The organism is Bacillus sp. 7884-1 (assembly GCF_002272245.1).
Taxonomy (GTDB): Bacteria; Bacillota; Bacilli; order Bacillales; family Cytobacillaceae; genus Neobacillus.
Map to the genome: position 1 here is coordinate 1 of NZ_NPDD01000113.1, position 42,132 is coordinate 42,132.

Below are 42,132 nucleotides of genomic sequence, written 5' to 3' on the forward strand. Positions count from 1 at the left end.
CGAGCCCACGGAAAGCATAGCGCCTGGAGCGCAAATCAACAGCCCAGGTTAACACAGCCTTTATTTATAGACAATTTTTCATCGAGCTTTGAAGGTACTCAATCCAAGGCTCCCAATTATTAATCATATATGCAGGTTCTCCATCAGACAAATAACCTAAAAAACTCTTAGAATCATCAACTACTACATCCTTTCCTTCACGCAGCCGAGAGATTAGGTCATGAATAATGATATATTCCTCGAGCAATAATTCACTTGAATACTCCAGCTTAACCCCGTTATTGTCGATATGGACATCGCCTAGTGTCTTGTCGGAGTTTTCAAGATAGATTTCATAGTGGCTTTCGGACCTCTTTTTTAGAAAAGGCAAGTCATATTTGGCAAGGTCAACTTCTTTATGAAAAGTTAATGTTGTAGTTAACAGTCTGCAACCCTCCTTATCCGTCTCTAAAGTATTTACCATTAGCCTTCATAAAAAACATCATCTTTTTCAAGGAAGCTATTACATGCATAAAATATGCATAATATTTGTATATTCATACACGGTTAAATGAAAGCGTTTCCAAAAATAAAGGTAAAAAAAATCAATAAAAACTGAAAATTGGGCAATTTATTTCTTGAATAATTATTACTTGGTATGTATAATGATTCATTATATAAGAGACTTAGGAGTGGGAAAAATGAGGGCTGCAATTATCGGTGGAACGGGATATGGGGCAATAGAGTTAATAAGGCTTATAAACAAGCATCCACATTTGACAGTTGGTTCAGTTGTTTCCAACTCTCAGGCTGGTAACGACATTAGCGAATCCTACCCACACCTTACTGAAATAATAAATCAACCATTTGAAAAATATGATCCGGATATATTAGCAAAAGAGAATGATATTGTATTTTTAGCTACACCATCTGGCGTCAGTAGTAAGATGGCTCCTCAACTCGTAGATAAGGGTATTAAAGTGATCGACCTTTCAGGAGATTTCCGGCTACGGTCGCAAAATGAATATGAAACTTGGTATAAGCATTCAGCACCAGAAGAGGAATATTTAAGGAAGGCAGTTTATGGATTGAGTGAGATTTATGAAGAAGAAATTAAACGTGCCACGTTCATTGCTAATCCGGGCTGCTACCCAACAGCAACCAGCCTCGGTTTGCTGCCAATATTGAAAGCAAATCTTGCAGACTCAAAATCTATTATTGTAGATGCAAAGTCAGGTGTATCTGGTGCCGGCAGAGGTCTTTCATTAACAGCACATTACGCTGAAATAAATGAAAATCTAAAAGCTTATAAGCTTGGCGCACATCAACATATACCGGAAATTGAACAAGTACTTAAGGATGAAAGTGGCAGGCTGGTAACAATTACGTTTACAACTCATTTGGTTCCGATGACTAGAGGAATTATGATAACGGCCTATGTTAATTTACTTGGGAAAATATCAACGAGTGAAGTGAATGCGTTGTATAAACAGTTTTACGAAAATCATCCATTTGTCAGGATTAGGCCAGAGGGAATTTATCCATCAACCAAAGAGGTCAGTGGCAGTAATTATTGTGACATCGGATTACATGTTGACCAGCGAACGAATCGTCTAACCGTGATTTCAGTTATCGACAATTTAGTAAAAGGTGCAGCAGGGCAAGCGATTCAGAATGCAAATTTAATGAATGGCTGGGCTGTCAGTACAGGTCTTGAAGACATATCATTATATCCTTAATAAAATTATTGATTGAATAATAGATGGAAAGTTTTATAGAGGCTTGGATTACCAAACAAGAAGACAATCAAGGGGGAAATTAAATTGATGCCAGCCATTTCAAATAAAGAGATTGTAGTTTTAGAAGAAGGAAGTGTCACTTTGCCGCAGGGGTTCGTGGCTGGGGGTATGCATTGCGGGATAAAAAGGAAACGATTGGACCTTGGTTATATTGTTTCTGATGTGCCTGCAATAACCGCTGGGGTTTATACAACAAATATCTTTCAAGCAGCTCCATTGTTGGTTACACAGGAAAGCATTGCAAAAGAAAATAAGATTCAAGCGATCATTGTCAATTCTGGAAATGCCAATGCCTGCACAGGAGAACAGGGATTGTTAGACGCTTTTGAAATGCAAAAAGGATTTGCTAACGAGCTAGGCATCGAGGAGCACCTTGTTGCCGTTACTTCAACAGGAGTGATTGGTGAACTTTTACCGATGGATAAAGTAAAAACAGGAATAAATCAGATTCTTCAGTCCAAATATGCAACAGAAGAAAATTTCAAGAATGCAATATTAACAACAGACACTTGCATTAAGCAGGTTGGTGTTCAAATGAAAATAGACGGAAAGACAGTCAGCATTGGCGGTGCGGCAAAAGGATCTGGGATGATTCATCCGAACATGGCAACCATGCTTGGATTTGTTACCACTGACGTCAATATTGCGCATGAAGACTTGCTAACTGCATTAAAAGACATTACGAATCAAACCTTTAATATGATTACGGTTGATGGCGATACAAGTACGAATGATATGGTTTTAGTTATGGCAAATGGTTTAGCAGGTAATGACCAGCTGACAAAGGACCATCCAGATTGGGATTTATTTAAAGCAGGCTTAAAGCTAGTCAGTGAAGAACTTGCGAAAAAAATTGCCAGAGACGGTGAAGGAGCCACTAAGCTTGTTGAAGTTCAAGTAAACGGCGCATACAGCCATGAAGCAGCAAGAGCTGTAGGAAAATCCATTATCTCTTCGAATCTTGTAAAAACAGCTATCTATGGTACTGACCCGAACTGGGGAAGAATTGTTACAGCTATTGGATATTCAGGAATACCGGTTGAGCCTAATGCATTGGTAGTAGCCATTGGACCTTACAAGGTATTCGAAAATGGCTTACCTAGTCCGATTGTAGAAGAGGAAGTAAAAGAGTACTTAGAACAGGAAACCGTTAAAATTATTGTTGAATTAAATCAAGGTAATGATAGTGCAACGGCTTGGGGCTGTGATTTAACGTATGATTATGTCAAAATCAATGCTTCCTACCGCACCTAATGGGAGGATCTATGATGAAATATATTGTCATTAAGTGTGGCGGAAGTGTGTTAGAAAATCTACCAAAGTCCTTTTATGAAGATGTCATATCCCTTCATCAAGAAGGAGAATGGACACCGATTATTGTCCATGGCGGCGGCCCGCTTATTAATAAGTTATTGAAAAGCTTAAATGTAGAAACCACCTTTGTAAATGGTTTAAGAGTAACCAATCATGAAGTATTGGATATTGTAGAAATGGTTTTAAGCGGTACGGTAAATAAACAAGTAGTACGAAACATCATTGAGGCAGGCGGTAGTTCATTTGGTGTTAGCGGGGTGGATGGTTGTTTATTAAAAGCCATTCCAACGCCAGATGAAAGTTTAGGTTTTGTAGGCGAAGTAGTTGCAGTGAATACCGAAGCGATAGAGAGTATTGTAAAACAAGGACATATACCTGTCGTTTCACCAATCGGGATTGGTGAAAATGGGCAGCGATACAATATAAACGGAGATGTTGCCGCCAGTGCAGTTGCCAAAGCATTAGGAGCAAATCTTTGCTTTATTAGTGACATACCTGGAATTCTAGTCGATGAACAGGGCGAAAAGTCCAAACTAGATATGGTTACCAAAGCAAAAGTAGAAGAACTAATTGAAAATGAAACCATCTACGGCGGGATGATCCCTAAGGTCAAAGCAGCAATCGATGGGTTAGTTCATAAAATTCCTATGGTCGGTATTATCGATGGATTTGAAAAAAATAGCTTGATAGATTACGTGAACGGCAAAAATATTGGAACAAAAATTGTTTTAGAAGAGGAGATTGCCTAATGACCATTAACACTTCCGTTTCCCCCGTTTCGTCAGTAATGGCTACGTATAGCCGCTTTCCTATTACGTTGGTTAAGGGGAAAGGAAGCTATGTATGGGACGATCAAGGGAAAAAATATTTAGATTTTACATCAGGCATTGCGACGTGTAACTTGGGGCATGTGCCAGATGTTGTTAAAACAAAGCTTGAAGAGCAGCTGCAAAATCTTTGGCACTGTTCAAACCTTTATAACATTCCAAATCAGCAGGAGCTAGCAGCACTGCTAACAGCCAATAGCTGTGGAGATCAGGTTTTCTTTTGCAACAGCGGAGCGGAAGCAAATGAGGCGGCTATTAAGCTGGCAAGAAGATACGCACAAAAAGTAAAGGGAACAGATTCTTTCGGAGTCATAACCTTCCAGCAATCCTTTCACGGCAGAACATTGGCAACATTATCGGCCACAGGGCAGGAAAAAATCCAACAGGGATTCGCTCCATTAGTTAAAGGCTTTAGTTATCTGCCATTTAATGATATAGAAGCACTTGATCAACTAAAAACGCTCCAGCCTGCAGCCGTTTTACTGGAACTCGTCCAGGGTGAAGGTGGAGTCATTCCAGCAAATCAGGAATGGGTAAAGAAAATTGAAGAAATCTGTAAAGAGAAAGACATTCTTTTAATGGTTGATGAAATTCAAACGGGAATCGGAAGGACCGGAACACTGTTTGCCTACGAACAATACGGTATAGAGCCGGATGTAATTAGTGTAGCAAAAGGACTTGGATCAGGGTTTCCGATTGGGGCTATCATTGCAAAAGAAAAAGCTGCAAAAGCGTTCGAACCTGGTACACACGGAAGTACGTTTGGCGGCAATCCATTAGCAACCGCAGCCGGAGTCGCAACGATATCCCATATCATTGAAAGTAATTTACTAAATCATGTTAATGAAATTTCAGTGTACTTTGATGAATTGTTAACTAAATTTAAAGAAAAGTACACTTGTATAGAAGAAATTAGAGGTAAAGGTCTCCTAAAAGGGCTCGTTGTGGGAAATAAGGCTCCTCAAATTGTTCAAAAGGCAATTGAAAATCAATTGTTGATCCTAACAGCGGGACCAAATGTTGTGAGACTGCTACCGCCTTTAACGGCATCTAAAGAAGAAATAAACGAATTCATCAAGGCATTGGAAAAAACTTTCCAAGGTATAGAGAAAGGCGAGTGAGTGTTTTGGAACAGGGATATCTTACTTTGGAAACCGGAGAAGTTTTTGAAGGAATACTAATAGGTGCAAACAAGGACTCTGTAGGAGAAGTTGTTTTTAATACAAGTATGACTGGCTACCAGGAAATCATTACAGATCCATCTTATGCAGGGCAGCTTATCACTTTCTGTTATCCGATTATCGGAAACTACGGAATCAATGCGATGGATGATGAATGTATTTCTCCTTCCTTAGCAGGAGTGGTGATTGGTGATTTATGTGAAACACCAAGCCATTACCAATCCATTAATAAATTCTCTGAAAAACTAATGCAGGCAGGCGTTCCTGGCATTGCAGGCGTGGACACAAGATTACTTGTCAAAACGATTCGAAGCCGCGGAACGGTAAAAGGATATTTAAGTAAGACTAAACAAGAAACGTTTGATAATAACAAAACCATACCATTTTGGGTAGAGAAAGTTTCGACTGAGAAAATGCAATATTTTAAAAATGAAGGACCACATGTTGTCCTTATCGACTTTGGATATAAAAAATCGATACTGAATGCGTTGCTCGATGAAAATTGTTGTGTGACTATCGTCCCTTTTAATACCTCTTTTGAAAAAATCAAGGCCTTAAAGCCAGACGGTGTGTTATTAAGTAACGGACCTGGAGATCCAATGGCACTGAAACAGTGGTTTCCAGAAATCAAAAAAATTACACAGCACTACCCAACGCTAGGTATCTGCCTAGGACATCAGTTAATTGCCCTAGCTTATGGAGCAAAAACGGAAAAACTTGCCTACGGACACCGTGGTGGCAATCATCCCGTTAAAGAATTAGCAACGGGTAAGGTTAAAATTACAGCACAAAATCATGGATATGTTGTCGTTGACCAGAGCATTGATGCCCAGGTTTTCCAAATCACATACCGTAACGTTAATGACAAATCCATTGAGGGGTTAAAGCACAGACGCTTTCCCATTCAAACCGTTCAATTCCACCCGGAAGCACACCCAGGACCAAGTGACACCCAATACATTCTAGAAGAATTTGTTTATCAGATAAATTCCGTGGGAGATAAACGTTATGCCATTAAATAAAAACCTAAAAAAAGTATTAGTAATAGGATCAGGTCCGATTGTAATCGGGCAGGCAGCAGAATTTGACTATGCGGGAACACAAGCCTGTATCGCTCTGAAAGAAGAGGGAATACAGGTGGTATTAATCAATAGTAATCCAGCAACGATTATGACGGACGAAACTGTTGCCGATAAAGTATATATCGAACCATTAAATGTAGAAACCATTGAAAAAATTATTCAAAAAGAAAAGCCTGATGGAATTATTGGGACTTTAGGTGGTCAAACCGGTTTAAATTTAACAGTTGAACTTTATGAAAAAGGTATTCTTCAAAAATACAATGTAGAGCTGTTAGGAACCTCTGTAGAATCGATAAAAAATGGCGAGGACCGTGATCGGTTCCGCAGTTTAATGATAAAGATTGACGAGCCAATCCCTGAATCTGCAATTATTCATACCTATGAAGAAGGTGTATCGTTCGTCAACGAGATAGGTTTCCCCGTTATCATCCGACCTGCCTATACACTTGGCGGACACGGCGGCGGCTTTGCCTATAATGAAGAAGAGCTTGGAAATGTTCTAAAGAAGGGTCTTGCAGCTAGCCCGATTCATCAAGTTCTGGTTGAGAGAAGCATTAAAGGCTGGAAGGAAATTGAATACGAAGTCATAAGAGATGCCAATGACACATGTATCATTGTTTGTAATATGGAAAATATGGACCCTGTTGGTGTTCATACAGGTGACTCCATAGTTGTCGCTCCATCACAAACGTTGACAGATGTCCAATATCAAATGTTACGGAATTCTTCATTAAAAGTAATACGAGAATTAGAGATTATCGGCGGCTGCAATATCCAGTTTGCGCTTAATCCAGAATCAAATCAATATTGCATTATTGAAGTAAATCCGAGGGTAAGCCGTTCTTCTGCATTAGCGTCAAAGGCTACCGGTTATCCGATTGCTAGGACGGCGGCTAAATGTGCGGTTGGCTACCATTTAGATGAGATTGTGAACCCTATAACAGGTAATACCTTTGCGTCCTTTGAACCAGCAATTGATTATATTGTTGTAAAGCTTCCACGTTTTCCATTTGATAAATTTCCAGAAGCAGACCGTACATTAGGTACGCAAATGAAAGCTACTGGGGAAGTAATGGCGATTGACCGTACCTTTGAGGGCGCACTAAATAAAGCAATCCGTTCCATGGAATTAAATATATTTGGACTTTGTCTAGAATCAAATAAAAATGTAGACACTGAGGTCTTATTTGAAAAACTTGAAAGACCAAATGACCAAAGATTATTTATGATAGCAGAAGCATTCAGAAGAGGTGTTTCCCTAGAGGAAATTAAGCAGGTAACAGAAATAGATTCATGGTTTTTAAACAAAATCAAATCTGTCGTAGACCTAGAAGTGGAATTAGCTTTGTATTCATGGAGTGAAGTACCACTTTCATTATTAAAAACAGCGAAGCGTCATAATATTTCCGATAAATACCTTTCACAAATCTACAGTATTGATGAAAAACAAATAAGAAATAAATGGAAAGAACTCAACTGGAAACCAGGCTACAAGATGGTTGATACCTGTTCCGCAGAATTTGATGCGGTTACTCCTTATTACTACTCGACTTGGCTCGGGTCCGATGAGGTAGAAGAAACAAACAGTAAGAAGATTCTTGTTCTTGGTTCAGGTCCGATTCGGATTGGTCAAGGAATTGAATTCGATTACTGCTCTGTCCATGCTGCAAAGGCGATTAAGAAGATGGGCTATGAGGCAGTCGTAATCAACAATAACCCTGAAACAGTTAGTACAGATTACTCAGTTGCTGACCGCCTTTACTTTGAACCACTAACGGCTGAAGATGTTCTTACCGTTATTGAAAAAGAGAAGATTGAAGGTGTGTTAATTCAGTTCGGCGGCCAAACTGCGATTAACTTGGCTCATGACCTCGAAGAAGAAGGAGTAAAGATTTTAGGCACAACGGTAGAAAATGTTGACCGTTTCGAGGATCGGAAAGAATTTTATCAGTTACTTGAAGGTCTAAACATCCCACATATTGTAGGTGAGACCGTATCACATAAAGATGAATTGCTGGCAGCTGCAGCAAGACTAGGCTATCCCGTATTGGTACGTCCTTCCTATGTCATTGGCGGCCAATCAATGTTTACGATTTTTACAGAAGACGAATTAAACTACTATATCACTCAGCTTGAAGAAAACTCCTCACAGGATAAAATGTGGCCATTATTAGTAGACCGATATATTCCTGGATTAGAATGTGAAGTGGATGTCATTAGTGATGGAATGAATGTAATTGTCCCAGGCATCTTTGAACATATCGAAAGAGCTGGCGTACATTCTGGAGATAGTATTAGTGTTTTCCCACCTATTTCATTAGCGAATGAGGTTAAAGAAACATTAATTGATTATGCTGAAAAGATTGCCAAAACTTCTCCGATTATTGGCATTATGAATATCCAATTTGTAATTTATCAGAATCAAGTATTAGTCCTAGAAGTAAATCCGCGTTCTTCACGTACGGTTCCTATCATGAGCAAGGTTACAGGAATTCCAATGATTGAGTGGGCAGTAATGGCACAATTAGGAGTATCCTTAAATACTTTATCGAATGAAACGGGTTTATTACCAGAGCCAAATTACTATTCAGTTAAGGCACCTATATTTTCAAGAAGCAAATTAAAGGGAGTCGACCACGTACTTGGACCGGAAATGAAATCAACAGGTGAAGTGTTAGGTTTAGGAGCAACCTTCCATGAAGCGCTCGAAAAGGCTTTCCCTGCAACCAGCGATGAAACAGAGAACTATTTATTCTGTTCGATATCTGACCGGGAAAAACCTGCCAGCCTTCCAATTCTGCAACAATTTGTGAATCAGAATTACAAGCTAACTGCAACAGAAGGGACAGCAAGATTCCTTCAAGAAAATGGCTTTACCATTGAAAAGGTTATTAAGGATAACGAGGATGTAAATGAACTTTTCAAAAATAATAGTATTCAAGCAGTCATTAATATACCGAATCAAGGAAGAAATAAAATTAAATTTGGTTTTTACATTCGTGAACAAGCGACCCGCTACAATGTACCGGTATTTACCCATTTAGACACAGTTGAGGCGATGGTTAGTCTTCAGGCGGAATCGATTACTCAATCAGAGGTACGCACAGTAACGGAATATTACAATATCAAAGAGAGCGGTGTGGAGCATGTCAAATGTGATTAAATGGAACGCAAAGGGTTTGCCACAGCAGCCACAATTAAAAGGCAAGGATTTCTTATCCTTGTCCGATTTTCATACAGATGAGATTCTCTACCTTTTAGAGGAAGCAAAGGAACTGAAAAGCCTTCAAAAACAAGGAAAACCACATCCTTATTTGAGCGGAAAGGTTCTAGGGATGATATTTGAAAAATCTTCTACTCGTACTAGAGTTTCCTTTGAGGTAGGGATGCTCCAATTAGGGGGGCATGCAATTTTCCTAAGTTCAAGGGATATTCAGTTAGGAAGAGGAGAAAGTATTTCAGATACAGCAAAAGTTTTATCACGTTATATCGATTGTATGATGATCAGAACGTTTTCACACGACTCTGTTAAAGAACTGGCAGAGCATGCAACGGTTCCGGTAATAAACGGTTTAACTGATCTGCATCACCCGACTCAAGTGATGGCGGACTTATTAACGATTCAAGAGCACAAAGGCAAATTGGCCGGCTTAAAAATGTGCTATTTAGGCGATGGAAACAACAATATGGCTCATTCATTAATGGAAGGAGCCGCAAAGGTTGGTATGCATATCAGCATTGCAAGCCCTCCTGGCTATTTACCTGATGGCAAGATCACAGAAAAGGCGATTGAAACAGGGAAAGTAACGGGAAGCAAAATTACGATTACACATAATCCGGTAGATGCCATCAAGGATGCGGATATTGTTGTCACAGATGTATGGACCAGTATGGGCCAAGAAGCAGAAACGGAAAAAAGACTAAAAGATTTAGAAGCATACCAAGTCAATACACAAATTTGTCAGCACGCTAAAAAAGATTATATCTTTTTGCATTGCTTACCAGCGCACCGTGGGGAAGAAGTTACTGCTGAAATTATTGATGGACCGCATTCTGTGGTGTTTGATGAAGCAGAAAACCGACTCCATGCTCAAAAAGCAATTTTAAAACTTTTACTAGAATAGTAGATTTTATTTGGATTGTTATGTATAATAATTCTATTGGTTGAATATTAATTCATATAGATACGAGGAGATAACAAAATGGCAAAGGAAAAAATCGTTTTAGCTTATTCAGGCGGATTAGATACTTCAGTTTCAGTTAAATGGATTCAGGAGAAATATGGTTATGATGTCATTGCACTAGGTCTAGATGTTGGTGAGGGAAAGGATCTGGAAGCGATTAAACAAAAGGCATTGAACGTTGGAGCTATTAAAGCTTATATGATTGATGCAAAAGAATTGTTAGCACAAGAATATATTTTGCCAGCTTTAAAGGCAAATTGTTTATATGAAGGAAAATATCCATTATCTTCTGCACTATCTCGACCACTAATTTCAAAATTATTGGTAGAAGTGGCTGAAAAAGAAGGGGCTGCAGCTGTTGCTCATGGCTGTACTGGTAAAGGAAATGACCAAGTTCGCTTTGAGGTTTCCATTCAAGCGTTAAATCCAAATCTAAAGGTTGTTGCTCCAGTTCGTGAATGGGGAATGACTCGTGATGAAGAAATTAAGTATGCACAGGAAAACGGTATTCCAATTCCAGTAGATTTAGACAATCCATTCTCGATTGACGCTAATATTTGGGGACGTGCTTGTGAGGCGGGTGTGTTAGAGGATCCTTGGGCAGAGGCACCTGAAGCTGCTTTTGACTGGACAGCACCAATTGAATTAACTCCAGACCAAGCGGAATATCTGGAAATTGAATTTGAGCAAGGTGTTCCTGTTGCACTAAATGGTGAGAAACTGCCATTGGTGAAATTAATTGAAACATTAAACGAACTTGGCGGCAAGCATGGCGTCGGACGTATTGATCATATTGAAAATCGATTAGTAGGAATCAAATCTAGAGAAGTGTATGAAAATCCAGCAGCCTTAATTTTAATTAATGCTCACAAAGAATTAGAATTCTTAACACTTACGCGTGAAGTAACACAGTTCAAAACCCAAGTAGAGCAGCAAATGGCAAAAATCATCTACGAAGGACTTTGGTATTCACCAATAAAACCAGCTCTTGATGCATTTATTGATGAAACCCAGAAGGTAGTAAGTGGAACAATCCGTGTTAAGCTTCATAAAGGCAACCATACAGTAGTTGGTCGTAAGTCGCCAAACAGTCTTTATAATGAAGAATTGGCAACTTATTCAAAAGGAGATGCCTTCGACCATAATGCGGCTGTTGGATTTATCAAAATTTGGGGACTGCCAACAAAGGTATATTCTGAGGTAAATAATAAAGAAAAGATAACGAAATAATATGGGTGCCCTCGAAACCTTTTCGAGGGCAAACTTGTTAGTTTTAAGGAGGAGCAATCAATGTCCAAATTATGGGGCGGACGTTTTACAAAAGAAACAAATAAGCTTGTTGAGGAATTTACAGCTTCCATTTCCTTTGACCAAAAGCTTGCCAAAGAGGATATTGCCGGCAGTATGGCACATGTTCAAATGCTGGGTGAATGCGGCATTATCCCGACTGAGGATGCCGAAAAAATAAAAGCAGGCTTGCTTGAAATTAAAAAGATGGTTGACCAAGATGAGGTTGAGTTTTTAGTAGAAGACGAAGATATTCATATGAATATTGAAAAGTTATTGATTCAAAAAATTGGACCCGTTGGCGGCAAGCTCCATACCGGACGCAGTCGAAATGACCAAGTTGCAACTGATATGCACCTTTACCTAAGAACAAAGACAACAGAAATTATTAAATTACTTGAAGACGTTCAATCGTCACTGCTTGTACAGGCAAAAGAGAATGTTAATACATTAATCCCAGGTTATACTCATTTGCAGCGTGCCCAACCAGTGTCGTTCGCCCACCATGTAATGGCCTATTTCTGGATGTTTGAACGTGATAAAGAGAGATTGATTGATAGCTTAAAGCGTGTTAATTGGCTTCCACTTGGTGCTGGCGCCTTAGCAGGGACAACTTTTCCTATCAAACGTGAACGTGTGGCAGAGCTGCTCGGATTTGAAACGATATATCCAAATAGCATGGATGCAGTTAGTGACAGGGATTTTATATTAGAATTCCTTTCGATTGGTTCTATTATCATGACTCATATTTCAAGATTATCTGAGGAGCTTGTGATTTGGTCAAGCCAAGAGTTCCAATTTGTTGAGCTTGATGACTCCTTCTGTACAGGATCCAGCATTATGCCGCAAAAGAAGAATCCAGATGTTCCTGAGTTGTTAAGAGGAAAGACTGGCCGTACTTTTGGTAATTTAATCGGCTTACTGACTGTCCTTAAGGGCTTACCGCTTGCGTACAATAAGGATTTACAGGAGGATAAGGAAGGGATGTTTGACACAGTGGAGACACTGGAAGGGTCCCTGATGCTGTTAGCACCAATGATTGAAACGATGACTGTTAACAAAGATGTAATGCGAAAAGCGATTAATAACGACTTCTCAAATGCAACGGATATTGCTGATTATTTGGTAAGAAAAGGTCTGCCATTTAGGGATGCGCATGAAGTCATTGGGAAAATTGTTTTATATGCCATTCAGAAGCAAAAGTTCTTGCTTGATTTAAGTTTTGAGGAATATCAAGAGTTCAGTTCCTTATTTGAAGAGGATATCTATAAAGTTTTATCACCAGAGAATGTTGTTGCCGTTCGAAATAGCTTCGGAGGAACATCACCTGAACAGGTGGTAAAACAAATCGAGCTTGCTGAAAGTAAACTAGGTAAATAATCGGAAACCACCTAAGGGTGGTTTTTATTTGTATTACTGTCAAAAATATTAGATAATTCCCCCATATGATGTTTTATAAAGGAGGAAAATAATGAAATTACGTGTCTCAGTTGTTCAGTATCACTTACATACGATTCAGTCCTTTGAAGAATTTGCCGCACAATGCGAGCATTATATAAAAACCGCTGAAGAATTTGGAGCAGAGTTCGTTCTTTTCCCTGAGTTCTTCACCACACAGCTACTATCAATAGGAAATGGACAGGGCCAGAGTCTGACTATCAATGACTTACCTGGTTTCACAGGCCAATACCGAGAATTGTTCTCGAATTTTGCCAAACAAACCAACATGCACATCATTGCTGGTACACATGTTATCGAAAAGGGAGGCAAGCTTTATAATACGGCACATTTATTTTATCCGGATGGAAGGATTGGCGAGCAGGCAAAGCTCCATATTACCCCTACAGAAGTGAACGAGTGGAACATGGAGAAAGGTGCCAGCTTTCAAATTTTTGAAACGGACAAAGGGAAAATTGCCCTTCTCACCTGCTATGACATTGAGTTCCCTGAAATCGTCCGGATGGCAAAAGCAAAAGGAGCCGATGTTATATTCTGTCCTTCATGTACTGACGACCGTCATGGCTTCCATCGTGTTCGCTACACCAGCCATGCTCGGGCAGTTGAAAACCAGGTTTATGTTGTCTTAACCGGAACCGTTGGTGCGCTGCCAACCGTCGATTTCATGCGTGCTAATTTCGGTCAGGCTGTAATCATAACGCCAAATGATATTCCGTTCCCACCAAAAGGTATTCTTGTGGAAGGGGAACTGAACAACGATATGATTGTGACAGCAGACCTTGATCTGGAGTTATTATATGAAGTTAGAGAACGAGGATCCGTAACAACTTGGCGTGATCGTCGAACTGATTTATATCCGGATTGGGAAAAATAATGACGAAGGATGGAGCTGCATTTTATCATAGTGAATTCTTTGTTTTTGACCAAGAAAAGCCAATTCCAGTGGTCATTCGTAATTACACACAAGATGATTTTGACGCGCTCATTCAAATTCAGTCTGAATGCTTTCCACCGCCATTTCCATCGGAATTATGGTGGAATAAAGAGCAATTATCCAATCATGTTATGCTTTTTCCAGAGGGTGCTATATGTATTGAAGTGGAGGGTACATTAGCAGGTTCCCTTACAGGTCTTTGTGTCAATTTTGACCCTACCCATATGGAACATACATGGGAGGAAATGACAGATCATGGATACATTACAAATAATAATCCCAATGGTAACACACTATACATTGTGGATATCAGTGTACGGCCAAAGTTCCGAAAGCTTGGTCTTGGAAAACTGATGATGCAGGCCATGTATCATGTTGTGATTCAAAAAAAACTTGAGAGGCTGCTTGGCGGCGGAAGAATGCCTGGTTATCATAAACTGGCAGATACGATGACACCGGAGCGGTATTTAAATAAAGTCCTAAAAGGGGATTTAAAAGATCCTGTTATTACCTTTCTGCTTCGTTGCGGAAGAGTGCCAATTGGCATTGTAGAAAATTACCTTGATGATGAGGAATCCTGTCATTATGCTGCATTAATGGAGTGGAAAAATCCATTTCTAAAAGAATAGGGGAGTCTTAGCTGATGGAATATAAACGTATAACAAGTATTACAGATCCAAACTTTAAAAAACTTCATGACTTAATGAAAGATATTTTCCCGCCAGAGGAAGTATTAGAGTATGAATTATGGAAGGAACCTCTAGAAGACCCAGGTATTCGTGTATTTGTTGCTGTAAATGGCGATGAGGTTGTTGGGGCAACGGAGTATCGCTATTATCCAGATTGGAATATAGCAATGACAGATTTCACCATTATTAGTAAACCGGGTCTTAGCCTGGGACGATTTTTAGCACAAAACCGCTTAAAGGACTTGAACAAGCTTGCAGCTAAAAACGGTAAAGAACTTTTCGGTATGTTTGCTGAAATATATGACCCCTACCGGGTAGGTCATGAATTTGGCGGTGTCAAAGTTATGGATCCTTATGTGCGCCGCGAGGTTCTTTCGCATTTAGGTTATAAACGAATTGATTTAGACTATGTACATCCATCTTGGGAGAATAATGGTGAGGCTGTGAAAGGACTCGATTTTTGCTTTATGCCAATGAATGATGAGCTAGAATCTATATCTGCGGGACTTGTAGCTGATTTTCTTACTGACTATTACTCGATTCTTTCAAATAAGCCACAGGAATGGCTCGAAATGATTGAACATTTAAGGAGTAAGGAAACTATCTCCTTATTGCCGCTTTAATAGTAATTAATTCGGGAGTCTGTTATTACAGACTCTTATTTTTTTTACCATTATCCACAAACTTGTCCACATATTAAAACCTTATATTCTAGTACTCCACATACTTATACACATTATCCACAAGTAAAGGTTCTGATCTGAAATAACAGTGGAAATTCGTTTCTAATACAAACAGCTTATTAAGTTCACAACCTATTCATATTTCCAACATTATTATGTTAAAAAACTGTGAAATCGTTGTCATGGGTGTGGAACGGGAGTATAGTAAAGATGTAAAGGAGATAGTGAAAGCATTCACAATCGCCTGCATTTTTTAACCGGCTCCTATTGCCTTTAATGGCAGAATCTCTCTATAGGGCGCGATGATTTAATTAATTTTTCCCCCTTATATATTTTTAAAGAAGCAGGGATATCCTGCTTCTCTTTTTTTGCAGCAATAAAATGCTGCCTGCTTTTTTAAAAAGGGTTACTTTCTACGTTTATTTGTAACGCGCTGGTTGGCTGCATTTGCCCGTGCCATTGCTTCAAGGTCTGCATGATCCGCAAATTCAGCGGAATACTCCACATCGTTTCCATCTGATTTCATGTTCTTAGGTACCTGTGGAAGAGATGCTTTGTTTTTATCACGAGAATTATGTCCACGCGAACGACCCATTACAAAAACCCCTTTCAAAGTTGGCATTAAGGAACAAAAAGGTTCCCTTATATAGCATTTACTAATTAAAAGAGTTCATGAATGGAAAAAACTCCTTATCTAGCTCCTGTCGCCGATAAGCAGGCGCCTTCCGCTTATTTCTTACTTATAAACGAGTTTTTTTGTCATGGAAGCCGCCAGCACGGTCTGCCATTTTAAACTCACGTTGGTAGGATACCTCCTGCATACTTGTAAGTGAATATTTTCCTCTATCCTTATCTTTTTTCTTCTTTTCTGCCATATTTGCTCATTCCTTTCAACATTTAATTTTGTTAATCGTTAAAAAGCTTATGGGAAAAATTAAGCACATTCTCCATTTTTACCTTTTCAGAATGGAATGATACTCCATTGTTGAAAAAATATGATAAAGTATTGGTGAGGTGAATGATATGGCGGTTATTACAAAAATCACCACTCAGCAGAAAAACACAGATCGCTTTAATATTTTTATGGACGATGGAAAAGGTGAAGAATATGCCTTTAGTGTCGATAGTGCTGTATTGATTCGATTTGAATTAAAGAAAGGGATGGAGATTGATGAATTTTCCATCTTAGAGATACAATTTCAAGACGAAATCAGGAAGGCCTATAATCGTGCAGTTAATTATTTGGCAAGAAGAATGAGATCTGAAAAAGAGATAAAGGACTATCTTGCACAAAAGGAAATAGAAGAACCTATTATTAAAGAAGTTATTCATAAATTAGCTGCTCAAAAATATATTAATGATGAGGAATATGCCCTTTCTTTTGTAAGAACCCAAATGAATACGACAGATAAAGGTCCAGACTTAATCCGTATGGAGTTAAAAGAGAGAGGCATCAATGAGGGGATAATCAAACATGCAATAGCAGTTTACTCTGTAGAAGATCAAGTTGAAAAAGCTATTAAGGTGGCAGAAAAGTTAATAAAAAAGAGTTCAAAGGAATCTCAACGAATCGTTAAGCAAAAAGCAGAGCAATTCCTATTAAGGAAGGGCTACCCCTTCGATGTGATTCATCTGGCGCTAACTGAAGCAAATACCGATAAGGAACAAGATGAGGAAATGGAAGCCATAAGGTATCAAGGCGAAAAAACACAGCGAAAATATAGTAATTTTACCGGTTTTGAATACAGCCAAAAAATGAAACAAGCTCTTTTCCGTAAAGGATTTTCAATGGATTTGATTGAAAAATATTTAGAAGAAGTCGAAAAATCATGACGCAGTTCCGTCATGATTTTTTACTTTCAATGATAATCTCGTCCTGATCGTATTGCTCCATAATGATTTCAGCAACTTCATTAGGTGAACGAAAACGGGAAGTGTCGGCAACGTGAGTGCTCCCTTCCCAAAATGGGGTATCCATGCCGCCCATATATATGGCTTTTATTTTAATCGGGCTATTTTTGTACTCTTTTTGAAGGCTTTCGGTAAAGCCCCTAACAGCAAATTTACTTGCCGCATAAACAGCTTCATTCACTTTTCCTCTTAAACCCGCTGTTGAAATAATATTAATCAGCAGCCCTTCACCTTGTTCTTGCAGTAAAGGTAAGACAGCTTTTGTTATTAAAATCGTTCCGAGAACATTCGTGTTAAGTATTTCGCTGATTTCTTTCTCCGTTATGTTAACAAAAGGTCCGAAATGACCGACACCGGCATTGTTAACCAAACCAACAATTCTGTGTTTTTTGCTTATTTCTTTGATCTTTATCAAAATATCTGTTTCTTTTTGAACATCAAGAACAACGTAATCTGCCACACCACCTGCTTGTTCGATTTCGGATTTAACAGCAGTAAGTTTATCAAGAGTTCTCCCAGTCAATAAGACATGATAACCCTGCTGCGAAAATAATAAGGCTAATTCTTTCCCCAAGCCAGAACCTGCTCCGGTAACAATGATGGTTTTCATTTTCACTGAAATCTCTCCTTCAACCTTTATTATTTACATAAAAATAACTATACTAAAATAAGAGGAAAAACGAAAATGGGAGTGGACGATATGCAACAGGAGAAACGATATAGCACGATGACAGAGCATGAATTAAAGCAGGAAATTGCCCAGCTGTTAGAGAAGGGGAGAAAAGCGGAGCAAATGGGAATGGTTAGTGAATATGCTGTGCTTGAAAGAAAAGCAGCTATGGCTCGAGCCTACTTATTAGACCCTGCTAATTTTAAACCTGGTGAGATTTATGAGCTTGAAGGAGATCCTGGTAAATATTTTAAAATTGACTATATGAATGGTGTCTTTGCCTGGGGATACCGCTTAAAGGGTGATGGAAAAGAAGAAGCATTGCCAATTTCTATGCTAAAATGGTTAAAGTAAAAAAGACAAACCAGAGAGTAATATCTCTGGTTTATCTTTGTGCAGCCTTTAGGATTGCTTCCGGGTTTGGCGCTTTAAAATGATCAGGTCTTGGGATATCCGGGTTTCACCATTGATTTGAGAATGAGCATGCTTTGATTTAGCCCAAGGGGTTGTAAATGGCTTACCTTCATGAGTTTTCTGGTTTCCCATAGTTAAAACCTCCCAAAGTTTAGAAATACTCAGGTGTATCCTTTTCACGCTCACCAGAAGCCCGCATACGCTCTTGCGGATGGGTGTTGATAGTACCATCGGCTCGTCTTGAAGCATACTCTGCTTTCGCCCGTGGCTCTCCCTCTAGCTTATTGTTATTTTGGTTCGGGAAATTCCTTGCTTTATTTCTCACCATGTTGGTACCTCCATCAAAAGGGAATGAGAAACCGTGAAAAGCAAAGTGTCGTCACACCAGTGCTTACCACGTGATAATAGTATTCGACTTTTATGTTAAGGTTATGTTATAAGAAATTGGCAATGAGGTGAATGTATGAACGATTATCACGATAGATTAGCAAAGCTGTTGTTAGAAAAAAACGAATTGCTCTCCTACAATCAAGCCCTGACCTGGGTTGAGTTGATGTGTGAGGACTTTGAAACCACCGCTGCGAAGGCAGGAAGAGATTACCTAGGCAGTGAGATGACGGAAAGAATTGTTAAACAATGGATTGATACTTATGGGGAAAGGCTCCATGATTTTGTTGCCAAAAATCCAAAATATAGGGATTTCCTCATCCAAGATAAGAATAAAATAAATTAAAGGCGAGTGACTATAAATCACTCGCCTCTAACATTAACTAGGAATAATACTGAGCTTTTTACGGAGTTTCTGCTCACTGAACACCCAGCCGGTATAGGAACTAATTGGATTTAACTCTAAATCTAACTGTACTACTGCCACGAACGGATAATGTCCATTGCTTCGATATCTTAGATCAATAAAACGAACTTCGTAATAGTCATCGTACTCATCTAATTCCCATCGATAGACAGGCGAGAACGACAGGAAGGCAGCTAAGTTTTTATCTTTTTTAGCGGCTTCTAATACAGGTGTTTCCGGTACCGGCACTCGCTTAAAACGGTCTAGTATCTCGACATTCGTTCCTACCGCTTTGCCGACAAAGAACTCCCCTTCGTTCATCGCAGCAATTCTCCAAAGATGAAACTTCATAGTTGGTGCAATTATGATTTCCGTTGCGTCTGGAATTAACTTCTTAACTTCTGCCTTAACTTTACCTTGAGCATAAAACCGAAGGAGGTAATATCCAAATAACACGACAAACATCGTTAAAAATGTATAACCGGGATCTGCACCAAAAACCCAAATAATAATGGCGACTATGTGAATTCCAAAGATAATTGGGTCAAAGGTATTAATTACTCCAAGCGCAACCCATTTTGACGTAAATGGTCTAAGAGCCTGCGTACCATAGGCGTTAAAAATGTCTACAAACACATGGATAAACACCGCTGCAAACGTCCACCCCCACAGGTGGAGAAGATTTGCATTAGGAAAAAAAGGATAAATCACTGCTAAAAGAATAAGAGGCCATATAAGTATAGCTGGAATAGAATGGGTGACTCCTCTATGATTACGAATATAGATGGCATTATTTCTTAACTTTAAAACGGTATCAATATCAGGTATTTGTGAGCCTGCAATCGTAGCAATTAATACACTTGTTGCCGTTACAGAGCTGCCAGCTACTATAGGATCAAGAGTAGCCAGACCGCCAAGTGCAATTCCCATTACAACATGAGTTCCAGTATCCAAAAGGAAAATTCCTCCTTTAATAAAATCTTGTCAAAATCAATAATATGGCTTATCGTTAAAAAATGCTTATTATTATATTCCCTTAATTCTTTTTGTTTAACAGGCTGGAGGCATTTTTGTAATGGTAAATGAGTTGAAAAATATAGAAAAAGTCTCAATAGAAAATTTTCAAGAAGATTTAATCTCCTGGTTTAAAGCCGAACAACGCGAATTGCCATGGAGAAAAGATCAAGACCCTTATAAAGTATGGGTGTCAGAAATCATGCTGCAGCAAACAAGAGTAGATACGGTTATTCCTTATTTTAATCGATTTATTGAATGGTTTCCAACTATAGAAGACCTTGCGAATGCAAATGATGATAAAGTTCTTAAAGCATGGGAAGGACTAGGTTATTATTCGCGAGTACGAAATTTACATTCAGCTGTAAAAGAAGTAAACGAAAAATACGATGGTCAGGTACCAAATACTCCAAAAGAAATTTCGAACCTTAAGGGGGTTGGTCCCTACACGGCTGGAGCAATTTTAAGTATTGCCTATGGTATACCTGAACCCGCAGTGGATGGTAATGTCATGAGGGTTTTATCACGAATCCTCTCGATTTGGGAGGATATCGCAAAGCCATCTACTAGGAAGATATTTGAAAATGCTGTTAGACAGCTAATCTCCCATGAAGATCCTTCTGCGTTTAATCAGGCATTAATGGAACTTGGCGCATTAATTTGCACGCCAACGTCGCCTTCTTGTTTACTCTGCCCTGTACGGGATCATTGTCAAGGTTTTCATGAGGGAGTAGAGTCAGAACTTCCAATTAAGACGAAAAAGAACTCACAAAAAAATGTTGAACTAGCAGCAATTATTGTAAAAAATGAAATGGGAAAAGTTCTAATTCATAAACGTCCTGAAACTGGATTATTAGCAAATTTATGGGAGTTTCCAAATGTTGAAATTCATCAACCGTTACTGATGGATCGTACTCAAATCACTGATCTTTTCAAAGATTCCTTTGATATGAATATTATGCTTGATAAAGGTATTGGTCAAATAGAACACATTTTTTCCCATTTAATTTGGAATATCCGTGTATTTACAGGAACAATTGGTTCCGATTTTTCTGAAGGTAATGGTTGGAAATTTATTTCCTTAGATGAAATGGAAGACTATGCCTTTCCGGTTTCTTATCATAAAATCCTAAAGCTATATAATGATTATACAAAAAAATGAACGCCACAAGGTTCCTGGCGTTCTTTTTTTATAATTTTATTCCGCCGCGACTTTCAATTTCTTCAATAATTTCCCGATGAATGGTAACTCCTTCACTGTTTAAATAAGGTGCGATTTGCTGGAGTGAGTGATGAAAAAAAGCAAGTTCATTTTCATTCCAATCCGCTTTAGACATCATTGATAGCTCTGTCATGTCCCGTCCTGTATACATAATCGACTTCCTTTCCAATGGGATTCATCCAGCTTATTGTTTTGTAATTAATTGTCTTCTATTCATAGAAAAGCTAAAATGAAAAGAACACGAAAATAAAAGGGGTAAAGGTATATGACACAAAAAGTAGCACTTATAACAGGAAGCAGCAGAGGAATAGGGAAGGCCACAGCCTTAAGGCTTGCTCAAGCCGGGTATGATATTGTCATCAACTATGCAAGAAGTAAAAGTTCTGCACTTAAAGTAGCAGAGGAAATTGAAGCATTAGGCAGAAAGGTTTTAGTGGTAAAAGCGAATGTCGGGGATGTCAGTAAAATTAAGGCTATGTTCCAACAAATCGATGAAGAATTTGGCAGGTTAGATATTTTTGTTAATAATGCTGCCTCTGGAGTTCAGCGTCCTATTATGGAACTAGAAGAAAATCACTGGGATTGGACCTTAAATATTAACAGCAAGGCATTATTGTTCTGTGCTCAGGAAGCAGCAAAGTTAATGGAGAAAAATGGTGGCGGCAAGATTGTCAGCATAAGTTCTTTAGGGTCGATTCGTTACTTAGAAAATTACACCGTAGTAGGTGTTTCTAAAGCCGCGTTAGAAGCCTTAACGAGGTATTTAGCAGTTGAGTTAGCAGCTAAAAATATTGTTGTAAATGCGGTCTCTGGCGGAGCTGTCGATACAGAAGCATTAACTCATTTCCCAAACCGCGAGGAGCTTCTTCAGGAGGCAAAGGAGAAAACTCCAGCAGGGCGTATGGTGGAAATTGAGGACATGGTAAATTGCGTTATGTTCCTATTGTCAGAAGAATCCAGCATGATTAGGGGCCAAACAATAATTGTTGATGGCGGAATTTCCTTACTCGTTTAATTATTTTTTTTAAGAATTTTTTAGGATAATCTCCACGAAAGGGGACATATTAATTTCGTGGAGGTGATTAACATGGCAAACAATCAACAACCAAACAAAACTTCAGCTGGAACGAACATCCAAGAAGTTAGACAACAAAACGCTCAATCTCAAGGCGGTGCAGGTGCAGCTGGCCAATTCGGAACTGAATTTGCAAGCGAAACTAACGCTGCTGAAGTGAAAAAGCAAAACCAACAATCTCAAGCTAATAAAAACCAAGGCGGTTCTGGCCAATTTGGTCAAAGCTAAAATGAAATCGTAAGAAGAAGGCGCTCTTATTCGTATAGAGCGCCTTCTTTCTGTTTGTCTAGCTTCAGCGCCTGGGGGCTCGGGGTTCCGCTATTCGGCCATTCGACAAAACTTCTCTTCAGTCTACATAAGTAGTCAAAGGATAAATCTATTTATTAAAGAATACATATTAGGAAGTAAAAATAAGGCGGTGTGGTAAATGGATCATTTTAACCGTTTAGTATCTGAGCAGATGATGACAATGGAAAAATTACTATACCTTCAAGGTGAGCTTGAGCGGTGTCAAGAAATTGAAGAACAACTACAGACTCTGCAAAATGAAACGGAGTTAGAGAGTGTCCAATTTGATATTAATCAAATGAAAAAAGAGTTAAAAGAGATTCAGGAAATCTTCGAAAAACAAACGGAGGAAGTCATCCAATCCTATCGTGAAACTGATTTAGAACCGTCAATATAGGTCAAAAATCAAAAAAAAATTGAAAAATATGCAAATTTCTTCAAAGAGTCATTGAAATCAATGGCTCTTTTGTTTTAAATTCTTTACTCAACCGTTATAATAATAAGAAATAGTAAATGAACTTTGTTGCCATTTGTCGTTAATTGCAGGAAGAAAGGTTACAAAGCGTTTAGGAAGGAAGAAGGGGAGAATCATGGGCGTACCCATCGAAGGTGAACCAATACAAATACATAGCTATAAGCACAATGGGCACATCCATCGCGTCTGGGAAGAAACGACCGTTTTAAAAGGATCGCAAAATCTGGTAATTGGCGGGAATGATCGCACAATTGTTACGGAGTCAGATGGAAGAACATGGATTACAAGAGAACCAGCGATTTGTTATTTTCATTCACAGTATTGGTTTAACATTATTGGGATGATTCGTGAAGATGGTATTTATTACTATTGTAATCTCAGCTCACCATTTATTTTTGATGGTGAAGCAGTTAAATATATTGATTATGATCTTGATATTAAGGTATTCCCTGATATGACGTTTAATTTGTTAGACGAGGATGAATATGAACGGCACCGTCGTGAGATGAAGTATCCTGAGGTTATTGACCAAATCCTGAAAAGAAATGTCGAAAAGCTCATTCAGTGGATTCGACAGCGTAAAGGACCATTTGCGCCAGATTTTATTGATATCTGGTATGAGCGTTATTTAACCTACAGACGTTAATGGAAGAATGTTTCGGAAAGATGATGAAGGCACCTACACGTATTGTAGCTGTCTTCATCATCTTTCCCTGTTCTTATTAATGTGACAGCGCAGAAAGAGGGGCCAATCTTGAGCAGTGTTCGCAGATATCTCGAATTTGTTAAGCCATATCGCCTTCAAATTATAGGGACGATTATTATCGGGGTTTTAAAATTCGCTATCCCACTTATGATACCCATGCTCATTAAGTATGTAGTGGATGATATTATTGGGGCAAGTGGTTTAACAAATGATGAGAAATTAAATAAATTACTAATCATAATGGGAATTATGATTGTTGTTTTTGTCGTAGTAAGGCCGCCGATTGAGTATTATCGTCAATATTTTGCCCAATGGACGTCAAGTAAAATTCTATACGATATCCGTGATCGGATGTATACACATATCCAGAAACTCAGCTTTAAGTATTATGCCAACACACGGTCAGGAGAAGTTATTTCTCGCGTTATTAATGATGTTGAGCAGACGAAAACATTTGTTATTACTGGCCTTATGAATCTTTGGCTCGATATCGCGACGATTATTATTGCCATCATTATTATGTTTTACATGAATGTGAGTCTTACTTTTGTATCCATCCTGCTATTTCCGTTATATGCGATCTCTATCAAGTACTTTTTTGGTAATCTTCGTAAGCTTACCCGGTCGCGCTCACAAGCACTTGCTGAAGTACAAAGCTATTTACATGAACGGGTTCAAGGGATGCCAGTGATTAAAAGCTTTGCGATTGAAGAGTTTGAACAAAAGCAGTTTGACGTACAAAATAAGAATTTTTTAGATAAGGCATTAGAGCACACGAGCTGGAATGCAAAGGCATTTGCGGCCGTTAACACAATTACCGATATCGCACCTTTGCTCGTTATCGGATACTCAGCTTACCTTGTTATTCAAGGAAGTTTAACACTGGGAACAATGATTGCGTTTTTTGCTTATATTGATAAATTGTACAATCCGTTAAGAAGGCTTGTGAATTCTTCCACAACCCTTACGCAGTCATTCGCATCAATGGATAGGGTATTTGAATTCCTTGATGAGAAATATGATATTGTCGATGCTCCTAATGCGGTTGAGTGTAAGGATGTGAAGGGGGACATTACGTTTGATCATGTTCAATTTACCTACAATGAATCAGAGGAAATGATTCTGAAGAATATAAACCTTGATGTGAAAAAAGGGGAGACGATTGCCCTTGTTGGGATGAGCGGTGGAGGAAAGTCGACACTCGTCAGCCTGATTCCTCGTTTCTACGATGTCACTGAGGGGAAAATTCTATTAGATGGAGTAGATATCCGTCATTTCAATGTTCAGTCCCTACGAGACAAAATTGGCGTAGTTTTTCAGGACAATATCTTATTTAGTGAATCTGTAAAGAACAATATCTTATTAGGGAAACCTGGCGCAACGGATGATGAGGTATATGAAGCTGCCAAAGCGGCAAATGCGCATGATTTTATCGTGAATCTTGCAAATGGGTATGATACGAAGGTCGGCGAAAGAGGCGTTAAGCTTTCAGGTGGTCAAAAGCAAAGAGTGGCCATTGCCCGAGTATTTTTACGGAACCCGCCGATTTTGCTATTAGATGAGGCAACTTCAGCTCTTGATTTAGAGAGTGAACATCTTATTCAAGAAGCACTTGATAAGCTGGCCAGGGATCGGACGACATTTGTTGTAGCCCATAGGTTATCCACCATCACACACGCTGATCGAATTGTCTTAATCGAACATGGTAAAATTGTCGAAGTGGGCCAACATGAAGAATTAATGGCGAAACAGGGCAATTATTATAAATTATTTCAAGTCCAGCAGCTTGAACAGCATAATGAAAAAACACCGCTGCAGGCATAGAATAGAACAGCAAAAATGACGTATGTAATTGGCATACGTCATTTTTTATGGATTAGTGTCTAAGATACGAGTGTGGATCAAATCCTGATTTTGTTTGTATTTTTGTAAAATCGGAAGATGAAAGCCCGAGAATAGCTAAAAGAGGTCACTCATAAGGTGAATGAGAGCCTGAGAAAAAGTTAAATGAAGAAAGAGCGGTCACTCATCCAACTTGGATGAGTATCGCTCTTAACGTCTAATTCATCTAGAGTTAATGTCCGTGAGAACTGAAATTATTTAAAATTGTATTATATTCTTGGTCACTAATAATCCCTAACTTTTTACATACGTAGGAATTTAATAAGATTTTTTTCTTTATTCGTTTAGTTGGAGACACCCTTATCACTCCCTTTATTCTTATTGTATTTCACACCCGCAAAAAAGTTTCCTTTAACCAAAAAAATCCCTAAATGAAAAGTATTGCCTATATAATACTTTTGGAATTACTCACTTTAATTGGACTTTATCGACTCATTGATTACTTCTTAAATAAAACAGGTGAAAAATCTACATCTTCTATCCATATGTTCGCATCTTTCTGCATATCATGCTGTATCCATACATCACCTTTGTAATTTTTGTCTTGCCTACGTACCCATGTGAGATAAGATTCAACGACCTGAGGATTTACATCTAACTCATTTTCTTTTGGAAATGTGATTTGATTCTGAGTGCCTGAGGCTAAATCTATCTCATATAGAGAGGTGAACATTGTGGGAACTGGCCCCTCTTCCCACGCTTTGTTTTCCTGTGACCGCGCGACAATCACTTTTGAAGGTGACAGCCACTCTAAATCTAGGTCTACATATCCTTTCGGTGTATATTCTACCTGTTTGGTGGATGCCTCTATATCAGCAACTTTAGTAATTTTATTTTTAACAAAAAACCGTCCTTCTCCCGAAATATAAGCTAATTGGTTGGCTTGTGGTGCCCACTTAAACCAGTCACTAAATCCTAACATCCTACCAATGTCCTTGAACATTTTTCCATCAGAGGATAATACACATAAAGGGTTACTGTCCATGGCCCAAGAAGGTGTAGGAGTGCCGAGAAAGCTGACCCATTTTCCGTCATGACTCCACTTAAAATCACCAACATTAACGGCAAATAAATCATTTTCATCTATTTGGATTGAGTACAATAGCTTAGCTTTTTTCTCATTAAGATTCATATCCTTTGGAATTTGGTACAACTTAATTGGTTCCCAGCCCGTAGGAAGTCGACCAGATTGAGTAGAAACAATATACTCTTTACCGTTTGGAAACCATGCGAATTCACTAACACCTAACGAAACATTTTCAAATCCATATGGCCTGCCATCCTTTGTCTTTGTAACATTTAGGACCCAGCCAGATAAATAAGCTAGCTCATTTGCAACAGGGGACCACCTAAATAAAGAAGTCTCAATGATGGGATACGGTTTATAGTTTTCTTTTTTCTTTGTATCGTAAATCCAGAGATTTGATTTTTCACCCTGCTCATCACCGTCTATGTATGCAATAAACCTACCATCATAGGACCACTGGGGAGAATTGACATATTTATTTGTTGTGAGCTGTACTTCTTGATCTCCGTCTTTCATCCATAACTGATGGTCACGAACAAACGCTGCCTTTACTGGTACTTCTGCCTTAGTCACAGAAATAAACTGAAATATGAAAAGCAATATAAGGAATAAAACTTTTATTGGCATGGCATTCCCTCCTACTAAGTAGATTTTCCTAATAGATTCAAGTGATGCCTAGTTTTGGCTGTTTTTCCTAGATATTGAGAGGATAATGAATAATAAATCATACATGAAAAATTGAGAGGATTGAATTATTTGAGGTTTTTCCTAGCTATTCCACTAATTTTGATTGGAAGTATTTTGGTTGGGTTAACAATTGATGACATCGGAGATATAGGTAATATAATTATGCATATTATAGGGTTTGGTTGTCTTTTAGGTGCTATCGTAATTGGAAGAAGCAAGAAAGAAAAACTAAAAAAACAATCTTAACCTAAAAAAAACTTACCCCTCCGGTAAGTTTTCTTTATTTATTCAATTTCCTTCTGTTCAATGGATACCTCATTGTGATGAAAAGAGTGAAAGCTGGTAATTAAGGTATCAAGATGTTCGACCTGTTCCCCGTAATCAATAATGGAAGAAATGATTTGCATCGTATGATATAAATGCGGATCGTCTTGGCCGCCGAAGAGCTTTTGATGGGCCAAAAACAGATCAAATAGTTCTTTCTTATTAATACAATTACTATCCTCACTATCCAAGGGAGTTGGAACTTTGCCAATAAACCGGAGCATTAACTGCTCATGATGGTAAATGACACTGTCGAGCTGTTCCTGTATGGATTGTTGAAAGTTTTCAGGGAGATGAAGCATTTCATTTTCAAATCGATGAAGTTTCTTTAATGTATCAAGTGCCTTTTTGGCAGCGGATGTCATTTGTCTAAAAATCACCAGTTTTCTCGATTTCTCTAGACTAGTTTTTTTGAAATAACTTCTTTCCTCTTTATACAATAAATAAAACTGACTCATTTTCATTAAATTATCTTTTAGTTTTTCAATATCGGCTTTTAACAGATTGTGGTCGAAGTCATGCCGAGTACTTAATCGTATCCAGCGAATAATTTCCTCTGTTGTCTCTGATATCCTAAAATAAAGCTTATTTTCATATTTTGGAGGCAGGAAGACAAGGTTGACGACAAAGGCTGAAAATACCCCAATCATAATCGTTGAGAAACGAATTCCTGCGAATGGAATAAAGTCAGTGCCAGGGGTTTCCATAATTGAAACTAGCGTTACAAGAGAAAGTCCGATTGTATTCTCAATTTTTAATTTAAGATTGATAATAATAACAATCACGGCGGCTAAACCAATGATGATAATGTGATTTCCTAGTAGGAGGACAAACATGACTGCAAGAATTGCCCCAATTAAATTTCCTTGTATTTGTTCAACAATCGTTAAAAAAGAACGATAAATGGTTGGCTGAATCGCAAAGATTGCAGCAATACCTGCCAATACAGGAGAGGGTGAGTGTAGCAGCTGTGCTAAATAAAGGGATAAAACAATTGCAATTCCCGTTTTGAAAATGCGGGCACCTAACTTCATTCTAAATAATTTCCTTTCAAATTTAAGTCGTGTGTACTTAGTTTACTTCATAATGAACAAATACGTACTATACATGGATTAAAACATTTAATCAAGAGATATTGTATGAATTTATGTAAGTAATAGTTAAAGATATTTTCCAAAACGCAAAAAAGAACGTCCGCGGTAAAATGCGAACGTTCTTTTCGTATCATTCTGTAGATACAGCTGGATCAGCCTGTTCTTTTACTGGAACAATTTGAATAAAGTGATCTTCTGGGTTAGAGAGAAGTGCTCGAAGCTGAGTAGCTTCTTCTGTCTGACCATCATTAGCCAATACATCTGTATATTTACCGAGAAGCTCATTTACATCTTTTTTCCCATTTTCGGTTAAGCTCATGACTGAAACCTTTGCACCTTTAGCAATCCTTCTCATAATCGCTTGGGCTGTTAAACCAACCTCAGGCTGTTGACGCACATAAACGACTCCACCAGTCATACCTGCACAAATCCAAGGACCTGGATCTCCTAAAACTAAGCCGCGGCCATTTGTCATGTATTCAAATGCAAAGCCTTTAATATTTGCATTTGCTCCAATATTTCCAGCTTCATTTTCAGGCAGTGGCTGCTTAACAGAGCCGCCAATAATTAAATCAGCACCTGAAAGACGGATTCCAGCACGAGCGTCAGCATTACCCTGAGCTACTAGCAGCCCTTTTTGTGCCCCATATCCGAACCCTTTTCCGACAGAACCATTATAATAGTTGCCATTTTTTCCTTTTGATTTAAGAATAAAGATATTCCCGCCAAAAGATGTTTTTCCAACACCATCTTGACCGCCGCCATTAACAGTGATTTCAATACCGCCGCTATTATAAGCACCTAGGCCGTTTCCAGGAATGGAACCATTCTTGTACTTAAGCTGCACAGGAGGAAGCTGCAGGTATGAACCATCAAGTCTTCCTCGAACTCGGTGACAGGAAACCCTGCTTCCTAAGACGCGTTGTTCTGAAGTAACACTGTCAAATTCGCGAGAAGAATGTAATTGTTCAACGCTTGCGTCTAAATACTCGGCACCAACGGCCACTTGCATTTGGACTTCTTGGAAAGCCTTTGTTTCTTCTGATTTTGAGAATTGGCTAATTTCAAGCGGTTTTAATAGATAAGATAGGCTAAGCTGATTCTTTCCTTTCACCTGTTCTAATAATTCAGAACGTCCAACTGCATCCTGCAAGTTTGTAATTCCAACAGAAGCGGCAAGTGCTTTTAACTCACTTCCAAAGGATGAAAATAGATTCATGATGCCATTTACAGCTAAGTCCAACTGACGTGGAACAAAGCGGCGAAGTCCATGTTCTTTAGCTTGAACCTCAGATTCAATTTGGGTAGCAATACCAACATGACATGTATCTAAATGACATCCACGGCAAGTGGTACAGCCGATTGCCAGCATGGAAAGAGTTCCAAAACCAACGCGGTTTGCACCAAGGAGCATAACCTTCATGACGTCCATGGCACTCTTCATACCGCCATCTGCCCAAATCTCTACTTTATTACGAAGTCCACTTTCAAGCAGAGCATTATGGGCTGCCTTTACACCGATTTCGACAGGAAGTCCAACGTGCTGAAGGGCATGGATTCTGGCTGCACCTGTACCACCGTCAAATCCGCTTAAGGTGATGATATCAGCACCTGCTTTAGCAATACCAACAGCAATGGTACCGATATTTGGGACAACAGGTACTTTTACCGCAATTTTCGCTTGGTCATTACCTGTTTTTAATTCTAGAATCATTTGGGCTAAATCTTCTATTGAATAGATATCATGGTTGTTTGATGGTGAAATTAGATCTGATCCAAGTGTAGCGTTACGTGCAGCAGCAACCTTAGCTGTTACCTTTGAACCAGGTAAGTGACCGCCTTCACCAGGCTTTGCACCCTGCCCAATTTTAATTTCTAATAGATTAGAAGAGTTTAAAAGCTCAGCATTTACTCCAAATCGTCCAGAGGCAATCTGCTGGCCTCTCGTTTTTGGATATTTACCCAGCATATCTTTGATTTCTCCGCCTTCACCATTTAGACTGACCATGTTTAGGCGATCAGCACCTTCAGCGTAAGCTCTAAAGGCAGTCTCATTTTGTGAGCCAAACGACATAGAAGAAATAATAAATGGCAAATCATGCTCGCCGACTGTAATATCAACGTCCGTTGGGGAAATGGCTTGATTGCTCTTCTTTAATTGAACTAAATGACGAATCGTTGTTGGATTCTGCTCTTCTTGTTCACTAATTTTATCACGGTAAGCACTATAGTCACCTGTTGCAGCAACTTCACCTATAGCTTTCCAAATACGAGGGAAGAGGTGGAAGGTTTTCCCGACTCTTTCCTTCTCATTATGGTAATCCTCAGCTCTTTGAAAAGCATCATTCTTCATTGCTGCATAATTATTCTCAATCTCAGCAGATCCAAAAAAGTTAACGATATTTAATACATTTGCAATCTCTTCGTGCAGACCGATACTTGAGAAGAGTCTGCCATAGCCGCGTAATTCGTGAATACCAATAGTTGAAATTACTTTTTCAAGCCCCTTAGATAATGCACTATAAAGGTTAATTAAAGGTTTATTGGATTCATCGAGCACTGTCATGAACATGTAGTAGGGGCTGATTAAATCTGCACCTAATCCAAAAACAGTTATCATGTCGTGCAGAGAACGAATGGATGCAGAGCGTAGCAAGATAGAACAATTTCTTCTTAATTCTGCCTTTACCAATGCTTGATCGATAGCAGCTGTAACTAAATGTGGATCAATCCAATAAAAGTCTTCCTGATGTGCGTTCGCATCGTCAAGAACGATTAAACTCTTTCCAGAAAGTACAGCTTTAACGGCTTCTTCAGAAATTCTTGTTAATGCAGTATCAATGTTCTCGTCTTTTCTAAAGGTTGTAGAAATAAACGCAACCAGCTTTTCTTTTTGGAAATATTGTACCACTTGATCGAAGCTCGGTTGGCCAATAGTCTCGGAACAGCTATAACCTGCTTTGCCTTCTAATAGAAGGGGAGTGGTTAACTCAAGAACAGTTTCTGTTTTTTCATTTTTAAATAAATCAGGACGCTTCCCAATAATCACTCGTGTGGAAAAATGCTCCGTTTCTCGGTCGCGGTCAATCGCAGGATTCGTAACAACTGCTACACTTTCTTTAAAATAATCTGCAAGGTTTTTACGCTCAGGATTAAGAGCTGCAAGTGGTGCATCATGCCCAAGGGAACGAATCGGCTCAACACCTTTTTCAGCCATTTGCTCAATTAATTGAATGTGGTCTCTTTCCCAGCCAAATGCCTTATATTGCCCATTGTGTATTTTATCTGGATAATTCATCGTAATTGTTTTTTCTAAAGCAGGTGCTTGTAAACGAACTCTTGAACCCTGTAGATTCAAGCGATTTGAATAACGGTTATAAACTTCTCTTTGAAATTTGTCCTGCTGGTAAACTTCTAATTTACTATTGCTCCACTTAAAGCCAACTTTTTCACCAGGAGCTAGCGGCTTAGGGTCATTGACATACTCACTCGAAGGAATGATGCCTGGTTCAGATGAGAATAAATAAGAAGTTTCAGTTTCGAGCATCCAAAGTGGCCGTAGACCTAGGGCATCGACACTAAAAACAGCTTCATTCCCAAATCTAGAAATAATGCCGGCAGGACCTTGGGCAAAATGCCCCCATGCTTCGCGAATATAAGTATATAAATCTTGTAAATCTTCTGAGTAGGCTTTAATTTCATTGATAATTGGCGGGAATAATAGGTCGATTGCCTCGAATAGCGTATATCCTTCACGGCAAATCAATGTTTCCATTGTCCGGCTTAGATCTTGTGAGTCACTGCCATCTTTAACGAGTGGAACACCAATCATTCTCGCTTCATCACGAAGCTTTGCGATGGTGTTAATTTCCCCATTGTGTCCAAGAACACTAAATGGCTGAACTCGGAAAAAGCTTGAAAGTGTATTGGTGGAATAGCGGTTATGGCCAAGTGTTACGGTTGAGGCAACAACGGGACTGGCTAAATCCATATAGTAGCGAGGAAGAATATCTCCGGCACCCATAACTTTATAAACAGCATGATTTTGGCTTAAGGATGCAACATGAACATATTCATTGGTTTCAAAATCGATAATCGCCTCGAATAATACCTTAGTTAATTCTTGCCCTGCCTTTTTGGAGATACATGCAAACTGCCAGAAAACTGGATTTTCTTGAATGGCGATTGGGCCGAGAGCACTAGAGTCGGTAACTTGATTTGATTCAAAGATAATTTCTAAATCGTAGTTTTTTAGTTTTTGAAGTAATTCTTGTTTAATAGAGTCCCAGTTAGCTTTTAGGCTGATAAAAACATGACCAACAGCAAAGCTATCTGTGTCAGCTAAGGAGGGATCAACATTTGCATTTTGTAACTTTTCTTTCCATAGAGCCTTAGGAATATCAACATGAATTCCAACACCATCGCCCTCACCGTTTATAAAACCAGCACGATGATTCATCGTAACAAGAGCATCTATGCAATCAAAAATGTTTTTTCTAGTAGGCTGCTTGTTCTTTTCAAGACAAGCTACAATTCCGCAGGCATCATGTTCATGCTTATGGAAATCTTTAAAAAGGGAAGGATTCCATCTTTCTGTCATATAATTTGGCTTCAGCGAAATTTCCTCTAAAGCCGCTCACCTCCTATTAGCTTATTAATGTAAGAATTGTTGACAAAAAATTGAGGGCACAACTAAATAAGATTGCGTGAAAATAATATATCATATGAATTTTCAGAAATCAAATAAATATACAAGAATGTGGATAGAAAATTGAGGAAATTTAGATGGTTTTTTTAAATGAAAGTTATAATGTAAACGTTTTCAAAGTGACGGATATAAATAGAGAGTGATTACCACTCTCTATTAATGAATAAAAAATGTATATTTATTCGTCTGCGAGTAAGGAAAATGCATTATTTACGGCATGAAGTGTTGCTTCGATGTCCTCTTCTGTATGTGCAATGGTTAAGAACCAGGCTTCGTATTTAGAAGGAGCCAAATTAATTCCTTGTTGCAGCATTAACTTGAAGAACCTGCCAAACATTTCACCGTCTGTATTTTCTGCTTGCTCATAGTTTTCAATTTTTTCATTTGTAAAATAAACGGTAAAAGCACCTTTTAAACGATTCATCGTAATTTGAATACCGTGCTCTTTTGCAGCTTCTAGAATGCCTTCCTCAAGCATTGCCCCTAAACGATCAAGGTAGTCATATACTCCTTCTTGCTTTAATACATCAAGACACGCGATTCCAGAAAGAATGGAGGCTGGATTCCCTGCCATCGTTCCTGCTTGATAGGCAGGTCCTAGTGGTGCCACTCGTTCCATAATTTCCTTACGTCCACCATATGCTCCAATTGGCAGACCCCCGCCAATAATTTTCCCTAGGGCTGTTAGATCGGGCCGAATACCTAATAAATCCTGTGCACCTCCATACATAAAGCGGAAAGCGGTAATAACTTCGTCATAGATAACAAGTGCGCCTGCAGCATGGGTAAGATCGTTCACCTGCTGTAAGAATCCAGGTTTTGGTTCCACAATTCCAAAGTTCCCAACAATGGGTTCCACTAAAACCGCTGCAATTTGGTCGCCCCATTTGTCTAATGCTTCTTTAAAAGGCCCAATATCATTAAATGGAACCGTAATGACTTCTTGGGCAATACTCTTTGGAACACCAGCTGAATCAGGGGTTCCGAGCGTAGCTGGCCCTGACCCGGCAGCAACAAGAACAAGATCAGAGTGACCATGATAACATCCGGCAAACTTAATAATCTTATCTCTGCCAGTATAGGCACGGGCAACACGAATCGTTGTCATGACTGCTTCAGTGCCTGAGTTCACAAACCTAACTTTTTCTAAAAAAGGCATGGCTTCCTTCAGCATCTTTGCAAACTTTACCTCATGCGGGGTAGGAGTGCCATATAGAACTCCGCTCTCTGCAGCCTTTTTGATGGCTTCTGTTATATGTGGATGAGCATGTCCTGTAATGATTGGGCCATAAGCTGCAAGGTAATCGATGTACTGATTTCCGTCGACATCCCAAAAATAGGCGCCTTGAGCACGCTCCATAACGACTGGAGCACCGCCACCTACCGCTTTGTATGAACGAGAGGGGCTGTTTACCCCGCCAACGATATGTTCCAACGCTTCATTATGTATTCGTTCTGAATTTGTAAGTTGCATTATTTTTCCTCCTTGAAATGGATTCCTTCCTATAATAGCACTTTTTTAATCAATTTTTATTTGTTTTACTTTTGAAAAATTTTTACGGTCCCGCCACTTTAGCAAGGATTGTTGATATTTTATCGTCCAAGCCTGCATAGAATGAGACTAATGACGTCAATTGGGGTGGCTGCTGATGTTCTATTTCTTATTGCCAATTGTTATCTTCTGTATTTTTATGAGTATAAGAACATTGTTTGTACCAAATACAATAAAAGGGAAGTTTGTATCAATAGAAAATGCACTTTTTTTAGGATCCATCTATCTTACGGTTATTCTTGGGTTTGGACTTATCTATTTATTGTTTGAATTAAAGGGTGTGTCATTGCTCGTAGAAACAAATCATGAAAATAACTATAACTTGTTTGAAACAAGCTTTTATTTCAGTGCAATGACATTGTTTTCTGTTGGGAATGGAGATGTTGTGCCACACGGGTTGGGCAGAATGGTTGCAGTTGTCGAGGCTTTAATTGGTTATACACTGCCTGCAGCGTTTGTAGCACGTGCATTAATGGACAGAGAAGTTAAAGAAATTAAATAGTTGTATTGTTGATAATGTTTGGTTAGGCTTATGGAAGAGAATATTTTCCATGAGGTGATTAAGTTATGGCAATAGAGTTAGGGAAGCAAGCACCAGATTTTGAACTATTAGCAAGTAATGGTGAAAAAGTAAAACTGTCAGATCTTAAAGGTGAAAATGTAGTATTGTATTTCTATCCAAAGGATATGACACCTGGCTGTACCACTCAAGCATGTGACTTCAGAGATCTTCACAATGACTTTGCACAGCTAAATTGCACGATTATTGGAATCAGTCCAGACCCTATAGGTAAACATGAAAAGTTTATTGAAAAGTATAACTTACCCTTTTTACTATTATTTGATGAAGACCATCATGTTTCTGAACTGTACGAGGTTTGGAAATTAAAAAAGAATTTTGGTAAAGAGTATATGGGGATTGAAAGATCTACCTTTGTCATTGATAAAGAAGGTAAATTAGCGAAAGAATGGCGAAAAGTGAAAGTAAAAGGGCATGTTGAAGAAGCGTTGCAGTATGTAAAAGAGAATTTAGCTTAGTGTCCTCTGACAATAGTTCTTTGCTGACACGAAAGAGCTTTACTTCAATAAGAAGTGAGGCTTTTTTGTATGCAGAAAAAGCGGGGAAAATCCCCCGCTTGTCATCGATAACCGAAACTTACTGAAATTTCTTTGCTGATATCTATCAAATAACGAGATAGTTCATTTTGTTCGTTTTGAGGAATAACCTCAGAAAATCCTACAACAGTTACAGACCCAAGAAGTTTTTTCTGATAGTTTAATACCGGAATGGAAACGGATGAGACCGATGGTACTAATGGTTCCCTTGCGAAGGCAATTTCTTTCTCTCTTATGATTTTACATTCGTCTTCAAGCAAATCTACCTTTTCTGGAGGAATTTGCATAAATTCTTTCTCTTTCCATTCACGAATCATTTGCTCATCCATGAAGGCCATGAACACTTTGCCTGATGCAGAACGTAAAGGAAGTAAGGTTCCTATTTGAGCGCCAATATTTATCCCGCGATTTTTGTTCAACTCTTTAACAATCATTGGACCATTATGGGTCCAGCTTGAAAATAGAACAGTATTCGAAAACTTCTCGTTAATTTCATGCATAAAAGGTGTAATCCGGTCGATAACATTTTCCTGATCTACAGCAGCCATCCCATATTCAATCAACTTGCTCCCCAATACATATTCTCCCGTATCCTTGTAACGATAAAGGATGCCTAATTGTGTGAAGGTATTCAAATATTTATAAAGATTACTTTTAGTAATCTGTGTTAATTCTTGAATATCGGAAAATTTTAATGGCCTGCCTTGTTGGGCGATTGCTTCAATAATACCCATACCTACTTCTAATGATTGAATAGTCGTGCCTTTTTTAATGACTTCCATGTAAGAACCTCCTCAAAACCCTAATCCCTATATTATCATAGCAAATGTTGTAAACAAATATAGTAAAATTCTTGGAGTATGGAAATTTTTAGTGATATAGTAGTAAAAAGAAATGTTGATATGAAGGAGTTTCTTATAAAATGGATACAAGATTACAGATAATCGAGATTTCAACACCGCTTTTCCAGCAAAAAGGATATAAGGGTGTAGGTGTAACTGAAATAATAAAAGCATGTAACATTTCTAAGGGTTCATTTTATCATCACTTTCCAAATGGAAAAGAAGAATTACTTATTACTTGTCTTAAGTCAATTGATGAAACGATTACAACACATATGATAGATATTTTCAAACAATATCCAACGACTCAAGAAGCCACACAGGCGATGATTGATATATTAGTTAACGATTTTGAACAAGCAGGCAGGGTTGTTGTTTCTACATTCACCAGCCTCGTAAGCGAAATAGGTTCTCTCAGTGAACCAGTTCGAATTGCCTGTTCGGACCTTTACATGAAAATGCAAAAGATATATTGTACTAAGTTAGAAGCAGACGGATTTACAAAAGAAACTGCTAATTCGATAGCTCTCATGATGATTGCTTCTATAGAAGGTGCAATAATGCTTTGTTTAACACAAAAATCAAGTGATCCACTTAAAGTAATCTCCTGTGAATTACTGAAAGTACTGAAAAAATAGGAATGACTTTTATTATCAAAAAAATAATTTCTGAATAAAAGATGAAGCTGTCTCAAAGCCATTAAAATTGGCAATTAAGACAGCTTTTTTAGGTAAATAATGATAGAGTACTGCAAATAAAAATAAATATATTAAAATAATAATTTAATATTATATTTATTTTAAATAGTGAAAATTATTTGACTTTGGTATAACAATATTATAATATTTTACTAACAACTCAGATTACATCATTGAATTACGCCGAAAGAAAGCGATTACATTAAAAAGCTGCATTCAAGGGGAATTTTAAATCCTTGAACCCAACACTTTATCAATCGTTTTTTTATTTATAGTGGAATTGGACCGACCGGTCTGTTTGGAATAAAAAAATAAAAAAGAGCAGGGTTTAATAGCATGCCCTTATTGGACCGACCAGTCTGTTCGGAAAATTCTCTTTAAAACTAAATCATCAACGACGCCTTTAAAGTGAAGAACCAAATATATAAGGAGGTTTTAAAATGCTAGATCATTTACAAGAAAAAAGTTCAGATGTTGTTCGTACTGTTCTCGGACTAGTACCAGCTCAAGAATTAGGTGTTGTTCTTATTCATGAATCACTTCTTTCTGTAGTTCCTGGTGCGGAATATGCACCTGAGATTAACATGGACAAAAGCGAAATCTTTGAGGTCTTAAAAAGAAAGCTTACTGAATTTCGCCGCAATGGGGGAAAAACCATCGTTGACCGCAGTGGTATGTTCCATGGCCGTGATGTAAAACTTTATGAAACACTTTCTAAAACAACAGGTGTCCATATCGTAGCATCAACAGGCTTAGGGCCTGAGCCTATGTTAAGCGGTTACTTTGTTACACCGCAAAAAAATCCGCCTACACCATGGTCAGCAGAACAATTTGCGGATTTGTTCGCAAAAGAGGTAACCGAAGGTATTGTTGTACCACGTATTGAACGTTCAGGTCTAGCTGGATTAGTAACGTCAATCGCAAGTCAAAGTGGTATTACCGAAAAAGAAATCAATCTTTTCCGGGGTTCTGCACTAGCTGCCAAGAAAACAGGAGTACCTGTATCTGTACAATATGGCGAAGATGCTGTTAATGATCTGGAAATTTTATTAGGGGAAGGCATTGAAGCAAACCGTGTCATCATCGGAGGCCTTGATCGTCTCGATGCTGTAGAACGTGGAGAAGCATTCGCTGTTGCGCGTCGTGGAGCTATGGTGGCATTTGACCATGTTGGCTGGACTACAAACGAAGGCTATGTGAACGATGAGCAGCGTGCGCAGCTAATTGCTGAACTATTTAATGAAGGTCTTAGCAATCGCGTCCTTATTTCAACGAATGCGGTTGGTGTTGCCAAAGGTTATGAAGCAAAAGATATCAGCTATGATTACTTACTAACAACATTTGTACCACTATTAAAGAAAGCAGGAGTGACGGACGAGCAAGTTCGTGTTCTTTTAGAAGAAAACCCACAACGTGTATTAACCGTTAATACATCAGTAGCTGCGGAAAAAGAATCCGTTGGTGTAGCAGAGAAAAACTAATCGCGAGGAGTGAATAATAGATGGGTAAGGTAAATACGGTTCTAGGCCCAATCCCGACAGAGGATTTAGGAATTATAGCAGTGCACGAGCATATTGGATTCGGTCTGCCTGGTTGTGATTTAGATACACAATGGTGGAAAAAACCTGAAGAGGCTTTTGAAGTGACAATTGAAAAGTTACGCCGCTTCCGTGAACACGGTGGTAAAACGTTCGTAGATTGTACAGGAATTGGAAACGGACGCGATGTCGAGTATTTCCAAGTACTTTCACGTAGAACGGGCGTTCATATCATTGCTGTTACAGGCTTTGTAGCAGGAGACTCAGCTCTTCCATATTTCCGTGACAAATCAGTTGAGTATCTAATGGATTTATTCATCCATGAAATTACGGTTGGTATTGACGGTACAGGTGCAAAAGCTGGTGCTATTAAAGTAGGTGTAAGCCGAGGCGGAAAACTAAGCGAACTGGATAAACGCATCTATCGTGCAGCGGCCCGAGCAGCATTAAAAACGGGTGCTCCAATTATTACCCATTTATGTGTAGATGCTGAATCAGCAATCGCCATCTTTGATGAAGAAGGATTACCTCTTGATCGCGTTCTTATGGGTCATGCTGATGATGGCGGATATCTCAATGAAGACCGTGATAACCTGATTGCCAATCTAGGAGGATGGGTAGGGTTCGATACAATTGGCTATGACAGTGAAATGGAAGGAGCTCCTTATTGGTCACGTCCTCGTCAAGATCGTGTGGATCATTTCCTTCGTTTTCTTGATAAAGGTTATGTCAATCGTGCCCTAATTTCAGCGGATGCTAACTGCTGTGCTCTAGGCTGGCCAGGATTAAAAGGACATTCAGTTAACTACTTGTTCGAAGAGTTCTTACCAGATTTGCGTAAAGCTGGTGTGGGTGAAGAAGTAATTGAACAACTTTTAGTACACAATCCTACGAATTTTTTAACGATGCAAGAACCGCAAGATATCAAACCTTTGTTAGGACGTACGGTACAAGAATCTCGTTAATAGGGAAAAGGAACAACGGGAGGTAAAAGACAGATGACAATTAAGGGAATGGCCTATATAGCAGGGGCATTCGAGCATCCAACACGTAAGGCTCCGGATAAATCCGTTGCAGCCTTACATGCTGAATGTGCGAAAGGTGCCTTAGAAGATGCAGGATTAACTTTCTCCGATGTAGACGGTTATTTTTGTGCCGGTGACGCTCCGGGTGGAGTGCTGTCTATGGTCGATTATTTAGGACTCAACGTACGTCATGTAGACGGTACAGACACGGGCGGCTCATCGTACATTGCCCATGTATCCCATGCTGCGCAGGCAATCGCAGCCGGTAAATGCAATGTTGCATTAATTACAATGGCAGGACGTCCACGTTCAGAAGGCCGAAGTGGTGTTAAACAGAAGCTGGTTGGTGCCAATGTTCCAGATACTCCATTTGAACTTCCATTTGGACCAACTGCTGTAAATGAATATGCAATGGCTACGATGCGTCATATGCATGAATACGGAACAACAAGCGAGCAATTAGCATGGGTCAAAGTGGCTGCATCACATCATGCACAATACAATCCAAATGCAATGCTGCGGGATTTAGTGACGGTGGAAGACGTTGTTTCCTCTACTATGATTGCTGATCCATTACATAAATTGGATTGTTGTGTTGTAAGTGATGGCGGCGGTGCACTAGTTATCGTAAAACCTGAGATTGCTAAAAGTCTGAAACGTCCACTTGTCAGAGTGATGGGCGCAAGCGAAGCACCAAAAGGATTACGTGGAGGCAAAACCGACCTAACCTATTCAGGAGCTATTTGGTCAGGACCGAGAGCTTTTGAAGAGGCTGGAGTCACACCGCAAGATATAAAATATGCATCCATTTATGATAGCTTTACTATTACGGTGTTAATGCAGCTTGAAGACTTAGGTTTTTGTAAGAAGGGTGAGGGCGGAAAGTTTGTCGCTGATGGAAACCTGATTTCAGGAATTGGTAAGCTGCCGATTAATACGGATGGGGGCGGGTTGAATAACAACCACCCTGCAAGTCGAGGCGGCATTGTAAAAGTAATCGAGGCAGTTCGTCAGCTGCGTGGAGAAGCACACCCGCGAGTGCAGGTTGAAAATTGTGACATTGCGTTAGCTCACGGTACTGGCGGGGGACTTGCAAGCCGACACGGAAGTGCAACACTTATCATAGAGAGGGTGTAAAGAATGGGAACAACATTTCAAGATAGAACGATGACGATCCCTGAAATTCATCCGGAACATAAGGAATATTGGGATGCGGCTGCAGAAGGAAAACTTCTAATCAAACAGTGCGATTCCTGTGGAGAGTTTCATTATTATCCACGAGTGCTATGTCCTTTTTGTATGAGTGATAAAACAACATGGGTGGAAGCAAAGAGCACAGGCAGTATTTACACATATAGCGTAATGCGTCGAGGTATGCCGTATGTAATCGCTTTCGTGGAGCTTGATGAAGGTCCACGAATGATGACAAATATCGTTGATTGTGATTTAGATACAGTACACATTAATCAGAGAGTAAAAGTGGTATTCAAGCAGAGCGGGGATGAAAATAATCCAGGTCCATATATACCTTGTTTTACACCGGTAGAAGGGTGATTAGGACAAAACTCGTTGAGAGACCAATAGATTTGTCCCTATTGAGGTGGCTTGAAGACAAATCGTGTTTAGAGACAATT

The 42,132-nt window shown here is 39.0% G+C and carries 41 protein-coding genes; 28 read left to right on the forward strand and 13 right to left on the reverse strand.

What is annotated here, in order from left to right; genetic code table 11:
• Nucleotides 1–64: 64 nt before the first annotated feature.
• Entirely contained in the window at nt 65–463 is a 399-nt protein-coding gene (locus CHI06_RS13960) for a hypothetical protein (protein ID WP_095249170.1), read from the reverse strand.
• Between the two features lie 217 nt (nt 464–680).
• Here CHI06_RS13960 and argC point away from each other — a divergent pair, with 217 nt between their 5' ends.
• From argC to CHI06_RS14020, 12 genes are all read left to right on the forward strand, one after another.
• Nucleotides 681–1,718: an N-acetyl-gamma-glutamyl-phosphate reductase gene (gene argC / locus CHI06_RS13965; RefSeq protein ID WP_095249171.1), complete on the forward strand. Its 1,038-nt coding sequence runs from the start codon at nt 681–683 to the stop codon at nt 1,716–1,718.
• 87 nt (nt 1,719–1,805) lie between these two features.
• Nucleotides 1,806–3,032 (forward strand): bifunctional ornithine acetyltransferase/N-acetylglutamate synthase, encoded by a 1,227-nt coding sequence (gene argJ, locus CHI06_RS13970; protein ID WP_095249204.1) that lies wholly within the window; start codon nt 1,806–1,808, stop codon nt 3,030–3,032.
• Between the two features lie 11 nt (nt 3,033–3,043).
• Nucleotides 3,044–3,841: an acetylglutamate kinase gene (gene argB, locus CHI06_RS13975; protein WP_306453813.1), complete on the forward strand. Its 798-nt coding sequence runs from the start codon at nt 3,044–3,046 to the stop codon at nt 3,839–3,841.
• On the forward strand, nt 3,841–5,040 hold the full coding sequence (locus CHI06_RS13980) for an acetylornithine transaminase (protein WP_095249173.1): 1,200 nt from the start codon (nt 3,841–3,843) through the stop codon (nt 5,038–5,040). Before argB ends, CHI06_RS13980 begins: the two co-directional genes overlap by 1 nt.
• 5 nt (nt 5,041–5,045) lie before the next feature.
• Nucleotides 5,046–6,122: a carbamoyl phosphate synthase small subunit gene (locus tag CHI06_RS13985; protein WP_095249205.1), complete on the forward strand. Its 1,077-nt coding sequence runs from the start codon at nt 5,046–5,048 to the stop codon at nt 6,120–6,122.
• Nucleotides 6,109–9,345: a carbamoyl-phosphate synthase (glutamine-hydrolyzing) large subunit gene (gene carB, locus CHI06_RS13990; RefSeq protein ID WP_095249174.1), complete on the forward strand. Its 3,237-nt coding sequence runs from the start codon at nt 6,109–6,111 to the stop codon at nt 9,343–9,345. Before CHI06_RS13985 ends, carB begins: the two co-directional genes overlap by 14 nt.
• A complete protein-coding gene (gene argF, locus CHI06_RS13995) occupies nt 9,329–10,306 on the forward strand; it encodes an ornithine carbamoyltransferase (RefSeq protein WP_095249175.1) in 978 nt (325 codons plus the stop codon). Before carB ends, argF begins: the two co-directional genes overlap by 17 nt.
• A 78-nt stretch (nt 10,307–10,384) precedes the next feature.
• The gene (locus tag CHI06_RS14000) at nt 10,385–11,596 is read left to right on the forward strand and encodes an argininosuccinate synthase (protein WP_095249176.1); all 1,212 of its coding nucleotides are present in this window, start codon (nt 10,385–10,387) and stop codon (nt 11,594–11,596) included.
• 60 nt (nt 11,597–11,656) lie between these two features.
• Complete coding sequence (gene argH / locus CHI06_RS14005; protein ID WP_095249177.1) at nt 11,657–13,033, forward strand: argininosuccinate lyase; 1,377 nt, start codon at nt 11,657–11,659, stop codon at nt 13,031–13,033.
• A gap of 91 nt (nt 13,034–13,124) precedes the next feature.
• Nucleotides 13,125–13,985 carry a carbon-nitrogen hydrolase family protein gene (locus tag CHI06_RS14010; RefSeq protein ID WP_095249178.1) on the forward strand — a complete coding sequence of 287 codons (861 nt, stop codon included), beginning with the start codon at nt 13,125–13,127 and terminating at the stop codon, nt 13,983–13,985.
• Nucleotides 13,985–14,674 (forward strand): GNAT family N-acetyltransferase, encoded by a 690-nt coding sequence (locus tag CHI06_RS14015; protein WP_095249179.1) that lies wholly within the window; start codon nt 13,985–13,987, stop codon nt 14,672–14,674. The genes CHI06_RS14010 and CHI06_RS14015 overlap by 1 nt, the downstream gene beginning before the upstream one ends.
• A gap of 14 nt (nt 14,675–14,688) precedes the next feature.
• Nucleotides 14,689–15,357, forward strand: coding sequence for a GNAT family acetyltransferase (locus CHI06_RS14020; protein ID WP_095249180.1), 669 nt, complete (start codon nt 14,689–14,691; stop codon nt 15,355–15,357).
• Between the two features lie 466 nt (nt 15,358–15,823).
• Here the strand turns inward: CHI06_RS14020 and CHI06_RS14025 are convergent, their stop codons facing one another.
• Nucleotides 15,824–16,012: a YfhD family protein gene (locus CHI06_RS14025; protein WP_095249181.1), complete on the reverse strand. Its 189-nt coding sequence runs from the start codon at nt 16,010–16,012 to the stop codon at nt 15,824–15,826.
• A 145-nt stretch (nt 16,013–16,157) separates the two neighbouring features.
• A complete protein-coding gene (locus tag CHI06_RS14030) occupies nt 16,158–16,292 on the reverse strand; it encodes a YfhE family protein (RefSeq protein ID WP_081825373.1) in 135 nt (44 codons plus the stop codon).
• 148 nt (nt 16,293–16,440) lie between these two features.
• Between CHI06_RS14030 and recX the strand changes: the two genes are divergently transcribed.
• A complete protein-coding gene (recX, locus tag CHI06_RS14035; RefSeq protein WP_095249182.1) occupies nt 16,441–17,250 on the forward strand; it encodes a recombination regulator RecX in 810 nt (269 codons plus the stop codon).
• A 10-nt stretch (nt 17,251–17,260) separates the two neighbouring features.
• Here the strand turns inward: recX and CHI06_RS14040 are convergent, their stop codons facing one another.
• Entirely contained in the window at nt 17,261–17,938 is a 678-nt protein-coding gene (locus CHI06_RS14040) for an SDR family NAD(P)-dependent oxidoreductase (RefSeq protein WP_095249206.1), read from the reverse strand.
• Nucleotides 17,939–18,028: 90 nt separating this feature from the next.
• On the opposite strand from CHI06_RS14040, the gene CHI06_RS14045 reads away from it, so the two are divergent.
• Entirely contained in the window at nt 18,029–18,352 is a 324-nt protein-coding gene (locus CHI06_RS14045) for a YfhH family protein (RefSeq protein ID WP_095249207.1), read from the forward strand.
• A gap of 48 nt (nt 18,353–18,400) precedes the next feature.
• Here CHI06_RS14045 and CHI06_RS14050 read toward each other — a convergent pair whose 3' ends face one another.
• Nucleotides 18,401–18,544, reverse strand: coding sequence for a YpzG family protein (locus tag CHI06_RS14050; protein WP_095249183.1), 144 nt, complete (start codon nt 18,542–18,544; stop codon nt 18,401–18,403).
• 19 nt (nt 18,545–18,563) lie between these two features.
• A complete protein-coding gene (locus tag CHI06_RS14055; RefSeq protein ID WP_095249208.1) occupies nt 18,564–18,737 on the reverse strand; it encodes a small, acid-soluble spore protein K in 174 nt (57 codons plus the stop codon).
• Between the two features lie 138 nt (nt 18,738–18,875).
• Between CHI06_RS14055 and CHI06_RS14060 the strand changes: the two genes are divergently transcribed.
• The gene (locus CHI06_RS14060; protein ID WP_095249184.1) at nt 18,876–19,145 is read left to right on the forward strand and encodes a YfhJ family protein; all 270 of its coding nucleotides are present in this window, start codon (nt 18,876–18,878) and stop codon (nt 19,143–19,145) included.
• 33 nt (nt 19,146–19,178) lie between these two features.
• Here the strand turns inward: CHI06_RS14060 and CHI06_RS14065 are convergent, their stop codons facing one another.
• Complete coding sequence (locus CHI06_RS14065; RefSeq protein ID WP_095249185.1) at nt 19,179–20,159, reverse strand: metal-dependent hydrolase; 981 nt, start codon at nt 20,157–20,159, stop codon at nt 19,179–19,181.
• Between the two features lie 121 nt (nt 20,160–20,280).
• Between CHI06_RS14065 and mutY the strand changes: the two genes are divergently transcribed.
• A complete protein-coding gene (gene mutY / locus CHI06_RS14070; RefSeq protein WP_095249186.1) occupies nt 20,281–21,381 on the forward strand; it encodes an A/G-specific adenine glycosylase in 1,101 nt (366 codons plus the stop codon).
• Nucleotides 21,382–21,409: 28 nt separating this feature from the next.
• On the opposite strand, the gene CHI06_RS14075 is transcribed toward mutY, so the two are convergent.
• Nucleotides 21,410–21,592: a hypothetical protein gene (locus CHI06_RS14075; RefSeq protein ID WP_095249187.1), complete on the reverse strand. Its 183-nt coding sequence runs from the start codon at nt 21,590–21,592 to the stop codon at nt 21,410–21,412.
• Between the two features lie 114 nt (nt 21,593–21,706).
• On the opposite strand from CHI06_RS14075, the gene fabL reads away from it, so the two are divergent.
• The 5 genes from fabL (at nt 21,707) to CHI06_RS14100 (ending at nt 25,809) form a co-directional block, all read left to right on the forward strand.
• On the forward strand, nt 21,707–22,456 hold the full coding sequence (gene fabL / locus CHI06_RS14080) for an enoyl-[acyl-carrier-protein] reductase FabL (RefSeq protein ID WP_095249188.1): 750 nt from the start codon (nt 21,707–21,709) through the stop codon (nt 22,454–22,456).
• Nucleotides 22,457–22,528: 72 nt separating this feature from the next.
• Nucleotides 22,529–22,744: a gamma-type small acid-soluble spore protein gene (locus tag CHI06_RS14085; protein ID WP_095249189.1), complete on the forward strand. Its 216-nt coding sequence runs from the start codon at nt 22,529–22,531 to the stop codon at nt 22,742–22,744.
• A 199-nt stretch (nt 22,745–22,943) separates the two neighbouring features.
• Nucleotides 22,944–23,201 carry a YgaB family protein gene (locus tag CHI06_RS14090; RefSeq protein WP_090760403.1) on the forward strand — a complete coding sequence of 86 codons (258 nt, stop codon included), beginning with the start codon at nt 22,944–22,946 and terminating at the stop codon, nt 23,199–23,201.
• Nucleotides 23,202–23,394: 193 nt separating this feature from the next.
• Complete coding sequence (ntdP, locus tag CHI06_RS14095; RefSeq protein WP_095249190.1) at nt 23,395–23,925, forward strand: nucleoside tri-diphosphate phosphatase; 531 nt, start codon at nt 23,395–23,397, stop codon at nt 23,923–23,925.
• Between the two features lie 108 nt (nt 23,926–24,033).
• Entirely contained in the window at nt 24,034–25,809 is a 1,776-nt protein-coding gene (locus CHI06_RS14100) for an ABC transporter ATP-binding protein (protein WP_095249191.1), read from the forward strand.
• 517 nt (nt 25,810–26,326) lie between these two features.
• On the opposite strand, the gene CHI06_RS14105 is transcribed toward CHI06_RS14100, so the two are convergent.
• From CHI06_RS14105 to CHI06_RS14125, 4 genes are all read right to left on the reverse strand, one after another.
• Nucleotides 26,327–27,541, reverse strand: a complete 1,215-nt coding sequence (locus CHI06_RS14105; RefSeq protein WP_095249192.1) for a translocation protein TolB — start codon at nt 27,539–27,541, stop codon at nt 26,327–26,329.
• Between the two features lie 344 nt (nt 27,542–27,885).
• On the reverse strand, nt 27,886–28,959 hold the full coding sequence (locus tag CHI06_RS14115) for an FUSC family protein (protein ID WP_095249194.1): 1,074 nt from the start codon (nt 28,957–28,959) through the stop codon (nt 27,886–27,888).
• Between the two features lie 190 nt (nt 28,960–29,149).
• Complete coding sequence (locus tag CHI06_RS14120; protein WP_095249195.1) at nt 29,150–33,619, reverse strand: glutamate synthase-related protein; 4,470 nt, start codon at nt 33,617–33,619, stop codon at nt 29,150–29,152.
• A 286-nt stretch (nt 33,620–33,905) separates the two neighbouring features.
• Nucleotides 33,906–35,201: a glutamate-1-semialdehyde 2,1-aminomutase gene (locus CHI06_RS14125; RefSeq protein WP_095249196.1), complete on the reverse strand. Its 1,296-nt coding sequence runs from the start codon at nt 35,199–35,201 to the stop codon at nt 33,906–33,908.
• A 175-nt stretch (nt 35,202–35,376) separates the two neighbouring features.
• On the opposite strand from CHI06_RS14125, the gene CHI06_RS14130 reads away from it, so the two are divergent.
• Both CHI06_RS14130 and bcp read left to right on the forward strand, forming a co-directional pair.
• Nucleotides 35,377–35,781: a potassium channel family protein gene (locus tag CHI06_RS14130; RefSeq protein ID WP_206021615.1), complete on the forward strand. Its 405-nt coding sequence runs from the start codon at nt 35,377–35,379 to the stop codon at nt 35,779–35,781.
• A 65-nt stretch (nt 35,782–35,846) separates the two neighbouring features.
• A complete protein-coding gene (gene bcp, locus CHI06_RS14135; RefSeq protein ID WP_095249197.1) occupies nt 35,847–36,317 on the forward strand; it encodes a thioredoxin-dependent thiol peroxidase in 471 nt (156 codons plus the stop codon).
• A 101-nt stretch (nt 36,318–36,418) separates the two neighbouring features.
• On the opposite strand, the gene CHI06_RS14140 is transcribed toward bcp, so the two are convergent.
• The gene (locus CHI06_RS14140) at nt 36,419–37,177 is read right to left on the reverse strand and encodes an IclR family transcriptional regulator (RefSeq protein WP_095249198.1); all 759 of its coding nucleotides are present in this window, start codon (nt 37,175–37,177) and stop codon (nt 36,419–36,421) included.
• A 140-nt stretch (nt 37,178–37,317) separates the two neighbouring features.
• Between CHI06_RS14140 and CHI06_RS14145 the strand changes: the two genes are divergently transcribed.
• From CHI06_RS14145 to CHI06_RS14165, 5 genes are all read left to right on the forward strand, one after another.
• Nucleotides 37,318–37,875: a TetR/AcrR family transcriptional regulator gene (locus tag CHI06_RS14145; RefSeq protein WP_095249199.1), complete on the forward strand. Its 558-nt coding sequence runs from the start codon at nt 37,318–37,320 to the stop codon at nt 37,873–37,875.
• 500 nt (nt 37,876–38,375) lie between these two features.
• Nucleotides 38,376–39,416 (forward strand): aryldialkylphosphatase, encoded by a 1,041-nt coding sequence (locus tag CHI06_RS14150; RefSeq protein ID WP_095249200.1) that lies wholly within the window; start codon nt 38,376–38,378, stop codon nt 39,414–39,416.
• A 20-nt stretch (nt 39,417–39,436) separates the two neighbouring features.
• Entirely contained in the window at nt 39,437–40,438 is a 1,002-nt protein-coding gene (locus CHI06_RS14155; RefSeq protein WP_095249201.1) for a phosphotriesterase family protein, read from the forward strand.
• Nucleotides 40,439–40,471: 33 nt separating this feature from the next.
• The gene (locus CHI06_RS14160) at nt 40,472–41,635 is read left to right on the forward strand and encodes a thiolase domain-containing protein (protein ID WP_095249202.1); all 1,164 of its coding nucleotides are present in this window, start codon (nt 40,472–40,474) and stop codon (nt 41,633–41,635) included.
• A 3-nt stretch (nt 41,636–41,638) separates the two neighbouring features.
• A complete protein-coding gene (locus CHI06_RS14165) occupies nt 41,639–42,052 on the forward strand; it encodes a Zn-ribbon domain-containing OB-fold protein (RefSeq protein WP_095249203.1) in 414 nt (137 codons plus the stop codon).
• Nucleotides 42,053–42,132 lie beyond the last annotated feature (80 nt).

Excerpts from the sequence above, each read along its gene's own strand:
- mutY (WP_095249186.1), top strand. The coding sequence starts at position 20,281 with ATGGTAAATGAGTTGAAAAATATAGAAAAAGTCTCAATAGAAAATTTT.
- CHI06_RS14085 (WP_095249189.1), top strand. The coding sequence starts at position 22,529 with ATGGCAAACAATCAACAACCAAACAAAACTTCAGCTGGAACGAACATC.
- bcp (WP_095249197.1), top strand. The coding sequence starts at position 35,847 with ATGGCAATAGAGTTAGGGAAGCAAGCACCAGATTTTGAACTATTAGCA.
- argJ (WP_095249204.1), top strand. The coding sequence starts at position 1,806 with ATGCCAGCCATTTCAAATAAAGAGATTGTAGTTTTAGAAGAAGGAAGT.
- CHI06_RS14040 (WP_095249206.1), bottom strand. The coding sequence starts at position 17,938 with ATGAAAACCATCATTGTTACCGGAGCAGGTTCTGGCTTGGGGAAAGAA.
- CHI06_RS14010 (WP_095249178.1), top strand. The coding sequence starts at position 13,125 with ATGAAATTACGTGTCTCAGTTGTTCAGTATCACTTACATACGATTCAG.
- CHI06_RS14075 (WP_095249187.1), bottom strand. The coding sequence starts at position 21,592 with ATGTATACAGGACGGGACATGACAGAGCTATCAATGATGTCTAAAGCG.
- argF (WP_095249175.1), top strand. The coding sequence starts at position 9,329 with ATGTCAAATGTGATTAAATGGAACGCAAAGGGTTTGCCACAGCAGCCA.
- CHI06_RS14020 (WP_095249180.1), top strand. The coding sequence starts at position 14,689 with ATGGAATATAAACGTATAACAAGTATTACAGATCCAAACTTTAAAAAA.
- argB (WP_306453813.1), top strand. The coding sequence starts at position 3,044 with ATGATGAAATATATTGTCATTAAGTGTGGCGGAAGTGTGTTAGAAAAT.
- ntdP (WP_095249190.1), top strand. The coding sequence starts at position 23,395 with ATGGGCGTACCCATCGAAGGTGAACCAATACAAATACATAGCTATAAG.
- CHI06_RS14150 (WP_095249200.1), top strand. The coding sequence starts at position 38,376 with ATGCTAGATCATTTACAAGAAAAAAGTTCAGATGTTGTTCGTACTGTT.
- CHI06_RS14030 (WP_081825373.1), bottom strand. The coding sequence starts at position 16,292 with ATGGCAGAAAAGAAGAAAAAAGATAAGGATAGAGGAAAATATTCACTT.
- argH (WP_095249177.1), top strand. The coding sequence starts at position 11,657 with ATGTCCAAATTATGGGGCGGACGTTTTACAAAAGAAACAAATAAGCTT.
- CHI06_RS14145 (WP_095249199.1), top strand. The coding sequence starts at position 37,318 with ATGGATACAAGATTACAGATAATCGAGATTTCAACACCGCTTTTCCAG.
- CHI06_RS14025 (WP_095249181.1), bottom strand. The coding sequence starts at position 16,012 with ATGGGTCGTTCGCGTGGACATAATTCTCGTGATAAAAACAAAGCATCT.
- CHI06_RS13960 (WP_095249170.1), bottom strand. The coding sequence starts at position 463 with ATGGTAAATACTTTAGAGACGGATAAGGAGGGTTGCAGACTGTTAACT.
- CHI06_RS14160 (WP_095249202.1), top strand. The coding sequence starts at position 40,472 with ATGACAATTAAGGGAATGGCCTATATAGCAGGGGCATTCGAGCATCCA.
- CHI06_RS14115 (WP_095249194.1), bottom strand. The coding sequence starts at position 28,959 with ATGAAGTTAGGTGCCCGCATTTTCAAAACGGGAATTGCAATTGTTTTA.
- CHI06_RS14165 (WP_095249203.1), top strand. The coding sequence starts at position 41,639 with ATGGGAACAACATTTCAAGATAGAACGATGACGATCCCTGAAATTCAT.
- CHI06_RS14125 (WP_095249196.1), bottom strand. The coding sequence starts at position 35,201 with ATGCAACTTACAAATTCAGAACGAATACATAATGAAGCGTTGGAACAT.
- CHI06_RS14015 (WP_095249179.1), top strand. The coding sequence starts at position 13,985 with ATGACGAAGGATGGAGCTGCATTTTATCATAGTGAATTCTTTGTTTTT.
- CHI06_RS14155 (WP_095249201.1), top strand. The coding sequence starts at position 39,437 with ATGGGTAAGGTAAATACGGTTCTAGGCCCAATCCCGACAGAGGATTTA.
- CHI06_RS14045 (WP_095249207.1), top strand. The coding sequence starts at position 18,029 with ATGCAACAGGAGAAACGATATAGCACGATGACAGAGCATGAATTAAAG.
- carB (WP_095249174.1), top strand. The coding sequence starts at position 6,109 with ATGCCATTAAATAAAAACCTAAAAAAAGTATTAGTAATAGGATCAGGT.
- CHI06_RS13980 (WP_095249173.1), top strand. The coding sequence starts at position 3,841 with ATGACCATTAACACTTCCGTTTCCCCCGTTTCGTCAGTAATGGCTACG.
- CHI06_RS14120 (WP_095249195.1), bottom strand. The coding sequence starts at position 33,619 with ATGACAGAAAGATGGAATCCTTCCCTTTTTAAAGATTTCCATAAGCAT.
- argC (WP_095249171.1), top strand. The coding sequence starts at position 681 with ATGAGGGCTGCAATTATCGGTGGAACGGGATATGGGGCAATAGAGTTA.
- CHI06_RS14000 (WP_095249176.1), top strand. The coding sequence starts at position 10,385 with ATGGCAAAGGAAAAAATCGTTTTAGCTTATTCAGGCGGATTAGATACT.
- CHI06_RS14105 (WP_095249192.1), bottom strand. The coding sequence starts at position 27,541 with ATGCCAATAAAAGTTTTATTCCTTATATTGCTTTTCATATTTCAGTTT.
- CHI06_RS14130 (WP_206021615.1), top strand. The coding sequence starts at position 35,377 with ATGTTCTATTTCTTATTGCCAATTGTTATCTTCTGTATTTTTATGAGT.
- fabL (WP_095249188.1), top strand. The coding sequence starts at position 21,707 with ATGACACAAAAAGTAGCACTTATAACAGGAAGCAGCAGAGGAATAGGG.
- recX (WP_095249182.1), top strand. The coding sequence starts at position 16,441 with ATGGCGGTTATTACAAAAATCACCACTCAGCAGAAAAACACAGATCGC.
- CHI06_RS14090 (WP_090760403.1), top strand. The coding sequence starts at position 22,944 with ATGGATCATTTTAACCGTTTAGTATCTGAGCAGATGATGACAATGGAA.
- CHI06_RS14050 (WP_095249183.1), bottom strand. The coding sequence starts at position 18,544 with ATGGGAAACCAGAAAACTCATGAAGGTAAGCCATTTACAACCCCTTGG.
- CHI06_RS14140 (WP_095249198.1), bottom strand. The coding sequence starts at position 37,177 with ATGGAAGTCATTAAAAAAGGCACGACTATTCAATCATTAGAAGTAGGT.
- CHI06_RS14060 (WP_095249184.1), top strand. The coding sequence starts at position 18,876 with ATGAACGATTATCACGATAGATTAGCAAAGCTGTTGTTAGAAAAAAAC.